Consider the following 57,671-nt stretch of genomic DNA (forward strand, 5'->3'; position numbering starts at 1 on the left):
TGGTAGAGCACCAATTAGTAGACAAGCAGGAGCACCTAGCGAAGCAGCAACAGAAGTAAGAACTGATATTTTATTTGGTGGTGATGATGCAGCAGATAATTCTGGGGTATTGAATTATGTAATTTTAGAATACACAGGAGCACGTATTGGTGATGATGCTGAGCATAATGGATTAACTTTAAATGGAGTTGGTTCAGGTACTAAAATTTCTAATATTGCTATTCTTAATGGAGATGATGATGCAATTGAGTGGTTTGGTGGTTCTGTTGATGTGACTAATTTGTTAGTTGTAAATGCTAGAGATGATATGTTTGATGTTTCGCAGGGTTGGACAGGAACTTTAAAAAATGCCTATGGAATTAGACAATCAAATTTCAATTTAGTTACCTCTAGTCCTAGAGGGATTGAATCAGACGGAAACTTGGATGGTAAATCACCATCAGATATAGGACAGTCTTCTTTCACGATGGAGAATATAACAATTGTAAATCAAAATGACGGTATTGCCTTAAATGATGCTATAAAGGTAAGAAGAGGTGCGACCGCTAATATCATTAATGCATTAGTAATAGATCCAGATAATGGAGTGTTTTTAGGAACAGATAAAGATGGTGATGACATTAAGTCAGGATTTTCGGATTTTGTTGATTTTGAAGACGGAAGAGGAAATGCAAATTCAGCTTCAACTGTGAATGTGTCAGGAACAGGAATTTCTGAAACAGATATAAAATTAGGAGATGCTACAGAGGCAGCAGTTACTGTGCCTGCTACAGCTAATACAGGAGCAGATACTTCTGTGTTTGGATGGACAAACTTTACTTTTCCAACTTTCTAGTCAAGAATTATAAACTTTAGAGTAAAAAAAAGACCGCAATTCGCGGTCTTTTTTTGTTTCATATTAGGCCTAGTTGTAATAAATACAAATTATTTCAAATAACATACAAGTAGATCACTTTAAATAATTATAAAATGTGTAACTGCTTATTTAATAATCACTTAATAAGTATTGTGGTGGATAAGATATTATTAGTCAACACCTTAGAATATAACTTAAAATTTAATTCATTATGAAAAAATTATTGAGCTTACTAATAGCATTAACATCAATTAGTATTGCTTTTGGGCAAGAGTTAAACATCAAAAACCTTAAGATTAATGCTAGTCGTTCTAAAACTTTCAAACAATTTGAAAGATTTGATTATCAATTTGAAATTAAAGGAACTTATAGTAGTGTGGGTTTATTTCTTTACTATGAGCGTATATCACCAGAAACTTCAATTGGAGTTCAATATTGGAATGAAGACAGGGACAATAATTTAGTTTTTACGAATTATGAAGTACATAAAACTTGGTCACCAATATGGAGTAATATAACAGTAAGTATACCAGGGAAGAAATTTTATTTAGTAGCTAAATATAAGGGTATAGAAAAAGTATTGACTTATACAGCACCTGGTAGAACTAACCCAACACTATCAGGAGAGCCAAAATTAACTCTTGATAAAAATCAAACAACGGTGTTTAGCGATTGTAGTAGTTGTTCATCTGTAAACGATCGTCATTCATTACGTGGTTTTATTAGTTCTTTTAATATTTCTGCTTCAATTCGAAATACAGGTAATGCAGCTTCAAATAATACAACTTTAAAGTTTTATGGGTCAAGAGATACTAAGCTAGATAATGGAGATAAAAATGCTTTTAGAGATGTTAGAATATCAAGTTTGAGACCTAATAATGTTGGAGGAGGAAGCGTTACTATATCTGCATCAGATATTATATTTGATACTTTTACGCCTGGTAATTATAACTTATTATTTGTAATTGATGGTAAAGTTATAGGTTCTGTTCCATTCAGATTTTCTGCAACAGCATCAGGGTTTAAAACACTAAGCAGTTTGGAAGAAAAGAATAAACCTAAAGAACTAAAAATCTTCGACCTAACGGGTAGAATTATTCTTGAAAAAACAATTAATTCAAAAGAAGATGAGGAAGAAACTATAAAAAATGAACTAAACGCAGGTTTATACATTATAAGATCGGGTACTAACGTATACAAGCTTTATAAAGAATAAAACCGAATTTAACAAAGTCAGAGATCATTGTTATTAAAGCCACACGTGTAAGCGTGTGGTTTTTTGCATTAAGTGGTTGAGTAGCGCATCTTGATACACTATGCTCCATTGCATTGCGCAAAGCACTCGATGAGACATTTTGTTTAGTGATATAATTTCAGTGATAATCAAGTACTGGTTCGAGTATTTCCATGCAGCGGTAGCGGAATGGAAATGTATCGAGAACTGTTTAGCACTGTTTATTGAATTCGTTTGAACTAGAAAATCCAATATCTTTGTTGTATGGATTTTGATACGTCGCGCAAAATAATACATGTGGATATGGATGCCTTTTACGCATCGGTGGAGCAGCGGGACAATCCTGATTTAAAAGGCAAGGCTATTGCAGTGGGCGGCAGTTCCGATCGTGGAGTAATTAGCGCAGCTAGTTATGAGGCGCGTAAGTTTGGTGTCCGCAGTGCCATGAGTAGTGTGGTGGCAAAAAAACTATGTCCTGAACTTATTTTTGTAAGGCATCATTTTGAGCGTTACAAAGAGGTGTCACAGCAAGTACGGGCTATTTTTTTTGAGTATACAGATTTGGTAGAACCGCTATCCTTAGATGAGGCGTATTTGGACGTTACCGTTAATAAAAAAGGAAATCCTAGCGCCACTTTGATTGCCGAAGAAATACGTGAAAAAATTTTACAAAAAACGGGTTTAACAGCATCGGCAGGAATTTCAATTAATAAATTTATTGCCAAAGTAGCTAGCGATTATAATAAGCCTAACGGACAAAAAACCGTACATCCCACAGAAGTTTTAGATTTTTTAGAGGCTTTGGACATTAAAAAGTTTTATGGCGTGGGTAAAGTAACTCAAAAAAAAATGTATGCCTTGGGTATTTACACTGGGGCAGACTTAAAGACAAAAACGGAAGCCTATTTAACCGAAAACTTTGGCAAGTCCGGTGCACATTATTATCGGATTGTTCGTGGGATACATCATAGTGCTGTAAAACCTCATCGTACCCGAAAATCTATTGGAGCAGAACGTACGTTTAATGAAAATTTAGCTTCGGAAATTTTTATGGAAGAACGCTTAAAAGAGTTATCCGAGGAGTTAGCGCGTAGACTGACCAAAAGTGATGTGGCAGGAAAAACCATTACTTTAAAAATTAAATACAGTGATTTTTCAGTGCACACACGTTCCAAAACAATAGCCTATTATATTTGTGATGCGAATTTGTTGTTTGAAGTTGCTAAGGAACTATTGTACCAACAAAAAATGGAAAATTCGGTACGTTTGCTTGGTTTGTCCTTAAACAATTTAAATAATGTAAAAACCAAGCAAAAAGACACTCCCAAAAATATAGATGTGCAATTGGAATTTAAATTTTAATTCCAATCAATAGCTAGTGAAATTAAAGTGCACAAATCGGGTTAAAACGTTTAATGACTGCAGTACTTTCAATTTAAAAAAGAGATTAACAAGCCGCTACAGCTGGTAAAATGTAACTGACAAGCGACTCAAAATCCTTTCGGATTATAGGTTTTGCTAAAAAAGCATTGCAGCCTAGTTTTTTAGCCTTTAGGCGATGGTCTTTGGAACAATGTGCCGTTTGTATTATAATTGGAATATTAGGGTAGCGTTGCTTTAAAATTTCTGAAGCATCAAAACCATTCATGATTGGCATTTCAATATCCATTAAAATAAGATCGGTATCCTGAGTGCAAAATTCAACGGCTTCTTTACCGTTTATAGCATGCTGAATATTCAGCGGAGATTTTATGATGCGCTGTAATAGCTTTTGAAGTAAAACGAAATTTAAATTCTCATCTTCTGAGATTAATATGTTGATTGGTTTTAACATACTTGGGGGTATTTAAATCTAAATACTAAAAATGTATTCAAAAACTAAAACGATTTAGTTAAAATTTTAAGATACTAATTCTCATTTAACTTAAAATCAATGCAATTCGATTTAAAAAAAATAATATGAATATAGATACATTCTTCTTTATTAAAACGGTATCATTTTCGGAGATAGATTTTGTATTTCTGGCGTAAGCGGAAAAAATGCCTGATTACCTATTAATATATACAAGAAATGACAAAAAGGGCATAAAGCATTGTAGCGATCAAATTAGGTGGTATAAGTCGGTATTTGTACATAAAATGTTGCGCCTTTACCAATTTCAGATGCCACCCGGATACTGCCCTTAAAAGTATGGGTTAATTTTTGCGAAATCGAAAGGCCAATTCCCGTACCCCGATACACTTTTTCAATATTATTTCCTGCTTTTAAAAACGGATTAAAAATAACCTCCAAGTCCTTTTCCGCAATACCAATACCAGTATCTTGTACAAAAAAGGTAATTTTTTTGGAAGTTGCTGACAATTCAAAGCCAAAAGATATCAGCCCTTTTTCAGTAAATTTAAAGGCATTGTTAAGCAGGTTGGTCAGTATTTGTTTTAGCCTGACCGGATCGGTACGGATTACTGTGTTTTTTTGAATTTCGGTATGTAAAAAGTGCAGTTTTAAAAGGTCGGTTTCCTTTTGTTTGTAAATAGTTTCAATTTCACTTAAAAACGTAAAAATGTTTACTTCGTTAAGTTGTAAATCAATTCCCTGAGCATCCAGTATGGAAATGTCCAAAATATCATCAATTAAAACCAAAAGGCTATCGTAACTACTATTAATGATCTCAATATATTCGGAACGTTCTTCTTTACTAATATCTTCTTCATTCAATAAATTAGAAAATCCATAAATAGCATTCATTGGAGTTCTAATTTCGTGACTCATATTGGCAATAAATGCTGATTTCAGTCGGTCCGATTCTTCAGCTTTTAATTTCGCTTTATTTAGTTCATTAGTACGGCCTTCTACAAGTTTTTCCAAATGATTTCTGTGGTCGGAAAGTTCCTTGTTTTGTTTTTTTATCTCATTGGTTCGTAAAGCCACCTGTTCCTTTAAAAGGCGTTCTTGTCTTTTGTAAAAAGTAAGACGCATAAAATAAAAAATCAACGGGAGCATTAATACAAAAATGGCTAAAAGTGTTTTAAATAAATCGGTTTTGTGCCAAGGTGCGCTGATGTTAATGAGTAATATTTTTGGTAATTCGGACCATTTTCCGTCGTTATTGGATCCCAATACTTTAAAGGCGTAATTCCCAAGTTTGATATTTGTGTAGGTAGCTGCTAGGGAGGTGCCTGCATCAATCCAAACCTTGTCATACCCTTCCAATTTATAACGGTAATTGTTTTTTTCAGGATGCAGGTAATTTAAACCGGTGTATGAAATTACAAAACTAGACTGTTTGTGGTTAAGCTTTATTTTTTTTTCGTGTTGGGATTTTCTAATATCGACTGGTATTTTTAACGCTCATTTGGTTGCGAATGTAGCACGGCTAAAGAGGTAATAGCCAAAGAAGGTGATTTTTGATTGGTTTTTAACGCATCAGGATTAAAGTAATTTAATCCGTTGGAGGTACCAAAATAAAAAGTGCCCTTACTATTCATATAAGCAGCCTCTTTTTTAAATTCGCTGGAGGCAAAACCATCCTGTTTGGTATATTTGGTAATGGAATTATCTTTTTCATTAATTTTAAAAATACCGTTATTAGTGGAAGTCCATAGCAATCCGTTTTTGTCTTCGATAATCGACTTTATAGATAAATCAGTTAATTCTTTATACTTGTTATAAGCAATGTATATTTCTGTTTTTTTATCAAATTGAAAAATGCCAATGTTAGTGCCAATCCAAATATTATTTTTAGAGTCCGAAAGGGAACACATAAACAATATAGGTTCTATACTTTGGTGAGTGTTAAATGGAAATTCTTGAAAGGTGTTGTTGTCAGGATTAAAAAATATAAGTGAATGGTAGGTGTTTAAAAGTAATGCTCTCTCTTGAGTTTGTTGAATGTTGGTAATGTCCCTTACATAATTCCCATCAGGATATTTCAGCACGTGCTGAAAGCTTTTAAAGCTGTCATTTTGGTAATTGTATTGATACAGTCCACCACCTGCAGTGCCAATCCAAAGCCTTTGCTGCTGGTCTTCGGCAATAGTCAACACATGATCGCTGTGTATATTACCCTCCTTTGAAGAAGCTAAATAACGTTTAAAGTTATCCTTTTCGTAATTGTATAAATTTAAGCATCCATCCCAAGTGCCCACCCATAAATTACCGCGACTATCTTTATAAATTTTATGAAAAGGGTCCCGGCTTAAACTGTTTTTATCACTAGCTTGATAGGTGTAGTGTTTTATAGTGTTATTTTTTTGTTTAGTTTAGAAATTCCACCCTCGGTACCAATCCATAAAAACTGTTCTTCCTCCACAATTTCGTTTACTAAGTTATTTTCAATGGGTGTTTCATTGGAGTTTCTGTCAATTGTTCTAATTTTCTTTTCCCTTTTACTGGTGTAATTTAGTCCGCCCCCAAAAGTACCTACCCAAATGTCGCCAGCATTATCTTCCAGGATACTAAAAATAGAGTTGTCGCTAATACTTTTGGGATCGCTAATTCGGTATTTAAAAATAGTAGATTCATGGGTATTTAAATCAATTTTTTCTAGCCCTTTGTTGGAAGCTCTTCCTATCCACAATATATTATCCTGATCTACGTGCAAATGTAAAATAGTTCCATCGCTGTATTTTTTAAAAGTTTTCGACCCTTCTTTTGGATTGTAGTAAAACAATCCATCCTGACCAAAACCTATCCAGTAAGTACCGGATTTATCTTCGGTTATGGCCAAAACATCGTGTTTAGTTTGTGGATTTAGATGTTCAAAATGGCTAAACTTTTCAAATTTTTGAGTCTTTGGACTGTATTTAAAAATACATCCTGTGGAGGTAAACCATAAATTCTTTTTAGAGTCCTGAAAAATTTTATAAAACCTTTTTTTGTAAAGCGGATGCTTGGGATTAGTACTAAAATTAATGGAAGTACTGTCCTTGGTATTTAGCTTTATTAATCCTGATTGACTGGTAAGCCAGGTGGTGCTTTCGTTTTCAGTAAAAACATCCCTATAATTAAGTTTTGGGCTTGCTTTATGAAGTGTTAATTGGTTGTTTTTAAAAATATACAAACCACTGGAGGTAGCCGTCCAAAGTTCATCTTTTTGTTTTTGAGTAATACTATTAAAAGCAATATTTCCTAAGGAGTTATTAAATTCATTTTTAGGGCGGTAAGTTTTGCATTGGTAGCCATCAAATCTATTTAGTCCATCGCCCGTGCCTATCCAAATAAATCCAATGTCATCCTGAAAAATACTGTACACCCAATTGTTTGATAAGCCATAATTTTGTCCTATTCGCTTAAATGTATACTTAGTTGCATCCTGAGCTTGACATAAAGGCGTGAAAAAAAGGGAAAACAATAAAATTCTTACAAAATTCACAATTATTTATTAAATTGATTATTAGTTGTTTGGGTTAAGTTTCAACATATTTTTACTTAAATGATTTTTAATTTAACACATCACAAAATAGAAAATTATCTAGTATACTCATAATTTAAGTGTATTATTGTTAATAATTTAGTTTGTTTTTTGAGAATAATTGTATTTTTAGGGTAAAAAAGTTAAGTTGCAGGATGGTAAATTTAAGTGTTTGTTATTAAAAAAGAAGGTTGTATGTGGGGAATAAAAAAAGTGATTATTGGTATTTTTTTAGTTTGGAGTAGTGTTACTTTTTCTCAATTGATTGCAGTTGATGTACATTTGGATACAAAGCACCAAATTGATGGTATTTCAACATTTGATCGTAAAAAATTTATTAATATTCACGCCACATTAAGCGATCAAGGTTGGCAGGGCGAAGATGGTAAGTTGGAATACATACTAAACGATTTGGACGTGTATCTGGGTCGGGATAATGGCAGTATGGGGTGGTTTATGAATCAATCTAAGGAGTCGGAGGAGCAACCCGGTTTTGTGGAACCTACTCACATTGTTAATCAAGGTGCTTTTTACCGAGAACAAAGATATGGCGTACAAATGGCGGATAAGCATAAGTATGACTATCGTTTAGACTTAGTGGTAGGTGGGCAGGAACATCCCTTTTGGATTGGCGAAACTACCAAACCCTTTAAAGGGAACCCAGGGTGGGATATCGGAGGTGCCAAAGCATCAGGAGATTTTATGGGGCGGTACCTGAAAAATTTTTATAGGAATACAAATGAGCCTATAATTAAAGGAATGCCACGACCCAAATACATTGAAATTATGAATGAACCCTTGTATGAGTTAGTAACTACAGGGGATCACCAGCCTATTGAAATTTTTAAGTTTCATAATGCTGCCGCAGAAGGGATACGCGCCAATTTCAATGATGTTATGATTGGGGGCTACACCACGGCTTTTCCCGTTTTTGAAGAAAATAATTTTCAGCGCTGGCATAACCGAATGAAGTTATTTTATGACACCAGCGGGGAGCATATGGATTTTATATCGGTACATTTATATGACTTCAACAAGCATCATTACAATAATGGTAAAGCTTTTCATGGGCCAATAAATCATAAAGGGAGCAGGGTAGAAGCTACTTTGGACATGATGGAACACTATAGCTACTTAAAATTTGGAAAGGTTAAACCATTCATGATTTCGGAATACGGTGGCAGGGATCATTCCTTGGAATGGCGCTCTTGGTCAGCCGAGCGTGATTGGCAATTTGTTAAATCCATAAGCCCGCTAATGCTTTCATTTATGCAAAGGCCACAAACCATATTAAAAAGTATTCCGTTTATAGTAACCAAAGCTGAATGGGGAAGAAAAAAAGTACCATATTCCTGGCGATTGTTACGACAAGCTAAAGAAGATGGTAGCAGAAAAGGCAAAAAAGGTGAAAAATGGGTGTTTACTGAGCTGGTAAAATTTTATGAATTATGGTCAGACGTAAACGGTACCAGAGTAAAAACAGAAACATCAAATCTGGATATTTTAGTAGACACTTATGTAGAAGAAAATAGCGCTTATATTATTTTAAGTAATTTAAAAATGCAGGATCAAAACATTGATTTGAATCTATTGGGCATGTCAAACAATATTATAAAGTCTATTACGGCAAAGCATTTGTATGGTGATGAAGATGGTCCAATTTTAGAGCATAACAAATTCAATCCAAAAAAAGATAAGGCTTTTGTATTGGGTGCTGAAGCTACTGCCATACTTAAATATACGTTTGTGAAGCCTATTAAAACAACAAAAACGATAACTGAAACAAAATACCATGCAACCACATATTTGCAAGAAATTGAAAAAGGAAAAGCGATTCATTTTAATTTTGAAAATGTACCCAATGCTACTGAAAGTAAAGCTGTATTACGATTTGGAATAGGCAGGGATCACGGAAAGAGTTTACATCCAACAGTCACCATAAATGGAGTAGCCTTAAAAGTACCCAATAATTACCGAGGCGATGATCAATCCCTACGTGATCGTTTTTTTGGATTACTTGAAGTTGACGTGCCAAAAGGAATACTAAAGCAAAAAAATACGGTAAGTGTTATTTTTCCTGACGCAGGAGGCCATGTCAGTAGTGCAATCCTGCAAGTTTTTAGTCAGTAATTATTTTGGTTCAGTATAGGTAACAAAATCAATTCCAATACCATTTGGGTCTTGTATTGCAAAATGACGTTTGCCCCAATCTTCATCTTTAATTGGGGCATTTTTTTGTTGCAAGCGGGCATACAAGGCATCAACATTATTAACCTCTACGGTTAAATACATTCCTTTACCTGCAAATGCATCATGAAACATAGGATGTTGTGTAGGATGATTAGGAAGCAGAAAACTCAAACTATCCTTTCCGTTAGGAGTTTGTAAGAGCAAATAGAAATCATTTTCAAATTTAATTTTAAAGTCAAGCAATTGAGTGTAAAATGTTTTTGTTTCACTTAGTTTAGTGATTAAAATACCCGCATTTAATCTCATATTTTTAAATTTCGCACTTATTTCAATATACCATTACTTATGCCAACTACCGATACCGTTATTAAAATAGCTTCTAAAAATATTACAAGAGCAAATGCTAATAGCTAATTGCAAAAAATGGATGTTTAAAAAGTAATGACTTTTAGTCATAACCGAAACTATGGTACTTTTAGTCTATAGTGATTCATTTTTAACTTATTACTTTTAAGAATAAAATTGAATGACAATAAAATATAATAATTTATCAATAAAGTTAAATTTTTAGGCGGATACTAGTAGTAAATTGCATAGTAAAACAAAAATTAGTTTAAAAAATAATTGATGATTGCAAAAGCAGCTATAACAGACGGTAAAGGTAAATTTAGCATACAGGAAATTGAGGTAGGTATGCCAAAAGGGGATGAAGTATTGGTGAAAATTCAGGCAGCTGGTTTATGCCATACGGATCATGACTCGTTACATTGGGGGCGACCAGTAATTTTAGGGCATGAAGGAGCAGGTGTGGTTATGGCTGTTGGAGAGTCTGTAAAAAGCGTACAGGTGGGGGATAAAGTAATATTAAACTGGGCTATTCCTTGCGGAAGGTGTTTTCAATGCCAGGAACAAAACCAACATATATGCGAAAATAATTCGCCAGTAGTGGCAGGTGATTCTTTGCCTGATGGCGAAGTGTCTGAAGGTCATGCTGCTTTAGAGCGCTCATTGTATAAAGGTAAAGGAATTGAACGTTCTTTTAATATAGGTACGCTATCAACACATACTGTTGTTAAAGAACAGGCAGTTGTAAAATATGATACTGATATTCCTTTTAGTTCGGCTTCCATTATTGGTTGCGGGGTAATGACAGGGTACGGGTCTGCCGTAAATACCGCAAAAGTAACTCCAGGATCTACCGTGGCTGTGATTGGTAATGGTGGTGTTGGGTTAAATGTTATTCAGGGAGCGCGTATTTCAGGAGCAGCTAAAATTGTGGCTATTGATACCAATCCAACGCGCTTGGAAATGGCAAAACAGTTTGGAGCTACGCATACTATTTTGGCTGATCGAAATGATCAAGGATTAAAAAATGCTACGCAGCAAGTAAAAGAGTTGGTAGGGAATGGAGGAGCTGATTTTGCTTTTGAATGTACCGCAATACCTGCACTCGGAGCCGCACCTTTAGGCATGGTACGTAATGCGGGAACAGCAGTACAAGTAAGTGGCATTGAAGAGGAAGTGACTATTGATATGCAACTATTTGAATGGGATAAAATATACGTTAATCCCCTTTATGGAAAATGTAGACCCCAAATTGATTTTCCAATTTTACTTAATTTGTATAAAAAAGGGGATTTGTTATTAGATGAAATGGTAACTACCATTTATGAGTTTAAAGACTTAGAACAAGCTTTTGAAGACATGCTAGCTGGTAAAAACGCCAAAGGAGTAGTGGTTTTTGAGGACTAGTTTAATTTTTGAATTAAGAATTATGAATTATGAATTATTAATTGATTTGAGATTTGAGATTTGAGATTTTTTTGGAATTCTCCCAAAAAAAATCTCAACCAACAACCAACAACCAACAACCAACAACCAACAACCAACAATGTCTAATTTTAAAACCACTGAAATTTCGGATCCTCGTTTTGAGTCAAATAACTTAAGGCATATTACTGTAAAAAGTAAGCAGCTGACTAACCGAGGGGATATTACGGTGTACGTGCCGCCAGGCGAGCACAAGGATTTACCAATTGTGATACTCATGCATGGTGTTTATGGGAGCCATTGGATATGGTCACAAAAAACAGGAATACATTTAAAAATGCAATCCTGGATTGATAATGGCGAAATAAAACCCATGATTATAGCGATGCCTTCGGACGGTTTATGGGGCGATGGTAGCGCGTATTTACCACACAAGCAATCAAATTTTGAAAAATGGATTGCGCAAGATGTTGTTGATGCTACTATTGAGTTGATTCCCCAAGCAAGTAAATTATCAAAATTATTTATTGCAGGCTTGTCAATGGGTGGTTTTGGTGCCTTACGAATTGGTATTAAGTATCACGAAAAGTTTTCAGGAGTTTCGGGCTTGTCTTCAATTACAGTATTAAACGAAATGAAGTTATTTGTTGAAGAGGATTTATCTTGTTATGATCAGGCTGATGCCGAAAATAATTCGGTATTAGAAACTATTAAAAAATATAAAAATAATTTACCGCCATTCAGGTTTGATTGCGGCTCGGATGATTTGTTGATTGAAGGGAATAGATTATTACACAAACAACTTCAACAGCTCAACATTCAGCATATTTATAAAGAGCACTCAGGAAAACATGAGTGGACGTATTGGGAAATTCATATTAAAGAAACAATTCAGTTTTTTAATAGTATATTCATTAAGTAAAGCTTATAAAATTCTGATAATCAAGTGTTAATATATTTTAATTAATGTAATTAAATTTGATTGAAATTGAAAAAATTATCTTAGTATGACAATAAAGTTTAATTTTTTGACAATATAGTGGATTTTTTAAGCAATGAATCTATCGAACTTTGCATAAGAAATCTATTGAGCGATAAAGGATAAAGAAATGAAAAAAAGTAAACTTAGTGATCCATTTAAAAAAGCCAGATTGGAAAAAGGCTTTGGAGAAATGAATGATCAGAATGACCCAGTGACGATGCTTTTGCGCCTTAAAGATGTGCGTAAAGGAGCTCATAACTGGAAAACATTTCAATCAGGCGCTACCCCTGGTCGTATTGTAGTTCCTTCGGAAGTTGCTATTCGTTCAATTAGGCAAATACCTTTTGAGGTTGATCCGCCCGAACATAAAAGCTATCGTGATTTAGTTGAACCTTGGTTTAAACGGCCCTTGGAAGAAGCATACATGCAACAACTTAACAAACAAATTAGTGCTATTGTTGATGAAGTGTTAGCCATGGATAGTGTAGAGGTAGTTTCTGATTTTTCATTACGCTTGCAGTCAAGGGCTTTAACCCTATTGTTAAATACCCCTTATGAGGAAGCTGAAACTTGGATAAGTTGGGGTACCCATGTGTTTAGGAGCGAAGGCGAAGCGCTTGATGGGGATAAAGCGAATATTTTATATGATTATATTGACACCCAAATTGAAAAGGCAATTAAAGCGCCTGGTGATGATTTATATTCCATGTTATTGGCTTCTGAAGTAAACGGAAAAAAATTAACTAAAGAGGAAATCAAAGGAGTAATGATACTCACTTTTGCAGGAGGTAGGGATACTGTGATTAATGCCGTAACCAATTCAATAGCCTATTTTGCTGAGCATCCTGAGTCTTTACAACGTATAAAAAACGAACCCGAAATTACTAGTAAAGCAGTAGAGGAATTAATTCGGTATTTTGCTCCACTCACCCATATGGGTCGTGTAGCTACTAAGGATACTCAAGTATGTGAGCATGCCATTAAAGCAGATTCGCGTATTTCATTATGTTGGGCATCAGCCAACCGAGATGCTTCAGTTTTTGAAAACCCAAATGATATTGTATTGGACCGTAAGTTAAATCCACACGTAAGTTTTGGTTTTGGAACACATAATTGCTTAGGGGCAACACATGCGCGTCAACTAATGAGGATTTTAGTGGAAACCCTAGCAAATAAAGTAAAGTCAATTGATATCATTGATTTTAAAGAAAATATTGAAAATCTAGACCAATTTGAACGTAAAGTAGGCTACGATGCCATTAATGTTACATTCAACGGATATTAAAATAAATAGCCTTAATTAAGGACAAAAAATATACTTATGGCAAAAATAACTTTTATAACCACGGATAAGGAGGCAATCACCTTAGAAGCATCAAGCGGTTCGGTAATGCAATTAGCGGTTGATAATGATGTGCCAGGAATTGATGGCGATTGTGGCGGAGTGTGTTCATGCGCCACTTGCCATGTGCATGTAAAGCCCGAGCATATGGAAAAAACTGGCGAGGCAAGCGAAATAGAAAATGACATGCTTGAGTTGGATGATAATGTGAATGAATACAGTCGTTTATGTTGTCAGTTAGAGGTAAGTGATGCCCTTGATGGCTTGGAACTTCAGGTAGCAGAAAGAGATTAATTACTATATTTTATAAATAAATGTCTCAAAATTTTTCAAAAGATCAAATTTGTATTGTTATTGGTGCTAGCCATGCGGGTGTAAATTTTGCTTTTTCTTTACGAAAGGAAGGCTGGGAAGGGAGAATCATTCTTTTTGATAAAGATCCTGTATTTCCGTATCATCGTCCACCACTTTCAAAGGCATATTTAACAAGTAATGATGCTATTGAAAAAAACCTGCTAAAATCAGCTGAAAGTTATGAAAAGGCAGGGATTGAGTTGCAATTAGGAATTACAGTAAGCAATATTCATGAGCACGATAAATGCATTACGTTAACTAATGGAACATCATATAAATATGATCAGTTAGTAATGGCAGTGGGTGCCCGTCCAATTATACCACCAATAAATGGATTGGACACTGCTAACAATGTTTTTGCTTTACGTACGGCTACAGATGTTGAAAAAATAAAACAATCCTTAACCCAAAGTACCCAAAAAAGAGTGGTGGTCATTGGTGGAGGTTACATTGGGCTAGAAACAGCAGCATCACTAAAAAAGTTAGGTGCTACAGTAACTGTTCTTGAACGGGAAGCACGCATTTTAGCACGAGTAACAGCACCTGAAATGTCTGATTTTTTTGAAAAATTACATGGGGATAACGAGGTTAGTGTATTAACAAATAAAAACGTTATTGAGGTCGCTCACCATAAAAACATTAATGAGGTTGTATGTGCTGATGGTGCTCGTTACAGTGCCGATATTATCATTGTTGGGGTTGGAATTCACGTAAATTTGGAATTGGCAAAACAAGCTAATTTAGAAATTGAAAACGGAATTAAAGTGGACGAAACAGCAAAAGCAAAGGAGGCTATCTATGCCATTGGCGACTGTACTTTTCATTACAATCCTCATTATGGTCGTTTTATTAGGTTGGAGTCTGTTCAGAATGCAGTAGATCAGTCTAAAACTGCTGCCGCTGCTATTTGTGGTAAGCATCCAGTTTATAATAGTATACCTTGGTTTTGGTCCGATCAGTATGATGTTAAATTGCAAATGGTTGGTTTGTCTACCGGATACAATAAAGTGTTGGTTAGGAAAGAGATTGGTGAAACAACAAAGTTTTCAATTTGGTATTTTAAAGATCAAGAGTTATTAGCTGTTGATGCGGTAAATAATGCCAAAGCGTATGTTTTAGGAACAAAGTTTATTAAAAACAGAAACCTAATTGATCAAGAAAAACTTGTGAATCCTAATGCTGAATTTAAGGCACTTAATTTAGTGCAGTCCTAAAAGTTAATCCTAAATACTAAATCTGGGGTAAATCGTAAGGATTCAATACTTAAATTTTGTATGCTTACATCTTCGACGTTATCTTGATCAGTTTCGAATTGAAACTTTTGACCAATCTTATTCCTTCGATTATAAATATTTCTTAATGAAAGTCCAATAAGTGAGCTTACTTTTTTTTCAGCATCAAAATAAAAACGATAGGTGGCGGAGGCATCCAAACGATGGTAATTTTTAAATCTTTCAGAATTTAAGCCATTTTTGTTAATGGCACTGAAAAAAAAGTCGTCATCATTAAGGTTAATATCTTCTAATATTGAAAAGGGACGGCCAGTAGCCCAATTCCACCCCAGGGATAATTCTAGTTTTTTTATTTTTAAAGTTTGCGAGATATTGAGTACATGCGTTTGATCAAAACTATTTGGGAATTTTCTTTTTTGAATTACAGGGAGTGACACCAATGTTTTACTCCAAGTGTATCCCAACCATATTCTATAGTTTTGTACTCGTTTTTTTAATAAAAAATCAACTCCCCAACGTTTTTCCTTTGAATTGATGAACAGCTCATCGGAGGAACTTGTGGCCAGTAAAGCCAAAATATTTCGGGTAAATGAGGTGTCTTTTATAGATTTATAATAACCTTCAACGTCAAAGTGCCATCCTTTTTTGGAATATAAAAGGCCTAAGGTAAACTGTTGGCTTCTTATAATTTGCAATTCCTCTAATTCGTTATCTGAAGTTCCTGAGATCACCCAAAAATTATCACTATTGGGAAGCCCTAAAAATTCTCCTGAAAAATTGATTTGGCTCTCAAAAGTGTTCAATTGAACAATTTGCTGGTTTTTTAATTCAAATGATGATGTAAGGCGTAAATTTTTAATAAGTTTAATTGATGAGAACATCCTGGGTTCAAAAAAAAACTTTTCAATGCTATTGCTTAATAAGCTGTTTCTTAATCCAAATCGTAAAAAGGTGTTTTTGGTGTCGTAAAGATATTCACTGTAAAGAGTGTGACTGGTGCCTTTTCCTCCCAAAGTATCATCATCATCGATATTGTCTTCTTCAAAATTAGCGCTAGCTTGGGATAATAAATCAGTGGAGGTGGAGTTGTAAACGAATTGATAACCCAAATTAAGCGAATGGTTTTTTTTGAGTTTAATTTGCAATCCGTAATTTAAACCAGTATCTAAAACGCTATTTTTTAAATCATTTATAAAAAAAAGCTTCGGTTTGATTTCTAACTGCTTGTAAATTATATTTAAGCAAGTATTGCGAGGTATAAACGCTTATTTTTTGAAATACAGAGGGCGTATACTTTTTTTTCCAATTAACACTGGCCCCTAGGCTTTGGTTTTCAAAATTGTCTCTGGTAAAAAATGAACCTTGTTCGTTAAATTGATTGCCGTTAAAATTGTTTAAATTATTTTCAGTATAAATTGAATTTAAGGTTAACGTATTTTGAGAATTTGGTTTCCATAAAAATTTAAAATTTACATCTACAAAGTTGATAATGCTTTCTTCACCGTCAAGTTCAGCTCCGCTATCCTCAATGTCTGCCCGGGTATTTTGAAACACTTTTTTTACAAAGTTTCTGGTTACAATATTATCATTTATATCAGTTAAAGATCTTCGTCCTGCAATTAAAAAACCAGCTTTTGAAGACAAAGGAATTTTTGCATTAAAATCAGCATGCGTTAGGTTGAGGCCGCCGCCGATTTTGATACGATCAGTTAAATCATCATCAGTATTTATAATTACTGCCCCTGAAATTCTGTCGCCATATTCAACGCTTGTTCCACCTCTAAATATTTCAACATCTTTTATGATATAAGGGTTAAATGATGATATTTGATCAAAAAAGTGACCCGTATTATACATTTTGATGCCATCAAATAAAATAAGATTTTGATCTGGTGTACCCCCCCCTGATATATAGGTTGGCAGGATCTTCAGTTGGACTAGATATCCCTGGGAGTAGTTGTGCACTTTGTAACACATCGGGTTCCACCAAACCAGGAAGAATTCTTAACCCTTTAGTTGAAATGTGTACGGAGGCGTCTTTATTTTTGTAAATTCCTTTTGTTAAATATTCCTTTACAACAACATTACTTAGGTTTTCTGCTTTTGGCTGTAAATAAATGGTATCACATGTTTTGTTCAGAAATTTTTGTGGATCTATTACTTTGGTTTTATAGCCAATGTAACTGATTTTAATTTGGTCTTGTAGCGTAGTGTCTACATAAAACACCCCTTTTTTGTTTGAAATAGTGACCATTTTATCATTTTTTAAAATGACGGCTTCAGGGAGTTCAAATTGGGATTGCTCATCTACTAAAATACCGCAATAAGTATAAGCAGCTGTATTTTTAATGAGTATGTAATTTGAGGCAACTTTTTCTAATTTATATTTAGTTTGTTGTTCAATGAGTGATGCAATTTCCTCAATTGATAATTCCTCACTTTTCTTATTAATTTTTAGCACAATGCCATTAACGAGCTCTGCATCATAGGAAAATTGAAGCTGCTGTTTTTCTTCAAAATAATTGAATATAGTTTGTAGATCAATAGTATTTTTATTGTTTTGGGCCTGGAATAAGCTGTATAAACAAAAAAATACAAAGCTCAAAAAAGTTTTTAAAAAATCGTGCTTCACTCCTTAAGGATAATTTCATCTGGTTTTACAAATGTATACTTAATATTTAAAGGTTGAAAACATGTTTTAATAGCACTTTGTAAATCTTTATGCGTAAAAAAACCAGTAAAAAAACGTTGCGTGTCAATTTGATTGCTTTTAATTGTGATAGCGTATTGTCTTTCCAACTCATTAATAACACGAGCTATTGGAGCGTTGGTAAAAGCGCTAAAGTCTTGTTTCCAGTCAGGAGTATTTCTTTTTACATCAAAGGCGGCCAAATTGTTATCCGTAGTTAATCTAACGGCATTTCCTTTAGTCAAAATAACAGTTTTACCACTGGGATTACTTACCCTTACTTTACCTTCATAACATATTACCTCAAAATTATTTTGACGCGCTAAAACATCAAATTTGGTTCCTAGTACGGTTATTGAGCCTTTATTCGTTTTAACGGTAAATGATTGCCCCTTTGCTACCTCAAAAAATGCTTGGCCTGTTAGGTCAAGTTCTCTTTTATTTAAAAAAGATTTTTTGTCATATTCAATAGCACTTATAGCATTAAGAGTTACTACAGATTGATCGGGTAGTTGATGTACTACTTTTTCAGCTGCAACGGTTTGCACCGATACTGTTGAATTTAAAGAGAATATTAAGCCTATAGCAGCTATTAAAAGTACGGAAGCAGCCGCAATATATTTCCATGGAAATAGTTTAACTACTTTGGTTTTTTTAGTATTATAGTGCTTGTTGTAAGCTAATTGTTTTTCAAACTCAGTATCAATATTAAATGAATAATTTGGTTTACGGAGCTTTTCAGCACCTCTAATGATTTCATTAAATGCCAGGAAGTCATCGGAACTTTCAAAGTTTCTTTTCTCCTCATCGGACAACTCACCTTCCAGCCAGCGAGCTAAAAAATCAGTTTCGTTATTTTGTTGTGACATAATTTTTCTATTTAACTGGATTTGCTATTAGAAACTACTAATGATTTATAATTTTCTGAATTCAGAAAAGAGCGTTCTTCCTCTGAAGTCAATTGTCTATTGATCCATTTGTTTAAAAATTCATGGTGATCATTTAAGTACAATGCATTCATAACTTTTAAATGTTAGGGATTTTTTTTCTAATATTGATTAAGGCTTGCTGCATTCTTTTTTCAACAGCTTTAACTGTTATATTTTGTATTTCAGCAATTTCCTTGTATTTTTTTTTCTCTATTCTACTTAGCAGAAATACTTCGCGTTGTCCTTCTTTAAGGCTGTTTATGGCTAAAGTAAGGCGATTCATAAATTCGTCTTCTTCCATTTGGAAATGTGGCGATTCATAATCAAGATTTGATTCAGTATTTGTTTTTTGATAGGTTAATACTACTTTTTGGTGCCTTAAATCATTGATGCTATTATTGTTTGCAACTTTGTATAAAAAACTTTTAACACTATTATAAGATACTTTTTTGCAGTTCACCCAAAGTTGAGCAAAGCTGTCCTGAACTACATCTTTTGCTTTTTCGCTATCACCATATTTGTAAAACAAATGATTAAATATTTTGTCAGCATATGTTTTATATAATTGTTCGTAAATTTTTTCTTCGCATATACTAATATTGGGTTCGGTCATCATTCTATTTAATATTAAGGTCTTTTTATGATGTAAAAAATAACTAATGTGTTAATTGATGTCATTTTTTACAGGTAAAATTGCAAATAATATAATTATCCAAGAGTATTAATTATACCATACTGATGAGTACTCTATTTCCAATTTAAAATTAGGTATTCAAAATGACTCTTTTTCAAGTAATTAGTTGGTTAAACTGATGTTCATGAAAACTACTATATAACTAATACGCTTGAGCTTTAAAATACCCTAACTTTTTTTTAAAAAAAAATCACTTTTTGTTTTTGATTATTTCTTTGAGGAAAAATTTATTGTAAAATTAAAGTTAACTAACATAGGATTTATAATGGTGTCGTATACTGTTTCCGACATTGAATTATCCCATTCTTAGTTTTGTTGATTTCCTTTAGAGGTACACAAATTACAAATGCCAGTAAGCTGAATTTGCATAGTGTCAATAGTAAAATTAGGGAGTGTCACAGAAATTTTATCATATAAATATTGACAGGAAACATGGTTGCATACTGTACATTTAAAATGCACATGGTTGTGCGAATGTGTTTGATCTTTTGTGTCATTTTCGTATAAGGCATAGTACGTTTCTTCTTTATTAATTAACGCCTTATGTATGATCTCTTTTTTTAATAAGGTTTGTATGGTGCGGTACAATGTAATCCGATCAGAATCTTTAAAGTGCTCTTGTATTTTAGTGTAGGGTATGGCCGTTTTAAATGTTTTAATAATTTCAATGAGTTTAATACGGGTAGTAGTTGCCTTTAAATGATGTTTGTTCAAAAGTTCTTTAGCAAAGTCCGAATATGCCCCCATGATTTAAAAATTTAAACGTATTCCTAATGTTGCATTGATTCCTTGAGCAATAACAAAATAGCGTTGTCTATCCAAGTAATCTCTATATGAGGTATTTAAGATATTTGTCACACCACCAGTTATTCTAAGTCTTGTTTTATTAAATTGAATATCAGTTGAGCTTTGCAAGCTTAAGAAATTATAGGCCTCTGGTGGAGCTATAGCAAAACTTTTCCTTTCGTTATTTTCAAAAAAGATATATTCTTCATCATCGGTAGTTGATTCACTCACATATTCATTTTTTATTGTAATTTTCCAATTTTCCAATTTTTTTGAACCTATAAATGGGATTGCTTTAGGATATTCATAGGTAACACTTCCTGTAAAGGTATTTGTAGGGGTGTAAATTAAAGTATTATCTTCCGTTATATTTTTTGCATCGATTAAGCTGGCAGTAGCCCTTATTTGTAATGATGGTGTAACTTGATAAGTTCCTAAAAGATCTAGACCAGCAATTTGAGCGTTAGCTTGTTCATAGTTAAAAACTAAAAAAGCACCTCGAGCGATTCTTCGTATTTCACCCCGAGGATTCAAAAAAATATAATTTTCAAATTTTTGAAAGTATCCATGAGCTTCAAATGAAAACTTTTCTTTAATATCTCCTGTAATGCCTAGGGTTGTTTTAAGTGCTTTTTCATTTTTTAAATTTGGATCACCAAATTCAAGAGCCGCAACACCTTGATGTAGGCCAGAGCTATACAATTCATTAATTGCAGGATTACGTGTTGCATAACCTAAATTATAGGAAATTGAAAGGTGGGGATTAATTGCAAAATTCCATCCCGCTGAAGTGCTAATATTATGAAATGAATTATCAAAGCGTTCCACACGGATAGGAAGGTCTCGAGTAATGGTAGCTACATGTTGATTTGTATGATCATAACGTGCTCCAAATTCAAATATTGATTTTTTGTAGGATTTTGTTAGGGTGGTAAACACTCCTGTTTGATGTGAGGTGTAATCCGGTATCAAAGGCAAAACACCTGTACCAGCCTGATTGGCATTGTCAATAAAGTTGTACTGAATTCCAGATTTTAAATTTAAACCTGAAGAAAATCGTTTAAAGTACGTTCCTCCAATATACATAGTGTATTGATCTAAACTTAAGGAGGGTCGGTTAGAACGACCACCGCGCCTTCTATCAAATTCTTTTCTTTGATTTAATTGCCCCGCAAAATCAACAGCTACCCATTGCGAAAAGTCAATCGAATATTTTGAATGGAACTTTGCTAAATGATGATTTACCTTTTGTTTGGGAGGCTCAATATCAAAGCTACCACTGCCAGTAATAAAGGGTTTTCCTCGCTCATCAATCTCTTTTAGGTTGAGCGCACTGCCAATTTGAGAAGCACTTATGATGCCAAGTGTAGTGTTATAAGTGCTAAAATAGAAATCGGTTTTTAATTTTTTTGAAAATTCTTTTTCTAGTTGAAGGGCTAAATTTGCTTCCTGTACCCCTGAATTGATTAGGTTGTAACTTGGTGTGCTCATATCACCGCTACGTCTGTAAGTACCATTAACTTTCCAACCAATACTGGAAGGATATTGATGTAGTTGTAAATTTATACCATTGCTTAGTCCATTACTTTCAAAAAAGTAATTTGTTTTTCCGTGTAAATGCGGTTCTTTTTCTATTTTTTCGGGCTCAACTAAAATGGTAGCTCCCAAAGGAGCGCCAAGATATTCTAGTCCAGCGGTTCCTTTAATGACACTTATTTTATTGGCTACTAAAGGGTCAATTTCAGGGCTATGATCAATTCCCCATTGCTGTCCACTTTGAGGAATTCCATTATTTATAATGCTAATTCTGTTTCCAAAAAGTCCATTTATGATAGGCTTACCAATACTGTTACCAGTTTTAATGGTGCTTACTCCAACAATGGATTCTGTAATATTTGCTAAATTTTTACCAGCATTGTCACTAATGAAACGTTCGTTTATAGTTTCAACATGTTGTGTGGTTTTTGGTCCAGAAAATGAAGATAATACTACATTGTTCAGGTCATGAACAGAATGTGTTAACTTAAGCTTTAAATCAACATCTTTTTCTTCAATTTTAACAAATATTTTTTTGGATTCGCAGCCAATGTGACTTAATGTAATATGATAGTCACCGGGGCATAAGTTTGTTAATTTAAAGTGACCAAAACTATCACTTACCGTCCCTTTTTTAGTTTCGCTAACAAATACATTAGTATAAGGAATAGGTTCGCCTGTACCTACATCACTGATATGACCAGTTAATGTAAGGGTACAGTTTTGCGAAAATCCTATAATGGGTACTACAATAAATAATAATGCAATAAGTTTTAATTTATTCAACAACATCAACGTCAAAAGTTGCATCTAATTCATTTACACCACCTGCATTTGCAATATTTCCTTCAGCAACTCCTTCAGCACTTTTGTTAGGTTCGTGTCTTAAAAAAATTGTAATTGTTCCTTTTCCAGCAGCTCCAGTCTTAAGTTCTGTTTCCAAACCTATAGGGTTTCCTTCACCGTCTTTGTCAGTGTAAGTAACACTCAAACCACTAATGTTAGTGCTATAGAACAATTGGTGTTCTTCGTCTTCTTCTTCAATTTCCTCAGTAACATCTTCTGTTTCTCCATTTTGAACGTTTGAAAGTTCTAATTTAGCTGAGTAAGTAGTATTTGCTTTAAGTGTGCCGCCTACAGCTACTGCTTCTGCAGGACCTTCTCCATCAGCATCTACCCATGTGAAAGTTACAGGATCTGCTCCATCAGCAGTTAAGGTGAAGTTTACATTAGTGATCACTTCTTCTTCATTTTCAATCACTGGATCATTATCATCATCATCACTACAAGAATTGAATGAAATGGCTAATCCACATAGGGCTAATAAAATCGATTTTGTTTTCATAAGTAATAGAATTAATTTTTATTTGTTGTAAAAGTACTTGTTTGTTGCAACAGTGTTGCATTTAAAATTATATTTTTTAAAAAATTATGAATATGTTATTTTAAATCGTTAAATTTAAAGTTAAATTAATTTTTTTAAGCTTTATTTAATGAATTAATTAATGAAAATTTGTTTATAACTTTATCTAAATTTTTCAAAAAAATATAACGCAATAATTATCGATTTATGGTGTTTTTTGCGGATATTCTTTCTTGTCAAAAGTACGCTTGTCTACTATAAATAATTGATAAGTAGTTTCTTATGAAATTTTGTGAGTAATGGTTTTTATTTTTTTAGGCAAACTACCTTTTTTTTAGAGGAATGTTGAAATAGCCTTACGGTAACTATACTATCGTTGAGTTTTATTTTTTATTTGTTTTTAATGTATTGATTTTCAATTAGTTTTAAAACATGTGTTATTGGAGTTTCAAAACTTTTTGTGCCATCAATAATATAATCTACCTTGTTTTTAAGGGGTTCAATGTATTGACGGTGCATTGGGTGGATGTTAGTTTCAAACTGATATAACACGCTTTCCGCTGTGCGTCCTCTTTCTGCAACATCTCTTTTTAAGCGTCTTTGTTGTCGTACATCCTCAGGAGCAGCTACAAAAATGGTGTAGTTGCACAGTTGTTTGATATTTTGCATTGATAATACCAAAATACCTTCAATAATAAGAATTGGTCGTGGTGCTGTAGTAGTTGTTTTTACCAAACGATCATGAGTTTGAAAACTATATGTAGGTTTTTCAATGGGCTGACCAATTTTTAGGGTATGAATATGTTTTTCTAATAAATCAAAGTCCAGGGAATCTGGATGATCAAAATTAATTTGATCTTTGTCTTTATAGGACAGTCCTGTTAAGGGTTTGTAATAATCATCTTGCGACAAAAAGTTTATTTGGCTGCCATTAACATGTTGCTTTAACTGATTTACAAACGATGTTTTGCCACTTGCCGTACCGCCAGTGATGCCAATAATATACATACGGAAATTTTAATTGCAAAAATACTATGGTTGGGGGTATAACATAGTCTATTTAATGAAAAATTAATCACGGGGGGTAATTTCATGCAGCTTTGTAAGGATTGATATGTTACGGATATACCTAGTTTTCTGGCATGGTGGATCTGTTTATTCGTAGTATTCGATGGTTCTTTTAATATAATAGTGCACGTTGTCCTTATACAGGCCAGAGGTTACTAATTTTCTAATTTCGCAAATGGTCCAGTTACCGTGAGCATCTGGTTTGGTATAGGTGTAACTAAAGTTTCCTTTGTTAGTGCCTATATGTGTACGCCTGCCTTGTTGGTCAAACATTTCACCAGCAATAATATTTTCATTAGTATCGCGGTAATAGGCTTCTTTTAAAGAATTATCAGGGTAATATTTATACGTATTGTAACTACTTTTGCCGTGGGCGCTGGTACTGGTCACTTTTATTTTATTGCCTCGGTTATCATATTCATAGGTTATTTTATCACCAGCAGTATATTTATTGCGGTCTGGTCCAAAAGATTGTAAAGATTTACCATAATTACTTTCCGAAACTTCACCATTAGATTCTAATGCTAATACTTCCCCTTTACTGTTTAAAAATTGCTTAGAAATAAGTAATGTGTCTTTATATGTGTTTTTAAACTGATAGTTGCTTTCTAATATTTCTAATACTTCAAATTCAGTTTTAGGTTTGTATTCGTAATAATTTTGAATTACTTTTTTGCAATTATTAAATTGATCGTATTTGAAAAAATATTCACCATCAATATGCGTACCTACAACAGCTTCTAAATAGAATATTAGCTTAGTAATATTCCCATCCTCGTCATATTCAATAGATTCTTCTAATTGGTCATTAGGAAAACTGTCATTGTCTTCTATTTTGGATAAATATTTAGATTTCTTTTTTAAAATGGTGTCATTGGTATATTCGTATACATCTTTGTACCACATTTCTACCCTATAGTCATGTTTAATTAAAAAACCTCTTTCATTAAAATTTAAACCAAAAGCACTACCTAGTTCACGCTCTTTTGGGTTTTTAGCAATGTCTAGAAATTCCATTTTTCCATTCTCCCCAATAATTGTTGGATAATAATTTTCTAAAACTTTCTTTACTTTTTCCTTTAATGAATATTTTTTCCAATCTGTACTATTTTTTTTAGAAACCTCTTGACTTTGAAAGCTTACGATTGAAAAGTAATATATTAATATGGCTACATATTTGAATAGTTTAAGCATAGTTATCTTATTTGTTCCTTTGAATAGTTTTCAATGAGTATATTTGTTATGGGAACAAAACCACTGACAGGGAAATTGTCCAATGCAAAACTTGTTACTGAAGTAATTACGCCACCGATGAGTCGAATAGTGTCCGGGATTTCGTTAAAATATTCGTTATTAATATGTGAAATTAACTTATTAATGGGGAATTGTTTCAATCTATTTTCTCCTAAATTTTAAAATCGGTCAAACTATTCCAGCAATGTATAACAAAGCATAGGTTTATGAAAAATGATTTAAAAAAACCTGTGAAGTCAGTTTCACAGGTTTAAATTAAATCTACCATATTCATAAATTTACTTTCGAAAAATTCATGCTTTCAATCAGTGGGTATAATTATTTGCATTCTGAAAAAGTAATTATATGTTTAGCTAAATCTCTCCATACAGGATTGGTATAATTTTCGATAACTTTTTTACAGCTTGTCCACAAGGGTATAAATTGCTTATCATAATCTTTTTTCTTTAAACGGAATGCAGGTTTATCATCTTTAGCAATGTAGTATGACTTGGCAATTCCACCAGCAAGTTTTAAAGAACCTACACCAATAGACATAGTTTCTTTTGCATACGGATCGTGATAAACTTTTACATGCTTACTAAAACCTGGATTGAGTAGTTGTACCAAAAGTTTTCTTTTTTCTTTTTTATAAGTACATCGGCTAATTCAAAATAGACGTAGCCTTTGTTTAAAAAATCTTGGTTTAGTTTTTCATCATTCCATTTTTGAGTATCTGTAAGGAAATTAGTAAGCTTACTTAATTTATCAAAACCGCTTGGAGGTAAATACATAAATTTGACTTGTTCAGGTTTCAGTTTGTGTTTCTTTTTACTACCGTCTTGAATTTTAATGTATTCTATCAATCCTTTCTTTCGATCAATATCTTTTATTATTCCTTCAATTTCAGAACCGTCAGCTAATGTAATGTAACTTGTTTTTTTATGAGAAAAAGTAAATGATGGCGACAAAAAATCTTGAGCACTTAATTGAAAGCAAATAAGTAAGATAATTGATATAATACAATTTGTTTTTTTTGAATTTGTTATCATTGGTTTTTAATTTTATAGGTTAAATAAATTTACAATTTTTTTGTAAAACATTGTATTTTAATGAGATACATTAATCCTAAGTTGCTTAATTATAATAACAAATAGAACCCCGAATTTATTTTTGTTATTCACACAAGTCTAATACAAAATTTCCGTTGATGATACTTCCTTCAACTCCTTCAGCAGTAACATTGCCCTTTAGTTGATTGGTTTCAGAATCTAATTCGGTTATATTTAAAGTACCACATGATAATTCAACAGATGTTTCTTCAGCAATTCTATTAAAACTCAATTGAGAAGCAAGTGCATCACTGTTAGTGACATCCAAATCCGTATAAGTTATGGTTTGTATTTCTAATGTGGGTAATGAAAAGATAATAGCATCGTTTGTTCCTTCAAATTCAGGAAAAGCGCAACTACCTCCAGTTTGTTCTTTTATATGTATACGACAAAAGTATTTGTCGGTACTATTTACTTGTTGCGAACGGTAGGTACCTCCTTGTACTGTAAACGCAGCACCCCTAAAGTTTCCTTGAGCTACTTGGTCAATAAGTGCTGGTGCATTGCAGTTGGCATTGCCTCCTCCATTGTCATCTGAATCATCCGATCCGCATGAAATACCTAGTATCCGCATCAAAAAAAGTTAAATAATCGGCAAGCCTTGTAAAATAACGATCACAAAGCTTTGCCGATTAAAATATTTTCACCTATTTAGGTGAAAACATCGTTGCGGATGAAAATTACGTATTCTAGTGAAACTATTAATTCATTTGGCGGAATAAATTTTGCTGATCATATTGTTAGTAAAAGTTCTATCTATCAGTTAATTGACCAAAAACTTGGTTCGAGGAGTTCAAAATCGACTTATTGTTATTCTGATTTAATACGTTCTTATTTTCTATTGACCCTCTGTGGAGGAGAATGTGCCGAAGATATTACAGAACATTTTCGCAGAGAATTAGAACAAGTAAAAGATTTTTCGGTTTGTTCAGCAGATACGCTATTGCGAATGCAAAAAGAATTAGAGACCACCAAACAAACCTATATTTCCTCAACTGCAGTTCAACACGATTTCAATATCATTATGAAGTTAAATGAACTGATGATTGAACTTTTAATTCACTGCAAACAACGTTCCCCTAAAAATCAATACTATATTTTTGATTACGACAATCAATTTATACCCACATCTACATACGATTCAAAACGCAGTTACAAAAAAGTCTATGGATACTTTCCAGGAAGTGCCACCATTGGGAAGAACCCTGTTTATATTGAGAACAGAAATGGAAATAGTAATGTCAAATACAAGCAAGACCAAACCCTTCAACGCGCCTACAATACTCTTAAAAAATTTGGAATAAAACCCAAATATAGCCGTATGGATTGTGGCTCATTTGTTAAAACCGTTATTCCTGTAGTTGAAGCTAATAGTGAGTATTTCTTTATTCGAGTGCAGCGTTGCACCAGTCTTTACGGCACTATAAAAGAAATAACCCAATGGCAGGATGTTGAAATTGGCTTCAAGAACTATCAAATTGCATCAATACAATACGCCCCTTTCGGAGAAAAAAAGACCTACAGATATGTTATAAGTAGAGAAAAAAAAGCAACTACACAAGGCGATTTATTCACTGGAGATGATTTTAAATACAGAGCTATAATGACCAATGAAACCGAAATGACGGATTTTGAGGTTATTGAGTTTTATAATGCTCGCGGAGAAAGTGAACGTGTATTTGACCGGGTGAACAATGATTTTCATTGGAAGAAAATGCCCTTCTCTTTTTGGGAACAAAACACCGTCTTTTTGATACTAACGGCAATATGCAGAAATATGTTTCAATTTTTGACAGACTACATTAGTAAAAAAGTAGATTTTATTAAGCCCAACTTCCGATTAAAAAAGGTTATCTATCGTTTTATGGTTGTACCATCAAAATGGATAAAACGCGCAAGGCAAGAGGTCTTAAAACTATTTACTAATAAACAATATCACCTCTTATTGTAATGAAAAACTTAATTCACAAGAACAATCTTGGGATAACTACGCTTTATTCAATTATTTAAATAACTAAAAATGAGATTGTTGAAAAATAAAAAAATAGATAGCTATTATTTTGCTTACGGAATTCCTAAAATAAGAATTGACAAATGTTTTTATTTACCAAAATAAAATAACCCTTAAAAATCTCGCTTGTAATCTAAAAATTAGCGAAAATAAAGCTATTAATAACTTAAACTAACAACAAAAAAATTAGCTGCGGATTTTAGGAAATAAAAAAACTGGAAGCAGTTGACGAAGTAATAAATAACTTTTTTAATGTAGTGTTCATTTAGGTGTTTTAGTTTTTAAATTATTATTAATTTTTTGAGCTAGTTATGGTTTTAAAAAGTAGTTTAGGAGTGGTTCAAATGGGGCATACGTTTCCCAGCTCGAAAAATGACTTTTCAAAAAAATAGTAGCTCTTTGAGAAACTAATTATTTAAACAAGGGGGGTAGTTTAAAATACTAGTGTATTTCTATTGAGTTCAAAATTAATGAATAGAAGAACTCAAAAACATATTTTTTTTAAAAAGCAGCCTAATTAATTTTTTTGTTGCTACTTATTTTTTGGTAAGTATTATATAAATTAAAGCTTGAACGGTTATTTAACCTTTTATTAGTAGGAATAAACTTCTGTGAATGAAAGTAATGTTAAATGCTTAAAAATAAGTTTTTTTAATTGTAAAATTGCACACAATCAATTGATTTTTAAAATTTTAAAAATTTATTTGCTACAGTGATTTTCCTACAAAGCCTAAATTTTAAAGTTGAGGTCTATCTATGTCAACTTGATTCAAAAACGAGTCATTTGAAAAAAATAATTGCATTTTTATACTGTGTTAAATTAAACCTGAGCTTATTATGACTACGCCGCAAAAAATAATCTTCCATGGCAAAGCACAAGATATTCCTTTGCAGGAAAGCAGTGCATCATTATTTTTACAAACGACAGTCAAAGAGGCATATCAAATTGCGGTTAACCGAAATAAATCGCTTGAACAAATTGTTGAAGTAGCGGCTAATGATCTTATTGAAATGGAGTTTGAAAACGGATTTATTCGAATAATGACGCCAGATCAAATTAATGAAGAATTCCCGGGTAGAAAAACCCGAAGCACCAAAAATGGGAAGCCAATTGATGCCATTCATATTCCAAATTATATTGACGAAAAAAGGCAGTCGCGTGGTATTATTAAAAATATACTGAAATATCTAAAAATCATTTCAGTAGAAGAGCAAGTGGCTAAGTTGTCGGCGTTGGTGCTCACAAAAAATATTGAAACAAAACTAATTTCTACTGAGGGGCTTTTTTATTGCTTTAACAATCCTAATTTAATTGAAGGACCCGTACTGGGGTTAAAAAGTAATCAGCCTGTTTTATTGTTGTTGCACGGTACGGCTTTAAATGCAGCAGGTAGTTTTGGTAGTTTTCTAAACGAAGGTTCACCTTCTCAGGCATGGATCAAATTAAAGGAAAAATACAAGAAGCAAATTATTACATACGAGCATAAAACGCTTTCAAAAAGTCCGCTTGAAAATGCAGTGCATTTGTTGGAAAGCTTGCCCCAAAACTGCAAACTAGATATCATTTCACATTCCCGGGGCGGTTTAATTGGCGAAATCCTGGCACGGTATAGCTCAGCAACAAATCAGGTTTTTTCACCCATTGAACTGGATTTTTTAAAATCAATGGACCGTACCGAGGATTTAAAACATGCCGAACGTATTAATGCATTAATGAGTACAAAAAACATAAGTGTTGGTAAGTTTGTGCGGGTAGCTTGTCCAGTTTCGGGGACTACATTGGCATCCAAAAGATTGGATGACTATTTTACGGTACTGCTCAATTTAATAGGCCTTATTCCTGGGTTAATGGGAAATTCAATTTACGGCTACATAAAGTCTTTTTTAATTGCCTTTGTTAAAAATAAAGAAAATATCAATATTCTTCCAGGGTTGGAGTCCATGATGCCAGAGTCTCCTTTAATTAGGGTGCTAAACAATGCCTCACTAACTGTAAATTCGGAATTGTATGTTATTTCAGGCGATGTTAAATATCACGGTATTTTTCATTCGTTATCCGTACTGCTGGCCGACGTTTTTTTTAGAACAGAGCACGATTTTGTAGTCAATACAGCTTCAATGTTTGGTGGAGCTACCAGGCAAACAATGTACTATACTTTTAATAGTAATAAGGATATTAGTCATTTTAAGTACTTTTATAATAAATCTTCGCAGGGTTATATTGCTTCGGCTTTATTAGGGGACACGGCTGATTTTAAAAAACTAACCCAAGAAACCGCCGTATCCTTTGAAGCAAGTGGCGTACGTGGCGTGCTTGATGCCGTTTCAAGTGAGGTTACTTTTAATAACAACAAACCCATTGTATATGTTGTTCCAGGTATAATGGGGAGTAAATTACGGGTAAAAGGCGATCGTATTTGGGTGAACCCATTGAGTTTGGTCACTGGCGGAATGGAACGCATTAAAAGTACTGCCAAAAATGTGGAAGCCTACGGATTAATGGGGTCGGCTTACAGGAGCTTTTTAAAGGAGTTACGTAAAAAGAATAATGTGATCCCCTTTCCGTTTGATTGGCGAAAGTCCACTATTGAGGCAGCACATTTACTGGCAGCGGATTTAAAAATAAGATTGGAAACCACCTCGCAGCCTATTCGTATTGTGGCACATTCTATGGGAGGACTAGTAATTCATGCACTATATAGTTTGCCTGAATATGAAGAATTGTGGGAGGAGCTTGTCAGCAGAAAAGGGGCAAGAGTACTTTTTTTAGGCTCACCTTTAAAGGGATCGCACATGATTCCTTCGTTATTTTTGAAAAAGAACAAGCCTTTCAAAATTCTGCACCGTATGGATTTGAAAAATTCAGCCAAAAAGATGCTGGATATCATTAAAGATTACCAAGGGTTGTTAGAATTGTTACCGATTGATGCGGAACATGCCTATTTTGAAACTGAAGTATGGGACAAACTAAATACTACCGAAACTGATTTTGCGAAGCCTTCGGAGGCATTGTTGTCAAAATCAATTGAAATTCATGAGCTGATAAAACAAAAACCCTTAAAAGGAGAAGCTTTACTTTATGTTGCCGGAAAGGATCGTTTTACACCCCATAAATTAGATTTTACTAAGGATGGCGCCCAACTTATGGCAACAAGTCAAGGGGATGGCAGTGTAACCTGGGCAACTGGGATACCCGACACCTTACAAAATGCGACTTGGTACATGAATGTGACCCACGGTAAAATGTGTGACGAAAAGAAACATTTCCCTGCTTTAATGGAATTGCTGGAATCAGGAACAACAAATTTATTGTCGCAAAGTCCTATTGTAGTCCGTGGTGAGCAAAACGATATGATAATGCCTAATGAAGATGCTTTAATGATTACGGATCAACTTGCGTTAGAAAAGGTAATTATGGGAATCCATCATTTTCCTGATGTGGAGGAACCTAATACTATGATTGCTATTGAAATCAGTCACGGCGATTTGGGGAATGCAAAATATCCTGTGGCAGTTGGGCATCATATCAACGATCCTATAGTAAGTGCCGAAAGTGTGGTAGATTATTATATGAATTACCGTTTGTCCAAAAATAAAGCAGTCAACGTATATCCAGGATTGTTGGAAACCTCTTTAGTTATGTTTAATGAATCGCCCACTCTGTTCCAGGGAGCGGTTGTTATAGGATTGGGTGAGTACGGAGTGTTAAACGAGGGAAATTTGACTAAAAGTGTCACTAATGGTATGCTGAATTACGCGGTTACTTATGCTAATAAAAATTACCAGTCCAAAGATAACATGAGCCATATAGGGATTAGCGTGTTATTAATTGGTAGTGATTACAGTGGATTGCCGGTTAAAAATTCCATGCGAGCTATATTAAATGGAGTCATTGCCGCCAATAAAAAATTAACGACAATGAATGACCAAAGTATACAATGCATTGGACATGTAGAATTTATTGAAATTTATGAGGACAGGGCAATACACGCCATGCACGAATTAATTAAATTAAAAAAGGAACCTGCTTTTGTGGAGCATGTGCAAATAGATGATCCTTACATTAAAAAGCTTTCAGGAAGGCGCAAACGCATTCCCGGCGATCAATCTTCGGTATGGTGGCACCGTTTAAAAATTGAAGGTGCTAAACAAGGAATTGCTAACCCTACTGAGTGCACTAACGCTCCTTTAAAATTTGTTTCCCTTACGGATAAGGCTAGGGCCGAAGAAGAAATAAAACCCACTCAGCGTATTTTGATTGATAAACTAATTGCATCGTCAGTACAAAATAACGAGTGGAATGAAGAAAAAGCACGCACACTTTTTAACCTGTTAATTCCAAATAATTTTAAGGATTATACTACTGATAATAAGAATATTTTATTCATTTTAGATGAAAATTCAGCGCAATATCCTTGGGAAATATTGCATTTGCCCAACGCAAAAAGTAATAAGCCTTTGGTTACTCAAATTGGATTTATCAGGCAATTGGTAACAAAAAATTACGCATCCGTAAATGCAGCTGTTGAAAATAATGTTTTGGTGGTGGGCAATCCTAAAAATCCAATTTCATCATTACCAGGTGCCGAGGATGAAGCTCATAGCGTGGCTGAAATTTTTCAAAAACAGTCATTTCATGTCGAAAAATCAATAGCTGAGGATGGAGTAGGTATCATCAATAAACTACTCGGAGGCATCAATTACAAAATCATACATTTTGCAGGTCATGGAATTATAGGAAATAAACCGGCAGAAACAGGCGTAGTATTGGATAATGGTATTTTAATTACCGCTATGGAAATAGATGCCTTGCCAAAAACCCCTGAATTTGCTTTTATCAATTGTTGTTATTTAGGTAAAACAGAAGCAATAACCCTGGAGTTTAACAAATTAGCGGCTAATGTGGGGACACAATTTATTCAAAAAGGTGTCAAAGCAGTAGTGGCAGCAGGCTGGGCGGTTGATGATGGTGCTGCAAAACATTTTGCAGAAGTCCTATACAATTCGCTTTTACATGGCGAAACTTTTGGGCAGGCCGTGCAAAATGCGCGCTTGTCTACCTATAATACGTATCCATCCAGCAATACATGGGCGGCTTACCAATGTTATGGCGATCCTTTTTATAGGCTTACTGACGATTTGCGTATCAATATAAAAGAAAAAATCACTTACGTTGATCCTTTGGAAGTTATTGTGGATGTTGATAACTTAACCAGTCAGGCGGAACCCGCGTCCAGCAGGGATCGGAAAAATTTGAGCGAACAACTGAGTAGTATTATTAGTCAAATTCCTCAAAAATGGTTTGGAAAATCAAAAATTGTTGAGGCTATTGCCAACTGTTATTACGAATTGAATTTATACGAAAATGCCATGGAGTATTTTGGTAAGTTGGGCGATCTTATTGATGGTAATACCAGTCTTGAAAGCATGTTGCGTATGGCCAATATCCAAACTAAAATTTCAGTAAAACAACTTAAAAATCCTGATCAACTTACAAACAACAAAAAAAAGCAAGCCTGTACTGTCATTTTAAAATCGGAACAAATTATCGATAATTTAATCAGTTTAGGTGAAAATAGTAGGCGATTTGGAGTTAAAGGAGGGCATTTTAAGCGTAAATGCATGGTAAATTTTAATGTTGATGCATATTTAAAAAGCGGTAAGGGTGATTTTACCGTGGCTACGCAACTTGATTTTATTAAAGAATGCTTGTTAAAAGCTATTGAAGCTTATCATAAAGCAAGCTTGTTTGTTACGGAGCAACAGCAAGATTATTATGCTATTTTAAACTGGGCAACTTTAGAAACTATTTATAAATTATATGACGGCACAAGAAAAACGTGGTTGGCTAGTGCCGAAAAAAGAATAAAACAACTGGAAACCGAATTTGAAAATGCTCCGGACGCTTCTCGCTCTTTCTGGTATCAAATATTCCCTGCGGCTATTGAAATTCACAAACTTTTAAATATTACTACAGATTTAAAAAGGAAAAGATGCTTGACTAAATTGGTGGCTATTTATGATATGAATTGGTCCAAAGGAGGATCAGTCAGGAAAGCAGAAAATACCTTGGGGCATATTGATTTTTTAATTATTATGTTGCAAAATAGGTTGAAATTTAAAATAGCGGCTGAAAAAAAGAAAGAAATTGAATCCATCATTGAGTCTTATGTTTTTTTAAGAAGAAAATTAACGCAAATTTTAATTCCAACCACGCAGTACTAAGTTGTTAGGGATGGTTTTACATTCAAATTTTATAAAAAATCAAAGTGAGTAACAGTGTTTTTATAAGTTACAGTAAAAAGGATATTCATTTTTTGGAAGCCTTGCGGGTACATTTAAGTTATTTGGAACGCGAATATGATTTTGAAATATGGGAAGATTCTAAAATTGAGGCTGGGGATGATTGGCGAAAAGAAATTTATGAAGCTATAGCAAAAACCAGTATTGGAATACTTATGGTGAGTGCAAATTTTATAGCTTCTGATTTTATAACTAATGAAGAACTACCAGCATTATTAGCTATTGCAGAAAAAAAAGGAGCTAAAATTTTTTCAATCATAATTAGTCATTGCATGTTTACCAATATAGCGCCAATTGCTAAGCTGCAAAGCTTAAATCCGCCTACGCAACCAGTAGTGGGTATGAACGTTGCTGAAAAAGATGCATTTTTTTTAAAAGTAACTCAGGAGGTTAAAAGAGCATTAGAGTCTACTGAAAATCAAAAATTTGCAAACAAAAAGTCTGTAGGTATGGCTTCAGGATTAGCGCAATCATTTATAAAAGTTTTTGTAGTTCAATTGCTGTTTACAAACACCGAAGGATTGACAATTTCGGATATTCAAAAAAGGTTACTGTTGGAAAAACGCAAATACTTAGTTCAAGTTATTCAAGAATTAATTGCCGAAGAAATGCTTTTAAAAAAGAAAATTGCAAATCGGGTGTGTTATTATTTAAGCGATCAAGGAGCAACAGTATGCAGTAAATACATATAGTTAGTACTATACTGAGAATTGCTTTGATCCTCGTGTTTTACGTCCTAAGCTAGACGGTACAAAGCAAATCTCATTTAAGTACAAGTCACTTAATGAAAACTCAATTCGGACATTGTCCGATCCGATATGTGATGTCATTTGCTTCATTTTAATTGTATTATTTTCTAATAACAGCGCAAATATAGCGCCAAATCAAATTATTACCCGAAAAATAAAAGGATATTTTAATTTTGGCAGGGGTTGTAAAGCGTTCCTAACATTTAATAACCTGTTAAATGGTTCTTTTTATATTGACGTAAAATTTCTACAGGCGCATTTTAATTCGGCAAATACATGTAGGTTTTGGTATACTCATGTTAAGCTTTTTGAACAGCTAATCTGATGATTAGTAATTATATAAAATCCTGTTTTTCAAAATCTTATTGTTTTTAATTTAGTACCGGTAGCCTTTTGTTTTCCTTAAAGCAATAGTGGCTTAATATTTACAAGCAACAAGTAACAATTTAGCAACACTATGGTAATTATTTGACAGTATTTTTCTAATACAAAAAAAAGTATTTGATTTTAATTTTGGTATCAAACCAATGATAATTAAACTTAAGTAAAATGTATTATTCAAAATTATTTTTAAGACTATTTGCATCTGCGGCATTAGTGGCATCCATTTCGAGCTGTGAGGTTGAGGATGGGAAAGATGGAATAAACGGAGCACAAGGGGAGCAAGGACCTAAAGGTGATGCAGGAGAAGATGGACAAGATATCTCGCCAGAAGAAATTGATGCTTTGAAAGCAAGGATTGAAGAATTAATTATGAAAGGCGATGCGACAGCAGCCGAGATTGAAGAAGCAGAAAAAGCGTTAGCTGAATTATCGCAAAAATCAACTGAAGAATTAGAAGAAGCAAATGCAATCATTGAGGAGTTAGCAGCAAAAAATGAAGCATCTGAAAAAGAAGTGAAAGCGTTAATGAGTTTAATCGAGAGTTTGTTGGATAAAGCAAACACGGTTCCCAATTTATTAGCGTTAAGTGCTGATTTTGCAAGAAGCGTTAAGGTTACTCCGTTACTTTCATCAGAAACTATATTAGCTGCATCGCCAAATTTTGTTTATGGATCTATGGCTGATGGTGCTGGTTTATTGAAAGAGGAAGATGGGACGTATACTTTTATAAATAATATTGAAGCTGATTTTTCAATTGCTCGCATTAAGTTAGATGAAAATTTAAAACCTGTATTTGGGGATTATATATTGAATGCCGAGGCAACTGCAAACACGGCTCAGTGCTCTGGATCTATGATTACAATGGAAGAACACGGCTTTGGACCAATGTATCTTTCTGGAGGTGAATGGGGAGGATCATCCAAAGGTGTTTTTATTACTGATCCATACAGAAATGCATCTGAAGCAGGTACTGCAAAAATGTTAACAGCTTTCGGACAATGGTCTACTGAAAATGCTGTAGTAATAGGAAAGGATGCTTATCCAACTCAAACCGTTGCTTTTATTGGAGATGATCAATCTGATAATTCTGTGCCACAAGGACATTTAGGAATGTACGTAGGAAATAGAGGAGATTTAGAAGGAGGTAAATTATATACCTTAAAAGTTTCTGCTGATGGAATTGTTAATGAAGTTGATATGGTTGAAGGAGAGGAATATACTGCAGAATTTGTAGAAATGACAGAAACAGAAATCACTGCGTTAAACCAAGAAGCTATGGATAAAGGTGCTATGGGATTTTCGCGAGTTGAGGATATCGACTGGAGAAGAGGAACTGCAGAAAACCAAAGAGAACTTTATTTTGCTGTTACAGGTCGTAATACAGAAAGTTTAGTAGGTAAGGGAACTATTTTAGGAAGGGTTTATAAGGTAGTATTGGATGAAACAGATCCAACAGGCCCTGCTAAAATTACATGTGTTTTAGACGGGGATAAGGTTGATGGTATTGCAGATGGGTTTCATTCACCAGATAATATTTTAGTAACTGAAAACTATGCCTATATTCAGGAAGATCCAAATGGTTACGCTGATGTTAATGATGATATAGTAGGTTTTGCTAAAGTATATCAGTATAATTTAAGTTCTGGTGAGCTTAAAACAGTATTGGAATGTGATCAAGAAAAAGCTTCTAATTTAGGTATTGGTAATACATCTAGATATTGGGAACTTACAGGTATGATTGATGTTACTGATATTACTGGATCAGACAAAAGTCAATTCTTATTAATCACTCAAAATCACGGATGGGAACCTGCAGATGGATCAGCATTTACAGACCCTACTGCCAATGCAGATGTAGCAAATTCAAGAAAAGAAGGATCAATGTTATACTTAGTTGAAGGATTAGAAAGATAGTAATAACCACATAGTAAATGAAACTATATAATCTTTTTAAACAAAAGACATACACTTTGAGTGTGTGTCTTTTGTTTGCTTTTGTAGGTTGCAAAAAAAAACCACAAAATGATGAAAATTTAGAAGCGTTTGTAGTAACACCATTAAAACAACTAGAAAGTACTTATAAGGAGCATTTGAAAAACTCTTTTGAGTATTTAGAAAAGATGCAGGAAGAAAAAAATCCTGAAAAAATGGTAGATCAGTACAAGTTAGCAAGAGCGTATTTTAAACGTGCTGAACCAATTTTGTCATTTATTGATAAAAATAATTACGCATCTTTAAATGCACCTAATCTATTAAAGGTATTAGAGGAAGATGCTACTGATATCAAAATTATTGACCCAATTGGTTTTCAGGTAATAGAGGAGTTGTTATTTGAAGAAAAAAAAGACCTAGAACAATTAAAAATAGTTACAAGAAAAACGTCTAATCGTTTAAAACTACTTTATAATAACACAAAATTAAGGTTAAAAGACTATCATATTTTATGGATAATTAGAAATCAAATTGTAAGAATTGCTACAGCAGGAATTACAGGATTTGATTCTCCAGTTTTAGCACAATCCTTAAGTGAGTCTGCTTGGACTTACAAGGAAATTATTAATATTTTAGATATTTACGAATCAAATTTTTCTGAAAAAAATCTTCTTCATGAATGGAAAAAGGAAATTGAAGCAATAACTCAATCTTTGGATCATGATTATGATACTTTTGATCGCTTTTCATTTATAAAGAATCATTTAAATAAGCAGTTGGTATTGATGAATAAGACTCAAAAGGATTGGGAGGTTAATTTCAATGTTACTTTAGCTTTAAATCATACCGCATCACATTTATTTTCTGAAGATGCATTTAACATGAAGTTTTTTTCAGACTACAGGCTTGAAGCTAATAATTTAGAAACAAAAGTAGCAATAGGAAAAAAATTATTTAATGATAAAAGGTTGTCACTAAATAATGATATGGCTTGTGCTACTTGTCATATCCAAAAAAAGGCATTTACAGATGGTAAAAAAACATTTAGTAAAAATCAAAAGAGGAATACACCAACAATTACTTATTCAGCATTACAGAAAGCTTATTTCTATGACGCACGAGCAGGTAGTTTAGAGGGGCAAATTGTAGGGGTAGTAAAAAATCACGGGGAGTTTAATACAAGCCTGGAACACCTAGTAAAGGTAGTCACTGAAGATTCATATTATAATAAAGCATTTGATACTTTATACACAAGAGGAGCAACTGACATGAATATTCGTCATACTATGGCTTCTTATATTAAAACTTTAAATAAATTCAATTCAAAATTTGATCGAAACATAAGGGGGGAAGAGAATACATTAACCGCTTCCGAAAAAAACGGATTTAACTTATTTATGGGAAAAGCACTATGTGCCACATGCCATTTTGCACCAGTATTTAATGGAACAGTTCCACCAAATTTATCTGACACTGAGCTGGAAGCTATAGGAGTTCCTGTTAAAAATGATACTATGAATGCAAAAATAGCCGCCGATTTAGGAAGGTATTATTTGTTTAATACACCTGAACGTAAACACTTTTTTAAAACACCAACAGTGCGGAACGCCGCTTTAACAGCACCCTATATGCACAATGGAGTGTATAATACCCTTGAAGAAGTGGTGGATTTTTATAACAGAGGAGGAGGAAAGGGAATTGGCATTAACTTACCAAATCAAACACTTCCATTTGATAATTTGAATTTAACAAAATCGGAACAAAAGGATTTAGTCGCTTTTATAAAAACCTTGAGTGATGAGGATTTTTTATAGGATTGAATTATTAAATTTTTATTTTTCGAAGACTAAGGAATTAATAAATAAATTAATACATGGTAATTCTGTCGTTTTTTTGATAGTAGTGTTCATTTTTTCATGTTCGTAATCAGATGATTCAGAATAAAAAATAAAATTAAGAAGAGAGCAGTTTTTATGGATTTGATGAAGGGAATTTCTGTGGTCATATAATTATTATAAGTAAGAGAGACTGCTTTATATGGTCTCTCTTTACTTAAGTGTAAATCATCAATACTTTTCTCAAAAAAACGCTCTAAGTGTAAATCATCAATACTTTTCTCAAAAAAACGCTCGCAATTGTACACTACCGCTATGTATGGTTTTGGAAATTTCTGTTTTACGGCCTGAATAGTTGAGGTTGAGTTCTAAAAACTTGGTGATTTTCTTTTGTGCAATAAGGTTCCAGGTAAAATTGGTACCTGGTTGTAGCCCATTTAGTAATTGAAATGCTACTGGTGAAAAGGAGTTGCCCTCAAATTCATTTTCAAACCAATCAAAGGACCCGGTTAGGGTAGCGTTTTGCTGATTTCCTAAACGGAAGGCGGCAGTAACTTGCCGTTGGTTCAGTTGCTCCGTACCAAAATCCTTATTTTCCTTATTAGCCAAAGTATATGCGATAGAAACGCTAGATTGTCCCGAAAATAAATAGGAAACCTTTGGTGTAAATTCATTGGCTTGCAAGGTGTAATTTCTGTCAAGGGCATTGTCCACTTCACTTTTTTGATTACTTGCAATAAATTGAGCATCAAAAAGCCAGCTTTCTTTAATTTTATGCATAAAATTAAAGCTGTGCGAGGTGGTTTCATTGGTTTGGTTTCCCGTGATCAATACGTTATTGGCAGTGGTGTTTAAATAGGTGTAATTGCTGGTGTAATACTGCTTTCCTCTATTAAAAAACAGGGAATTCCTAATGTTGGAATTTAAGCCTAAGTCATCCTCACGATCTTTAAAAATATTAAAATTGAGGTTGTTGCTATCTCTTAGGGTTCTTCGGTCAATGACTAATGAGGTTTGGTTGTAAAAATGAGAAGCCAAACGTTGCCAAGGAATTTTTGATGTGTTCCAGTTGGAAAAATTTAAAGTCAGCTGCTGGCTTAGTCGATTTTGAAACGTTTTTATAAATACCTGTCGTGGTAAAAGTACCCTAATAAATGTTGCCTGATCAGGGAATGGACTCAATTCAAATTCCAGTAAATCCTGAATACCATCGTTATTATAATCATTCCAAGTATATAATCCCCGTCCAGCTTCCACTTCTACGTAAGTGAAATCCTGACGTGGTAAGGTGCCGCTTTGTGTTTCAATTGTAGTATTCCATAAAATTTTATTTTTCCAAAGCTTTTGGCGGTAAAGCAGGCGCGAATTTAAGTTTTTGTCGGTTTCAGTTTCTCTAAAGTCATTTTGTACCCGATAATTTACAAAAAGTGACAATCGTGTTTTGGAGTTACTAATCAGTTGTGAGTTTAAATAAGCAGTATTTGCAGTGCTTACCCGTTGCAATTGCCTATTTTGTATACTATCGTTTACGCGATAACGATAACCAATTTTAGCAAAAACCTTTGTGCTGTCTCCAACACCAGTAAATACCTCATACGATTGGTAGCGTTGGCTTTTATTGGTAAGTTGATTTGCAATTTTATCAGTTTCCTGATTGTTTTCAACGCCCCATTTACCTCCGTTCCAAAATTTTTGTTGCGTATAATAAATACCAGTATTGCTGCGTAAAAATGTACTTTTTAAGTTGGTACTGGAGCTATTTAAGGCACTTGACTGCTGCACAAATTGCCAATTTTTTAAGCGTAAATTGGTAGCCAGTATGTGTCGGTTTCCAGTGTATTGTTCACCAAAATTTAAGTGCTGAAAGTCGTAATTAATACCTCCAGTTTTTTGGTGGAAAAAATGAACGCCAATACTGGTTAAAAGTTGATCATCAATCCCAGGAATTAAATTCCAATCCCTGTTAAATTCAATATTGTACAGTCGTTCAATAGGTCGGTAGCTTTTTTGTATCCAATGAACACTCGAAATGGCATTAGCATTCCAACCAATGGAATCTTTTCCAAATAAACGCTGACTTATTTTAAATCGGGCTGCACCGCCATTATTAGCTTCATCATTTATGGATGAAAACAAATTTAGATCATTTGAACTGGCTGCCAACTCAAAATCTAAAAGCGTTTTTTTGTTAGGGGCGTAGGTTCCCATAAGTACACCAACTTGTAATTTATTTGGAGCTTGTAATTGGGTTATAGGTGCAAAATCACCTTGTGATACTCCATTTACAGGTGGGATATATTCAAAAATACGATTAGCCACGGCGGTGTTAATTAATTGGTAATCTCCCGAGCCTTGGATTACTCTTGAAAAACGTACTTGAAAAAGGGGTTCATTGGGATCGTTTAAGTTGTTGATGTCATCCAGAAATTCGTAAATGGGAGCGGCTTCCGTACCAATGTTTCGGTATAAAATTTTGTTTTCGCCAAAGGTGTCAGGTACAGCTGAAGGTGCGGTCATTAAGCTTTGCTCATCACCAGCTTCGGATAATACGCGCTTTTGTTCGTTACTTAAATCTTGTTGGAGTGTTTGGTTTTTAAGGTCATTTTCCGAGTACACAAAGGCTTCTAATGCTAGTTTTTCAGAGGTAAGTTTAGCGCCACCCAACCCAAAAATACGGGCAAAATTCCGTTGCGAGGTTTGGTATTCCACAATAATACGCATATCGGTAGTAATGGGATAGGTAGGATTAAAGCGTACCTCGCCAGCATTGTAATCAATGACATAATCATTGTTTTCGCCACGTTTTAATAGCAGTCCATTAACATAAACACGCTCGCTGCCCGATATGATAAGCACAAATAACTCGCCATTTTGTCCAATTAGTTTGTAGGGACCTTGATTTCCTTCCTGTCCGTCAATTTCACTACGGTTGTATTGCCCGCGGACCAATGCTCCTGAGGCGTAAGCCGTGGTCTCGGTTGTAGCTCCACTAAAAGTAGCGTTTACCGATAAACCTTGTAATTTTTTTGAAAATGTAGCAAATACACTTTGAGTGTTTGTTAATTGAATATCTCCAGCGCGAATGCCCCATTTTTTTCCGGTGAGTTCAATAAAAATCTGATCAAATTCATCAATACTTTGCGAGTAACCGCCTTCTTGTATGGGGATATTGGAATCTTGTAGTGATGCTTTTAAGGTAATTCCTTCGCTTAATTGACCCGAAATTTGCAAATCCAGCTCCGAATTAAATACCGAGTTTTGGTTGTTGCCCACTGTAATCCCCCGGGAAATACTTCCGTTTGTGGATAACCCATTAAATAGTTCAAATGAACTTTTATAATTTGGTTGGTTAAGCTGGTATAATTTTTTTGACCTGTTGTTTTTAGGGATAATAAGAGATGGATCTAAATTTTGATATTTTTTAGTCACAAAATTTGGGTACCTAAAGTAAGTTACCTGAACAGAATCGGTATTTATACTCCTGCTATTTAAATAGAGTTTCGCTTTCGCGAAGTTTATTTTATAATTAGTAGTATCAATGGGCTTCAAATTTTTGTCAACAAGTTTAAACCCGAATTTTTGAATACTTAAACTATCCAATTGAATTGAATCAGATACCTTTAGAAACCGTTTTTGTACAATTCCAGAAGCTATTTGGCCGTAACCAACACCAAATAGCCCTAAAAAAAACAGCAAAAAAAAGTCCTCGCATACCCTTCAAATCTACATCATTTTGTAGTTATACCGTTTCTGAAATTAAATTTCCCGTGTAAAATGGTTTTTTTGCTTGCTGCTTCACACCATTGCTAGGGCTACGCTTGTATTTTCATTTGTTGTGCAAGAAAAAACCTAATTTTTGGTTGAGCGATTCAAAATCAGAATTGGTATTAAAACGGAACAAGTTATTCATATTGCATAAATATCCATCAAATTAATTTTCAAAAAGGAATTAAAATTACGATAAAATAGGAAACACGATTTAAAACATTTCCACCTGATGTGCCGATTTTAATAAGTCATTTACGGTTTTTACGGGGTTAAATGTGGTTAAAGGTACTTCAATAAAAATACTAATCCATTTAGCCATAGCTCCGTTCCACAAACCGGGTAATTCCAGTGCTTTTATCTGCTTTCCATTGATGGATTTTGCGGTAATAAAGCCTGATTTAGGATCTACATAATTTAGTAAATTAAATTTTTCGCCTTTGTAATTTTTCATACCGCAAACTAAATCCACTGGATTAAAGTGAGTGGCTTGTTGCATAATTTTATGTTGTCGGGAATCTTGCTTGTCAATTTGAGCACTTTCAATAATTTGTAATTCCGAACGCCCACGTTCATTTTTAATCCAGAAAGGTCCTCCACCAGGTTCTCCTTCATTCAGTACCATACCACATACACGGATTGGTCTATCTAAAACTTCTAACAAATATTCTTGCTTGTATTTTTCCGAAAATTTCTCAAAATCAACTGGCATGTCAATATTTAGTTCCTCGGTAAGAAAAGTGCTGATATTTAATAGTTCTTCCTCGTCAGGGATTTCCTTTTCAATAGTTTCTAAAATAGAAAAAACTTGATTTTGTATGGCTAATAATTTTCCCGCCAAGGCTTTTTTATAAATTGTCAATTCATCCTGATACTTACGTACAACTACATTGTCAATATTTTTAATAAAAACCAAATCACCATCAATATCGTTTAGGTTTTCAATTAAAGCTCCGTGACCGCCTGGTCTAAACAAAATAGAACCGTCGGCTAAACGGAAGGGATTGTTTTCCATATCCACAGCAACAGTATCTGTAAATTCTTTTTGGGTGGAATAGGAAATTTCAAAAGTGGTTTTTGTTTTTTGCTCCACAATTTTCCGAACACGTTCAAATTCATTTTTAAAGCCCAAAAGATGCTCTTTGGATACTGTAAAATGCAAGGCAGCCTTTCCGTTGATGGCAGTGTAACTTGCAGCTTCATGCAAATGTTCGCCAAAGGCAGTAGTAATGGTATTTTTATATTTATGAAAAGGCAATAATCCTTTTGGGTAGCCGCCGTAATTTAGTCCGCCACCATTTTTTAGCATTGTTTTTACAAAAGCATATAACTGTTCACCTTCGGAATAATCATCAAAGCGCGGGTGTTTCTTTTTTGTGGCTTCAAAAACAATTTTATAAAAAGGTAATTTTTCGAGTCCAATTAAAAACAAGCGTATGGCAGTTGCTTTTTCGTGATTTAGGTAGGAGTTTAAACTTTCCTTGGTATAATCGTAATTATCTAAAAATTTGAATAATTCCTTAAACATACGCGTAGCGGCACCCGAGGCAGGTACAAATTTAACTACATGTAGTTTTGTGATTTGACGGTCGTATATTTTAGAAAGTTCTAATAATTCTCCAGTATCAAAACTAGTAATTCCGTTGTTAAGCCTTGCGGCTTCTCTTAGTGTAACAAAGGGAATTTCATTTTTAAAGATTTCAATTTGTTGGGCTACATGCTCAACGGTTAATCCTTTGTTTTTGATTTGTTTAATATCAGCTTCTGTAATTTTCACTGTAGTTGGTATTTAATATCTGCGTGCAATATAAGTATTCAAAACAAAAAACAGGTACTCATTTGCTTCAGAAAGTATAAACACATGTGAAATCCTCAAATTCAAGATAAAAGACATCAAAAAAGTCAATTTCTTCATTAAAATGAACACTTGCACGGGTAAAAAGTGGTTCAGAACTAAAAGGAGCAATTTCAATATGTTGTTTAAAACTGAGGCCTTGCTGGCCATAAATTTTGTAAATAGCCTCTTTAGCTCCCCAAATAACGGTTAAAAATTTCACATCGTTTTGCATTGATTTTAGCCATTCACGCTCCTTGTCACAAATAAATTTTTTGGCTATACTTTCAATTTTAGGGCGTTGTTTTTCAATGTCAATTCCTACTGGTTTGGCGCTCAAAATAATTGCGGCAAATTGATGCGAGTGCGTAATGGATATAAAAACACCATCGCTCAACTCAGGTTTTCCAACTTTAGTGTAGGTTAAATCCTGATCTGTATATTGAGCAATAGCCAGCAAATGGCGCACACTCAAATATGCTTTACGGTGCATTTCCGATTTCATTGCTTGTATGCGGTTAGTAGAGTTTTTTCCTAATGAAATCCCTTGGGTAAGCTCACTTTCACTTTCGGTAATTTTCCAAATTAGGATGTGCGTTTCATTATCTACGGCAATGCTTTTGTAAAGTGGCATGAGTATAAGCTGTTTTAGTCTGTATTTTGTAACTTTGCACTTCTTAAAAACGGAAACACACCCTTTGGGAGGTGTCAATTTTTAAGTGCACAAAGTAAGTCAAAAATAGTTATACGACTAACAAAAACAAAAATCTATGAGTACTACCGCAACACCATACGTAGCCCACAAAGTAAAAGATATTTCCTTAGCAGACTGGGGGCGTAAAGAAATTGAATTAGCTGAAGCTGAAATGCCAGGTTTAATGTCCTTGCGTGAAGAATATAAAGATGAGCAGCCTTTAAAAGGAGCACGTATTGCAGGATGTTTACATATGACTATCCAAACTGCCGTACTTATTGAAACTTTAATTGCGCTTGGCGCAGAAGTGACTTGGAGTAGTTGTAATATTTTTTCAACTCAAGATCAAGCGGCTGCGGCTATCGCTGCGGCAGGAATACCAGTGTATGCTTGGAAAGGAATGAATGAAGAGGAATTTGACTGGTGTATTGAGCAAACACTTTTTTTTGGTGAAGATAGAAAGCCACTAAACATGATTTTGGATGATGGAGGTGATTTAACAAATATGGTACTGGACCGTTACCCAGAATTGGTTGGGGATATCAAAGGATTGTCAGAAGAGACTACCACGGGCGTACATCGTTTATACGAGCGTGTTAAAAATGGTACGCTACCAATGCCAGCCATTAATGTAAATGACTCAGTTACTAAATCAAAATTTGATAACAAATACGGATGTCGTGAAAGTGCCGTAGATGCAATCCGTAGAGCTACCGACATCATGTTAGCAGGTAAACGTGTTGTTGTTGCAGGTTATGGTGATGTAGGTAAAGGTACTGCGGCTTCATTTAGTGGAGCGGGTGCTATTGTTACGGTTACTGAAATTGATCCAATTTGTGCATTACAAGCAGCTATGGATGGATATGAGGTGAAAAAGATGGAAACTATTATCCCAAATGCAGATATTGTAATTACAACTACAGGGAATAAAGATATTATTCTTGAAAAGCATTTCCGTGCCATGAAGGATAAAACTATAGTATGCAACATTGGTCATTTTGATAATGAAATTGATATGGCCTGGTTAAATGGCGCTTATGGAAATACCAAAGATGAAATTAAGCCTCAGGTAGATAAATATACTATTGACGGTAAAGATATTATTGTTTTAGCTGAAGGGCGTTTAGTAAACTTAGGTTGTGCTACTGGTCATCCAAGTTTTGTAATGAGTAATTCATTTACTAACCAAACTTTAGCGCAATTGGAACTGTGGAATAACTCAGCTGCGTATAAAAATGAAGTGTACATGTTGCCAAAGCATTTGGATGAAAAGGTAGCGCGTTTGCATTTAAAACGTTTAGGTGTGGAGCTGGAAGAATTAAGACCAGATCAAGCTGAATATATAGGCGTAACCGTAGAGGGACCTTTTAAACCTGAATACTATAGGTATTAATTGATTGTTTGAAAAGTAAATTTGTTAAAGGCTGTCTAATTTTAGATAGCCTTTTTTGATGTACATAATACGCAGTCATGATCTAGGAGGGCGGAATTTATTATGGGGTTTTGAAATTGCCAATCACTAGTTTTTCAAAATAGCACTTACCTATTAATCGCTTTTCCCACAATCAAGTATTGGGTCAGTCAATAACGCCTTCATTTTTTGCCTACCGAAAAGATGTTTTGATTTGTTACGAAGATCTCTAATAACTTCTTGATTTTTATTGGAGTAAAGTAAAATCAGCAGCAGTGCTAAAATAAAACCTGAAATAAAAGGATAATGAATACTTAGTTTATTGTAAAAAAATAAGAAACTAAGTATTTACACTTAGAAATCATGTTTCATGATGAAATATATTTGAGGTGTAAATAATTTATTAATTTTTAAATTTTATCATTATGAAAAATGCTAAAACAATCAGTGCTTACTCTTCTATGCAAGGAGTAGCAGTAGTAGAGGGATTCGACAACACTTTAGTAGCTGGGGCTTGTAGCTCAAGTTCAAGCTGTTGTGGTTAAGATTATCTAGTAATTAGATAATTTTCACTGAATTAATTGTGCTATTGAAGTCTAATTTCAATAGTACAATTATAAAAATCAAAGTGTACAAATTAGTTACAAGTACATATTAAAACTTTGACTCAAAAAAAAACTTTACTTATTGATGCAAGATAAAACAATATTTTAACAACTTACTATACTGTATTCTTATGAATAAAAAGCCTTAATGTGGTTGTTGAAAAATGTATTAGCAATAGCATAAATTTTACCATAGAAGCCGTTGATTTTAAGTTTTCTTATTTTAAATAAACGCTATATGGAGTAAAAATACCTTTATGTGGCAGTCAATTAGTCTTTTCAGATTAGTGATAACAAATAATAGTCAATTGAATACATCCACAAATCCTTAATAAACATAAGATGCAATTAAACACAAATGATTTAATATTACATCCAGATATACATTGGATTAAAGTTGATGATACGCGTTTACAAATCCGTCAACCTAATGGAGATAATATTACGTTTGATAAATATGCTTCAGAAATTAACCAAATACTCAATTTTTTAAAAGATCCATCCCTAGATATATCCAGGCTAGATGCAAATTTAATGGAGGAATTAATTGAGTTATTATTTGCTAAAGGATTTTTAAGTAGTAAGCATACAAATGATAATCAATTCAATAGAATTGCAAAATTAAGTTTAAATAATGAGCAAAAGTATGAAGGTAGTTTACCAAGATCGGTAGCCATTGTAGGTAAGGGTATATTGGCAGCAATAGTCCGAACCTCATTACAAAATGCCAAAGTAAAAATCAATGAATCTGGAAATCCTAATGCTTTAAAAATAGTTGTTGCAGATCAGGACGATTATCATTTTTTAAGCGATGAAAATAAAAAGGCTATTGAAGCGGATCAGTCAACCCTGTTTTTCCGATGGATTAATGGGAAATTTAGAATAGGTCCTTATGTTGTGCCCAAAGATACTGCATGTTTGGAATGTGCCTATCAGAGGGAACTGGCATCAAACTTATTTGTGGATGAAATGAGGTCGTACATGAATTGTAGTTCAAATAATTTGCCCACCTATGAAGGAGGTGCAGTATTGGATAACTTGGCTTCAGCATTAATTACCAGGCAGATACTGTTGATTTTACAAGGATATTACAGGTTGTCAGGAGTATCAACAATAATCACTGTTGATCCTTTATTATTTCAAACAACACACTCACCAATATTAAAATTACCGCGCTGTAAAATATGCAGTTGTAATACCAAACGCGCAGTGCGTAATTATCGCGATTTAATTAAAGATTCCGAAGTTGTTAATAGTTAATCTATGGATGCTAGTTTAAGAAAGATATTAGATAAAGTATTGGATGTTGATTTCGGCATTATTCGTTTTGTAAAAGAAGCTCCGTTATCATCAGATGAACCTGAGATTTTTATCGCAGTAACGGAATTTCAAAATCCATTCATAATTTCTTCTTCCGACAGGGAAAAATATACTATGGAGCGAAAATCAGCTGGTGCGGCTTTAGACCGAGAAACGGCCATATGGTCAGCTGTTGGCGAAGGGTTGGAGCGGTACGCAGGTGCTATTTACGATGAAGATACTGTAATTTGGGAAAAGTCAAGCGAATTAGTGCCAGAAGCATACGTGCATCCTGATGATTTTATATTGTTTACAAAAGAACAATACGCTACCACTGATTTTAAATACAATGCCCATAATCCTAAAATAAAAGTTGGATGGACCAGTGCTAATTCATTAAACAATCATAATGAGGTGCTTATGCCTGCCTCTTTAGCTTATTTTGCCTACAAGTATGAAGATAAATCAGAATATTTAACGGACTCCTACAGTACAGGTTTGGCTTGCGGACCAACAAAAGAATGGGCTATTTGCGGAGGATTAAATGAGGTAATAGAACGGGATGCTTATTCACTTCATTGGGCAGCACGCCTGTCTCCGAAAAAAATACCACTTGAAACTGCTATTAAGCACAGTTCGCCTGAATTAAAAAAGCTATTAGAATTTGATGGGGTAGATCTTTTTATTGGGGATATGACCACTGATATCGGAATACCTGCAATTATAACTATAGCACGACAACATGGGAAACCAGGAATTGCCCTAGGAGCATCAAGCAATGTGGCCCCTGAAAAAGCATTGGAAAAGGCAGTTATAGAATGTTTTCATACCCTGAATTGGTGTCAGGAAATGAGGCATCGTCCTACTGCCATTGAAGAAACAGAAGTGAAACAATTTGCGGATCATGTAAAGTATTATTTGAACGAAGAAAATGAAGAAACAGCATCTTTCCTGTGGAGTGGTAATGAATTATCGACACTTTTTGAAGATGATGCTACTTCATGTGTAAAAAATTCGGGGCATAAGGAGCAGTCTGAATATATGGTGAATAAACTTTTTGAGCAAGGTTATGCCTCCTACTTAGTGGATAATACCCCTAATGATATTAAGGAGTTGGGTTTGTGCGTAATTAAAGCAATTGTACCGGGGCTACAGCCCATGTGGTGTGGATACAACAGAGTACCACTGGACAGAAGACGATTTGAAAGTTTTTTAACCTACAAAGGTATGGATGCCAATACTCCAATAAATACAAATATTCATCCATTTCCATAAAAAAGAAAGGGACGTAGAGCGATTGTAAACTTGGTTAGAAAATTAAATTATGAGTACAAAAACATTAGATTATTATTTAAGTAAAGAAGCGCAATCTGCTGAATATACCCAAAGGCAGGAGTTTAAAAATAGGGTGGCATCATTTCATGAAAATACTAAAATGACGCTTGCATTAAAGCCAACTTTGGTAAAATCAATTTCGCATCATTTGTCCAACAATGCTCAAATTTATTTAGACTCCAGAAATAAAAAAAGCTATGTTTTTAGTGTTGAAAAAAAACTACCAAAACCACATGCATTTGAACATTCTTTTGAGGAAGTGTTACAAAAGCGCGCTACAGATACCAAATTTAAACCACAGCCATTATCGGAGCAAGAATTGTCCAATTTGTTGTCAAGTATACGAGCAACAAGGGTAACTACATCATCGGTAAATAAAAATGCAATAATTCATCAACGATCTTATGCTTCGGCAGGAGCGTTATTTCCTGTGGAAATATATGCGTTTTTACCAAACGAGAATCATTCGACATGGAGTTGTTGTAATTATGATCCAAGGAAGCATAGCGTCACTATTTTAAATAAAAACATATCTAAAAAACAAATTGCACACGCACTTCAGCGTAAGCTTAATCAAGTAGCCTGTGGTGCAATTGTCGTATTAAGCGGAGTGTTTAATCGCAGTGTGGACAAATACGGCCCTATTGGATATCGTTTTGGATTAATTGAAGCTGGTGGAATCATTCAGCAATTAGGACTGGCTGGAGCAAGTATGAATTTAAGTACCCTTACATGGGGTGGTGCATTAGATGATGAGGTGAATAAACTTTTAAAAATAGATGGATTGGAAGAAAATTATTTAATCAGCTTTATCGTGGGACATAAATAACAAACATTTTACTATGAATATTTCAGAAAACACTATAAATAAGCCGTCAACGTTATTTGCATATTTATGTCATACAGCGGCAAAAAGCGAATGGGAAACGGCAAAAAATACAGCAGAAGAATTGGCCAATTTAGGTGCCCAGGGAACATGGTTGGAATTGGCTTACGATTTAGCTGATGGATTAAAAAGTATATATCAGGCTTCGGAAAAGGTGTTTTCGTTGGAACAGGCATTGACCAAAGAGCAAACTCAAGTGATTAATAAAGCACAAACATGGGTAAGCGATAAACTTGGATTAGAAATTCCCTCATTAGTAATTGAAATAGTACCCGATGACACACCCGTACATGCGATTACGGGGATAAGCGGTTTTGGTTTTATTATGATTAGTAAAAAAACTATTGAGGATCAATCCTTGTTAGTGCATGAAATTACGCATTGTACGCTGATGTCCAGAGCTCTTTTTTTAGATGAAGGATTGGCAACATTACTGGAATATGAGGTAAAAGGGGTGGGCCTGGATGTGGATGTGGAACAAACCTATTGGAATCGTCCCAGCATGGCAGCGATGATTGAAACTGATTGGACTTATGATCCTTATTTTTCCCACGTAGTTCCTGTGGAAACAAATTTTGCAGCACCAATTAAAGGCGACAATAAAGTGCACCGATTATCTGCATATTTAGTAGCGCTTTTTGTGGAGTCAAAGGGAATGTCCTACGTAATGGCAAACTGGAATAAGCTAAAACCCCAATTAAAAGATGGACGAACTTATAATGTGATCAAAGAAATTTTTGATGTAGATATATGGGAGCTTGATGCTAATTTTATTTCGAAAACAAAAGACGAAGCATTGTTACTAACCGAGCAAGAATCGTTACTATATATAGCAACAAAAGCGTTGACTAACGGGGAGCGTAACCTGATAGTGCCTTACTTAAAAACGCTAAGGATAAAAGCATTTGAAAGTAATGAAAATTTAGTGGCACTGGTAAAAACTTTAATCTTATTAGGGGTTAATGGGGATGATGAAGCAGAAAAAAAATTTTACCGTACCGAGGCATTAGTAGCTATGAATTGGGCTATTGAAAAGGGATGTAATCAAAGGGACTTACGGTTGTTTGAGGTGTATAAATACGTATTTAAATTGAAAAGTGCCGGACATGCCATTAATCTGCGTAAAATAGGAACCCAAACAAGTATTGCATTTGAAAAATTGATCAATGATTATCCCGAAGATCCTGAGGTGATTATTACTACCGCTAGGGCACAACTTAAAACCTATTATGATATGTTGCCAGCTGCAACCTGGAGGGAAAAATTGATTCAGATTTCAAAAGAGGAATCAATTTTTACAAATGCAGCAAACAAGTTGTTGAACGAGGAAAAATATGCACTATAAATTTAGGTAATGAATAACTTTAACCAACACGTAGCAGAAGGCAATACAACAAAAACCTTATCAGGTTCGGCTTACACGGATCCTGAAGTTTTTGAAAAGGAAAGGCGTTTTTTATTTAGAACGTTACCTGTTATGGCTGTTCCCTCATGTCATTTAGAAAAAAAAGGCAGCTATACGGTTACGGACATTGCCAAGGAAAGTATTATCACAGTAAGGGGGAAAGATGGAACAATTCGTGCTTTAGCGAATAGTTGCAGGCACAGAGGAAAGCGTTTATTACAGGGAAATAACCTTGGAGGAACTGAAAAAATCAGCAATTTAAAATCCATAGTATGTCCGTACCATGGCTGGAATTACAAATTAGATGGCGCATTGGCTCATGCTCGTGGTGATGAGGCAGGTTTGTTAAAAGGACTGTGTTTAAGAAAACTACAAGTACATGAAGCAGGAGGGCTTACCTTTTACAATAAAACTAATGAAAATGTATTGCATTTAAATGCATTAGATAAGGCATTAGGATTATTGTGCCTAAGTGAAGGAAAAGTAAGTGCAACTAAGCAGTATGATGTAAAAGCGAATTGGAAATTATGGACAGAAAACTTTTTAGAGTGCTGGCATTGTGCATCAAGCCACCCAGAGCTATCGGAAAATAAAGGTTTTATCACTCAATTTGAAAATGGCAATGAAGATGTTTATGTTAGCGATGACATCAAATGGCGGATACAAGCACAAAAAAAAGGTTGGATCACGCCTGAGGATGCTGATTTGGAAATGGATAAAGCGATGTTCAGTTTTAATGTGTCATTACCTTTAGGAAAGGGAAACTTAACAGCAAGCAAAAATGGAAAACGATTAGGTCCAGCATTTAATGGCGCGGCAGGGTTTGAAGGTGGCGCTATTTTTGGATGCTTAGGCCCATTTTTATTTTATATGGCTTATGTGGATTATGTGATTCTTTTTTGTGTAAGACCTATAGCCGTGGAGCAAACAAAGGTTGATGTATTTTGGATTACGGCAAAGGATTTTGAAGGGTCAACAGAAGATTTAACCTGGTTGTGGAATACTACTTTAAAACAAGATATCAAACTGGTAGAAGAAAGTCAACAAGGTGTAAGCTCTTTATACTACACGCCAGGGCCATTTCAGGCTGATGAATACCGGACTCAGGCATTTGTGGAATGGTGGAAAAATTGGTTTCATAAATAATACCAAAACTAAAATGCAAGTGCAAAAAAAACCTCAAAATAGAAAATCAATACTCTCCTTGTTATTTGTAACCTTACTAATTAACATGATTGGATTTAGTATGATTATACCTATCAAGCCACAATTGATAATGAATATTATTAGTGGGAACTTATCTGATGCAGCTCAGTGGGGCGGCTATTTACTTTTTGGATACGCAGTAGGTCAATTTTTAATGAGCCCTATAATGGCATCCTTGTCGGATAAGTACGGAAGAAGAAAGGTGTTGCTTTTTTCAATATTGGCCAGTTGTATAGATTTTTTGATTATGGCTGTAGCAGACAATATCGGTTCGTTTTTGTTAGCGCGTGTATTTTCAGGTATTTTTTCGGCAACCATTGCTACAGTAAATTTATGTGTTGTTGATATTTCCGAACCTCAAAAAAGGGCTGTTAATTTTAGTGTTGTAAATTCTGCACTAGGTTTAGGGCTTATGGTTGGTCCTTTTTTAGGAGGGACTATTGGAGATATATTCGGTATAAAAGTTCCCTTAATTGCTGGGGCAATGTTATTTTTAATAAATTTAGGATTGGTTTATTTTTTTATTCCAGAAACTATAAAACAAAAAAAGTGTCAAAAATTAAGGTGGCATGAGTTTTTACCTCTAAAAGTTTTTATAAAATTGAAGGCTACTGCCTTACCTTTTCAACTTTTAATAGCATCTTTACTTTATCAAATTTCATTTCATTCGTTTACAGCTATTTGGTCTTATTACATGATTGCAAAGTTCAATTGGGGGGTTAAAGAAATTGGCGGGTCTTTATTAGCGGTAGGCCTGTCTAATTTTTTTGTTCAGAATGTAGTGGCGCGATACTTAATTCCCAAATTAGGCGCAAAAAAAACATTTTTTATAGGCGTTAGTTTTGCCATACCTGCGTTTTATTTATATGCCGTAGTTAACGTGGAGTGGTTGGTTTATGTAACTATACTTTTAGGTAGTTTAGGGGCTTTAATGCGCCCATGCTTAAGGGGAATCATGTCTTCTTATTTATCTTATGTTGATCAAGGAAGTTTAATGGGAGGGATCACTTCAATTAGCGGAATGGCTCTTATAATTGGTCCCATAGTAATGACTCAGACTTTTTCAGTATTCCAGAATGAATCTTATGCCTTGGACATGAGTGGCGCGCCGTTTTTGGTGTCATTTTTAATGTCAATAATTGCAACAATATTTGTTTTTTGGGCTTTTTCTAAAAAGAAAGTAGCAATACAAAATATGGCGTAAATACAAGTAGAATTGGAATGGGTAGTGTGTGAATGTTATGGTTAATAAAATTTAAGACATTAATGAAAAGATTTTTTTTTATAGTCATTTTTGGTGTGTTGTGTTTTTCTCTTTCCTTTTCTCAAGAAAAGAAAATTACGCTTCAACCTGTAATTTTTTCCACTCCCGAAACTGGTTTGTCAGCAGGAGCAATAGGGTTTTATAAGAAAAAAAGCGAAGAACGGTACAACACTATATTTGGATTTGCTTCCTACAGTATCAATGGTCAAATTAATTTTCTACTTAGACCAGATGTTTTTTTACTAGCCAATAACTATCGGTTGCAAGCCGAACTAAATTACAAAAGGCGGGTTAATAAATTTTGGGGTCTAGGGAATTCAACAGCTGAGAGTAATGAGGAAGATGTGGATCATCAGGAAATTTTAATGGCACTAAATTTTTACAGAACAGTAAAGCACAATTTTTTTGTTGGGTTATCGTATAATTTTTATACTTTTTTTGATGTAGATACTACGGAAAACGCACTTTTGGATGCCTTAGGTAATTTGGGTAGCAAGCCTTATATTGTTTCGGGTGTTGGACCATCTTTATTGTATGATACCAGAAAAAATCCAATCAACCCTGCATCGGGGTGGTATATTGGGGCTGATTATAAAGGGTTTATTAAGGCAATAGGGAGCGATTTTGATTTTGGTAAATATAGTTTGGATGTTCGATTTTATAAAAAAATATCAGCTAATAAAAATCATATTCTAGCATTTCAAACTACTGCTGAAATTAATACTGGAACGATTCCATGGAATCAAAATGCTGAATTGGGTGGACTGGATTTAAGAGGGTATTTTAAAGGGAGGTACAGGGATAATAATCTTAATACGTTTCAAATTGAATACCGTTCACCTTTACTTATTTGGAAAATAGGAATAGCTGGTTTTGCAGGAGTAGGGATGGTTCATAATTTTGATGAAAAAATAGAATTTGACAATGTGCATCCTTCATTAGGAGGAGGGCTTAGATTTCAACTAGACAATAAAGATAGGCTGAACCTGCGTTTTGATTTTGCGGTTGGTGATCAAGGAAATAACGGATTGTATTTTGGAATCAGAGAAGCATTTTAAAAAACCTTTGCGCCTATTATTTCAATAAAATTATTTAAGGCTTTATGCCTGTTATTTTTCTTCCAAACTAAGTATAAATTCAACGAAAAACTAGTTTCTTTAATTGGTATAAATTTTATTTTAGGAATATCAAAAACTGGTAAAGGCATTAACGTAATACCCATTCCAAAGGAAACCAATGCCGATACTATTTCATTATTGTCTGCTGAAAAAACAATTTGCGGGTTAATTTTTCTTTTGTTAAGTTCGGAATACACCTGATTGTATAACAAACAATGCTCCCTTTGAATGAAGGGTTCTTTTTTCATAGAATCAAGAGAAATAGAGGCTTTTGAAGCTAAATAATGACCCTCTGGAATTGCAAAAAAAAGCTTTTCAGTAGCTACAATCATTTTATCAAAATTCTCATTTTGAATTTCTCTATCCGTAAAAAAAACATGTAGTTCATCGCGCTCCAATAATTCGGAAAGGAGTTCGTGTTTTTTTTCCAATAAATTAATTTTTGTGTCAACATTATCTTTTTTAAAATGCTTGATATGATTTAAAATATCATTTGATGCTATATTCTTTGAAAAACCAATATGAAGTTCATTATCTAACCGTAAGTTAAAATTGGCCTCAATTTCCTGCCACTGGTATATGAGTTCATTGGCTTTGGGCAAAAATTGAACTCCAGCGTGGGTTAATTTTACATTTCTTTTACTTCTTTCAAATAATCGAACCCCTAAATGGTCTTCCAGCTTTTTTATGCCCGATGAAAATGTGGACTGCACTACATTTACTTCCTCAGCAGCTTTAGTAAAATTTTTAATGTTGGATAGGGTAATAAAGTATTTAACAAATTGTAAGTTCATTTTTTTTATTTATAAATAACTAAATTATAGGCCTGGGGGACATGATGCTAACAGCATATT

At 34.1% G+C, this 57,671-nt stretch carries 46 protein-coding genes (1 of these 46 cut by a window edge); 22 read left to right on the forward strand and 24 right to left on the reverse strand.

Translation table 11 applies throughout. From position 1 onward, the window contains the following. From GMC_RS0115675 to dinB, 3 genes are all read left to right on the forward strand, one after another. Positions 1-835, forward strand: the 3' portion of a protein-coding gene (locus GMC_RS0115675; protein ID WP_010523040.1) for a beta-helix domain-containing protein. Its footprint begins 377 nt before the window's first position; 835 of the gene's 1,212 nt are visible here — the last part of the coding sequence; its start codon lies beyond the left edge, outside the window; it ends in the stop codon at positions 833-835. A 232-nt stretch (positions 836-1,067) separates the two neighbouring features. Beyond that, entirely contained in the window at positions 1,068-2,072 is a 1,005-nt protein-coding gene (locus GMC_RS0115680) for a CARDB domain-containing protein (protein ID WP_010523041.1), read from the forward strand. 282 nt (positions 2,073-2,354) lie between these two features. Beyond that, complete coding sequence (dinB, locus tag GMC_RS0115685; RefSeq protein WP_010523042.1) at positions 2,355-3,452, forward strand: DNA polymerase IV; 1,098 nt, start codon at positions 2,355-2,357, stop codon at positions 3,450-3,452. Positions 3,453-3,537: 85 nt separating this feature from the next. On the opposite strand, the gene GMC_RS0115690 is transcribed toward dinB, so the two are convergent. From GMC_RS0115690 to GMC_RS0115705, 4 genes are all read right to left on the reverse strand, one after another. Then, entirely contained in the window at positions 3,538-3,924 is a 387-nt protein-coding gene (locus tag GMC_RS0115690; protein WP_010523043.1) for a response regulator, read from the reverse strand. Positions 3,925-4,197: 273 nt separating this feature from the next. Next, positions 4,198-5,430, reverse strand: coding sequence for an ATP-binding protein (locus tag GMC_RS20140; RefSeq protein ID WP_316928986.1), 1,233 nt, complete (start codon positions 5,428-5,430; stop codon positions 4,198-4,200). 2 nt (positions 5,431-5,432) lie between these two features. Next, entirely contained in the window at positions 5,433-6,329 is an 897-nt protein-coding gene (locus GMC_RS0115700) for a ligand-binding sensor domain-containing protein (protein ID WP_094766310.1), read from the reverse strand. After that, positions 6,326-7,462 carry a ligand-binding sensor domain-containing protein gene (locus tag GMC_RS0115705; RefSeq protein WP_010523046.1) on the reverse strand — a complete coding sequence of 379 codons (1,137 nt, stop codon included), beginning with the start codon at positions 7,460-7,462 and terminating at the stop codon, positions 6,326-6,328. The genes GMC_RS0115700 and GMC_RS0115705 overlap by 4 nt, the downstream gene beginning before the upstream one ends. A gap of 234 nt (positions 7,463-7,696) precedes the next feature. On the opposite strand from GMC_RS0115705, the gene GMC_RS0115710 reads away from it, so the two are divergent. Beyond that, positions 7,697-9,631, forward strand: a complete 1,935-nt coding sequence (locus tag GMC_RS0115710; RefSeq protein ID WP_010523047.1) for a hypothetical protein — start codon at positions 7,697-7,699, stop codon at positions 9,629-9,631. Here GMC_RS0115710 and GMC_RS0115715 read toward each other — a convergent pair whose 3' ends face one another. After that, positions 9,632-9,997 carry a VOC family protein gene (locus GMC_RS0115715; protein ID WP_010523048.1) on the reverse strand — a complete coding sequence of 122 codons (366 nt, stop codon included), beginning with the start codon at positions 9,995-9,997 and terminating at the stop codon, positions 9,632-9,634. A gap of 321 nt (positions 9,998-10,318) precedes the next feature. Here GMC_RS0115715 and GMC_RS0115720 point away from each other — a divergent pair, with 321 nt between their 5' ends. From GMC_RS0115720 to GMC_RS0115740, 5 genes are all read left to right on the forward strand, one after another. Further along, the gene (locus tag GMC_RS0115720) at positions 10,319-11,443 is read left to right on the forward strand and encodes a Zn-dependent alcohol dehydrogenase (RefSeq protein ID WP_010523049.1); all 1,125 of its coding nucleotides are present in this window, start codon (positions 10,319-10,321) and stop codon (positions 11,441-11,443) included. A gap of 139 nt (positions 11,444-11,582) precedes the next feature. Next, positions 11,583-12,383, forward strand: coding sequence for an alpha/beta hydrolase (locus tag GMC_RS0115725; protein WP_010523050.1), 801 nt, complete (start codon positions 11,583-11,585; stop codon positions 12,381-12,383). Between the two features lie 187 nt (positions 12,384-12,570). Then, the gene (locus GMC_RS0115730) at positions 12,571-13,728 is read left to right on the forward strand and encodes a cytochrome P450 (protein WP_010523051.1); all 1,158 of its coding nucleotides are present in this window, start codon (positions 12,571-12,573) and stop codon (positions 13,726-13,728) included. A 36-nt stretch (positions 13,729-13,764) separates the two neighbouring features. Further along, positions 13,765-14,079 (forward strand): 2Fe-2S iron-sulfur cluster-binding protein, encoded by a 315-nt coding sequence (locus tag GMC_RS0115735; protein ID WP_010523052.1) that lies wholly within the window; start codon positions 13,765-13,767, stop codon positions 14,077-14,079. A gap of 20 nt (positions 14,080-14,099) precedes the next feature. Next, positions 14,100-15,353, forward strand: a complete 1,254-nt coding sequence (locus GMC_RS0115740; RefSeq protein WP_010523053.1) for an NAD(P)/FAD-dependent oxidoreductase — start codon at positions 14,100-14,102, stop codon at positions 15,351-15,353. Here the strand turns inward: GMC_RS0115740 and GMC_RS0115745 are convergent. The 15 genes from GMC_RS0115745 to GMC_RS0115805 form a co-directional block, all read right to left on the reverse strand. Then, positions 15,350-16,516, reverse strand: coding sequence for a TonB-dependent receptor domain-containing protein (locus GMC_RS0115745; protein WP_029489837.1), 1,167 nt, complete (start codon positions 16,514-16,516; stop codon positions 15,350-15,352). The two genes, GMC_RS0115740 and GMC_RS0115745, sit on opposite strands and share 4 nt — an antisense overlap. Positions 16,517-16,556: 40 nt before the next feature. Then, complete coding sequence (locus GMC_RS0115750; RefSeq protein WP_029489838.1) at positions 16,557-17,228, reverse strand: TonB-dependent receptor; 672 nt, start codon at positions 17,226-17,228, stop codon at positions 16,557-16,559. A 10-nt stretch (positions 17,229-17,238) separates the two neighbouring features. Then, entirely contained in the window at positions 17,239-17,976 is a 738-nt protein-coding gene (locus tag GMC_RS0115755; RefSeq protein WP_138940657.1) for a hypothetical protein, read from the reverse strand. 23 nt (positions 17,977-17,999) lie between these two features. After that, a complete protein-coding gene (locus tag GMC_RS0115760; protein WP_010523054.1) occupies positions 18,000-18,929 on the reverse strand; it encodes a FecR family protein in 930 nt (309 codons plus the stop codon). Between the two features lie 11 nt (positions 18,930-18,940). Then, complete coding sequence (locus GMC_RS21735; protein WP_157998175.1) at positions 18,941-19,081, reverse strand: hypothetical protein; 141 nt, start codon at positions 19,079-19,081, stop codon at positions 18,941-18,943. Between the two features lie 5 nt (positions 19,082-19,086). Continuing rightward, the gene (locus tag GMC_RS0115765; protein WP_040472571.1) at positions 19,087-19,605 is read right to left on the reverse strand and encodes an RNA polymerase sigma factor; all 519 of its coding nucleotides are present in this window, start codon (positions 19,603-19,605) and stop codon (positions 19,087-19,089) included. Positions 19,606-19,989: 384 nt separating this feature from the next. Continuing rightward, positions 19,990-20,430: a Fur family transcriptional regulator gene (locus tag GMC_RS0115770; protein WP_010523056.1), complete on the reverse strand. Its 441-nt coding sequence runs from the start codon at positions 20,428-20,430 to the stop codon at positions 19,990-19,992. 3 nt (positions 20,431-20,433) lie between these two features. Next, entirely contained in the window at positions 20,434-22,815 is a 2,382-nt protein-coding gene (locus GMC_RS0115775) for a TonB-dependent receptor (protein ID WP_238528025.1), read from the reverse strand. Beyond that, positions 22,784-23,350: a hypothetical protein gene (locus GMC_RS0115780; RefSeq protein WP_010523058.1), complete on the reverse strand. Its 567-nt coding sequence runs from the start codon at positions 23,348-23,350 to the stop codon at positions 22,784-22,786. Before GMC_RS0115780 ends, GMC_RS0115775 begins: the two co-directional genes overlap by 32 nt. Positions 23,351-23,758: 408 nt before the next feature. Beyond that, entirely contained in the window at positions 23,759-24,376 is a 618-nt protein-coding gene (gene udk, locus GMC_RS0115785) for a uridine kinase (protein ID WP_010523059.1), read from the reverse strand. 147 nt (positions 24,377-24,523) lie between these two features. After that, the gene (locus GMC_RS0115790; protein ID WP_010523060.1) at positions 24,524-25,630 is read right to left on the reverse strand and encodes a hypothetical protein; all 1,107 of its coding nucleotides are present in this window, start codon (positions 25,628-25,630) and stop codon (positions 24,524-24,526) included. A 2-nt stretch (positions 25,631-25,632) separates the two neighbouring features. After that, complete coding sequence (locus GMC_RS21575; RefSeq protein ID WP_138940658.1) at positions 25,633-25,830, reverse strand: hypothetical protein; 198 nt, start codon at positions 25,828-25,830, stop codon at positions 25,633-25,635. A gap of 178 nt (positions 25,831-26,008) precedes the next feature. Further along, positions 26,009-26,299 carry a hypothetical protein gene (locus GMC_RS0115795; protein ID WP_010523061.1) on the reverse strand — a complete coding sequence of 97 codons (291 nt, stop codon included), beginning with the start codon at positions 26,297-26,299 and terminating at the stop codon, positions 26,009-26,011. After that, on the reverse strand, positions 26,260-26,721 hold the full coding sequence (locus tag GMC_RS0115800) for a hypothetical protein (protein ID WP_010523062.1): 462 nt from the start codon (positions 26,719-26,721) through the stop codon (positions 26,260-26,262). Before GMC_RS0115800 ends, GMC_RS0115795 begins: the two co-directional genes overlap by 40 nt. 124 nt (positions 26,722-26,845) lie before the next feature. Continuing rightward, positions 26,846-27,355 (reverse strand): hypothetical protein, encoded by a 510-nt coding sequence (locus GMC_RS0115805; protein WP_010523063.1) that lies wholly within the window; start codon positions 27,353-27,355, stop codon positions 26,846-26,848. A gap of 99 nt (positions 27,356-27,454) precedes the next feature. On the opposite strand from GMC_RS0115805, the gene GMC_RS0115810 reads away from it, so the two are divergent. The 5 genes from GMC_RS0115810 (at position 27,455) to GMC_RS0115830 (ending at position 39,974) form a co-directional block, all read left to right on the forward strand. Beyond that, complete coding sequence (locus GMC_RS0115810) at positions 27,455-28,732, forward strand: IS1380 family transposase (protein ID WP_010523064.1); 1,278 nt, start codon at positions 27,455-27,457, stop codon at positions 28,730-28,732. Between the two features lie 897 nt (positions 28,733-29,629). Continuing rightward, positions 29,630-35,017 carry a CHAT domain-containing protein gene (locus tag GMC_RS0115815; RefSeq protein WP_010523065.1) on the forward strand — a complete coding sequence of 1,796 codons (5,388 nt, stop codon included), beginning with the start codon at positions 29,630-29,632 and terminating at the stop codon, positions 35,015-35,017. A 44-nt stretch (positions 35,018-35,061) separates the two neighbouring features. Beyond that, complete coding sequence (locus GMC_RS0115820) at positions 35,062-35,787, forward strand: toll/interleukin-1 receptor domain-containing protein (RefSeq protein ID WP_010523066.1); 726 nt, start codon at positions 35,062-35,064, stop codon at positions 35,785-35,787. Between the two features lie 606 nt (positions 35,788-36,393). Next, positions 36,394-38,142 carry an alkaline phosphatase PhoX gene (locus tag GMC_RS0115825; protein WP_010523067.1) on the forward strand — a complete coding sequence of 583 codons (1,749 nt, stop codon included), beginning with the start codon at positions 36,394-36,396 and terminating at the stop codon, positions 38,140-38,142. Between the two features lie 62 nt (positions 38,143-38,204). Beyond that, positions 38,205-39,974 carry a cytochrome-c peroxidase gene (locus GMC_RS0115830; RefSeq protein ID WP_238528026.1) on the forward strand — a complete coding sequence of 590 codons (1,770 nt, stop codon included), beginning with the start codon at positions 38,205-38,207 and terminating at the stop codon, positions 39,972-39,974. A 303-nt stretch (positions 39,975-40,277) separates the two neighbouring features. On the opposite strand, the gene GMC_RS0115835 is transcribed toward GMC_RS0115830, so the two are convergent. From GMC_RS0115835 to GMC_RS0115845, 3 genes are all read right to left on the reverse strand, one after another. After that, positions 40,278-43,691: a DUF8818 domain-containing protein gene (locus tag GMC_RS0115835; protein ID WP_010523069.1), complete on the reverse strand. Its 3,414-nt coding sequence runs from the start codon at positions 43,689-43,691 to the stop codon at positions 40,278-40,280. Between the two features lie 283 nt (positions 43,692-43,974). After that, complete coding sequence (locus GMC_RS0115840) at positions 43,975-45,537, reverse strand: DUF4301 family protein (RefSeq protein WP_010523070.1); 1,563 nt, start codon at positions 45,535-45,537, stop codon at positions 43,975-43,977. A 67-nt stretch (positions 45,538-45,604) separates the two neighbouring features. Next, the gene (locus tag GMC_RS0115845) at positions 45,605-46,228 is read right to left on the reverse strand and encodes a 4'-phosphopantetheinyl transferase family protein (RefSeq protein WP_010523071.1); all 624 of its coding nucleotides are present in this window, start codon (positions 46,226-46,228) and stop codon (positions 45,605-45,607) included. Between the two features lie 136 nt (positions 46,229-46,364). Between GMC_RS0115845 and ahcY the strand changes: the two genes are divergently transcribed. The 8 genes from ahcY (at position 46,365) to GMC_RS0115890 (ending at position 56,757) form a co-directional block, all read left to right on the forward strand. Continuing rightward, positions 46,365-47,681, forward strand: a complete 1,317-nt coding sequence (gene ahcY / locus GMC_RS0115850; protein WP_010523072.1) for an adenosylhomocysteinase — start codon at positions 46,365-46,367, stop codon at positions 47,679-47,681. A gap of 965 nt (positions 47,682-48,646) precedes the next feature. Continuing rightward, the gene (locus GMC_RS0115860) at positions 48,647-49,564 is read left to right on the forward strand and encodes a TOMM precursor leader peptide-binding protein (protein WP_010523073.1); all 918 of its coding nucleotides are present in this window, start codon (positions 48,647-48,649) and stop codon (positions 49,562-49,564) included. Between the two features lie 3 nt (positions 49,565-49,567). Continuing rightward, positions 49,568-50,878: a YcaO-like family protein gene (locus GMC_RS0115865; protein ID WP_010523074.1), complete on the forward strand. Its 1,311-nt coding sequence runs from the start codon at positions 49,568-49,570 to the stop codon at positions 50,876-50,878. A gap of 49 nt (positions 50,879-50,927) precedes the next feature. Continuing rightward, positions 50,928-51,767 carry a SagB/ThcOx family dehydrogenase gene (locus GMC_RS20890; RefSeq protein ID WP_010523075.1) on the forward strand — a complete coding sequence of 280 codons (840 nt, stop codon included), beginning with the start codon at positions 50,928-50,930 and terminating at the stop codon, positions 51,765-51,767. Between the two features lie 13 nt (positions 51,768-51,780). Beyond that, positions 51,781-53,169 carry a hypothetical protein gene (locus GMC_RS0115875; protein ID WP_010523076.1) on the forward strand — a complete coding sequence of 463 codons (1,389 nt, stop codon included), beginning with the start codon at positions 51,781-51,783 and terminating at the stop codon, positions 53,167-53,169. 9 nt (positions 53,170-53,178) lie between these two features. Continuing rightward, positions 53,179-54,375, forward strand: coding sequence for an aromatic ring-hydroxylating oxygenase subunit alpha (locus tag GMC_RS0115880; protein ID WP_010523077.1), 1,197 nt, complete (start codon positions 53,179-53,181; stop codon positions 54,373-54,375). After that, positions 54,320-55,639: an MFS transporter gene (locus GMC_RS0115885; protein WP_094766312.1), complete on the forward strand. Its 1,320-nt coding sequence runs from the start codon at positions 54,320-54,322 to the stop codon at positions 55,637-55,639. Before GMC_RS0115880 ends, GMC_RS0115885 begins: the two co-directional genes overlap by 56 nt. Positions 55,640-55,701: 62 nt before the next feature. Further along, positions 55,702-56,757: a BamA/TamA family outer membrane protein gene (locus tag GMC_RS0115890; protein ID WP_010523079.1), complete on the forward strand. Its 1,056-nt coding sequence runs from the start codon at positions 55,702-55,704 to the stop codon at positions 56,755-56,757. Here GMC_RS0115890 and GMC_RS0115895 read toward each other — a convergent pair. Further along, entirely contained in the window at positions 56,754-57,611 is an 858-nt protein-coding gene (locus GMC_RS0115895) for a LysR family transcriptional regulator (RefSeq protein ID WP_010523080.1), read from the reverse strand. The genes GMC_RS0115890 and GMC_RS0115895 overlap by 4 nt on opposite strands. Between the last annotated feature and the right edge of the window lie 60 nt (positions 57,612-57,671).

The organism is Aquimarina agarivorans (genome assembly GCF_000218485.1).
GTDB classification, from domain to species: domain Bacteria; phylum Bacteroidota; class Bacteroidia; order Flavobacteriales; family Flavobacteriaceae; genus Aquimarina; species Aquimarina agarivorans.

Bases quoted from the DNA above. Each gene is read 5' to 3' on its own strand.
- GMC_RS0115720 (WP_010523049.1), top strand. From the start codon at position 10,319: ATGATTGCAAAAGCAGCTATAACAGACGGTAAAGGTAAATTTAGCATA.
- GMC_RS0115825 (WP_010523067.1), top strand. From the start codon at position 36,394: ATGTATTATTCAAAATTATTTTTAAGACTATTTGCATCTGCGGCATTA.
- GMC_RS21735 (WP_157998175.1), bottom strand. From the start codon at position 19,081: ATGAATGCATTGTACTTAAATGATCACCATGAATTTTTAAACAAATGG.
- GMC_RS0115780 (WP_010523058.1), bottom strand. From the start codon at position 23,350: ATGAAAACAAAATCGATTTTATTAGCCCTATGTGGATTAGCCATTTCA.
- GMC_RS0115775 (WP_238528025.1), bottom strand. From the start codon at position 22,815: ATGCAACTTTTGACGTTGATGTTGTTGAATAAATTAAAACTTATTGCA.
- GMC_RS0115845 (WP_010523071.1), bottom strand. From the start codon at position 46,228: ATGCCACTTTACAAAAGCATTGCCGTAGATAATGAAACGCACATCCTA.
- GMC_RS0115890 (WP_010523079.1), top strand. From the start codon at position 55,702: ATGAAAAGATTTTTTTTTATAGTCATTTTTGGTGTGTTGTGTTTTTCT.
- GMC_RS0115765 (WP_040472571.1), bottom strand. From the start codon at position 19,605: ATGATGACCGAACCCAATATTAGTATATGCGAAGAAAAAATTTACGAA.
- GMC_RS0115760 (WP_010523054.1), bottom strand. From the start codon at position 18,929: ATGTCACAACAAAATAACGAAACTGATTTTTTAGCTCGCTGGCTGGAA.
- GMC_RS0115790 (WP_010523060.1), bottom strand. From the start codon at position 25,630: ATGCTTAAACTATTCAAATATGTAGCCATATTAATATATTACTTTTCA.
- GMC_RS0115740 (WP_010523053.1), top strand. From the start codon at position 14,100: ATGTCTCAAAATTTTTCAAAAGATCAAATTTGTATTGTTATTGGTGCT.
- ahcY (WP_010523072.1), top strand. From the start codon at position 46,365: ATGAGTACTACCGCAACACCATACGTAGCCCACAAAGTAAAAGATATT.
- GMC_RS20890 (WP_010523075.1), top strand. From the start codon at position 50,928: ATGAGTACAAAAACATTAGATTATTATTTAAGTAAAGAAGCGCAATCT.
- GMC_RS0115680 (WP_010523041.1), top strand. From the start codon at position 1,068: ATGAAAAAATTATTGAGCTTACTAATAGCATTAACATCAATTAGTATT.
- GMC_RS0115710 (WP_010523047.1), top strand. From the start codon at position 7,697: ATGTGGGGAATAAAAAAAGTGATTATTGGTATTTTTTTAGTTTGGAGT.
- GMC_RS0115865 (WP_010523074.1), top strand. From the start codon at position 49,568: ATGGATGCTAGTTTAAGAAAGATATTAGATAAAGTATTGGATGTTGAT.
- GMC_RS0115805 (WP_010523063.1), bottom strand. From the start codon at position 27,355: ATGCGGATACTAGGTATTTCATGCGGATCGGATGATTCAGATGACAAT.
- GMC_RS0115715 (WP_010523048.1), bottom strand. From the start codon at position 9,997: ATGAGATTAAATGCGGGTATTTTAATCACTAAACTAAGTGAAACAAAA.
- GMC_RS0115735 (WP_010523052.1), top strand. From the start codon at position 13,765: ATGGCAAAAATAACTTTTATAACCACGGATAAGGAGGCAATCACCTTA.
- GMC_RS0115860 (WP_010523073.1), top strand. From the start codon at position 48,647: ATGCAATTAAACACAAATGATTTAATATTACATCCAGATATACATTGG.
- GMC_RS0115800 (WP_010523062.1), bottom strand. From the start codon at position 26,721: ATGATAACAAATTCAAAAAAAACAAATTGTATTATATCAATTATCTTA.
- GMC_RS0115880 (WP_010523077.1), top strand. From the start codon at position 53,179: ATGAATAACTTTAACCAACACGTAGCAGAAGGCAATACAACAAAAACC.
- GMC_RS0115690 (WP_010523043.1), bottom strand. From the start codon at position 3,924: ATGTTAAAACCAATCAACATATTAATCTCAGAAGATGAGAATTTAAAT.
- GMC_RS0115885 (WP_094766312.1), top strand. From the start codon at position 54,320: ATGAATACCGGACTCAGGCATTTGTGGAATGGTGGAAAAATTGGTTTC.
- dinB (WP_010523042.1), top strand. From the start codon at position 2,355: ATGGATTTTGATACGTCGCGCAAAATAATACATGTGGATATGGATGCC.
- GMC_RS0115815 (WP_010523065.1), top strand. From the start codon at position 29,630: ATGACTACGCCGCAAAAAATAATCTTCCATGGCAAAGCACAAGATATT.
- udk (WP_010523059.1), bottom strand. From the start codon at position 24,376: ATGTATATTATTGGCATCACTGGCGGTACGGCAAGTGGCAAAACATCG.
- GMC_RS0115875 (WP_010523076.1), top strand. From the start codon at position 51,781: ATGAATATTTCAGAAAACACTATAAATAAGCCGTCAACGTTATTTGCA.
- GMC_RS0115725 (WP_010523050.1), top strand. From the start codon at position 11,583: ATGTCTAATTTTAAAACCACTGAAATTTCGGATCCTCGTTTTGAGTCA.
- GMC_RS0115810 (WP_010523064.1), top strand. From the start codon at position 27,455: ATGAAAATTACGTATTCTAGTGAAACTATTAATTCATTTGGCGGAATA.
- GMC_RS0115770 (WP_010523056.1), bottom strand. From the start codon at position 20,430: ATGGGGGCATATTCGGACTTTGCTAAAGAACTTTTGAACAAACATCAT.
- GMC_RS0115750 (WP_029489838.1), bottom strand. From the start codon at position 17,228: ATGTATAATACGGGTCACTTTTTTGATCAAATATCATCATTTAACCCT.
- GMC_RS0115895 (WP_010523080.1), bottom strand. From the start codon at position 57,611: ATGAACTTACAATTTGTTAAATACTTTATTACCCTATCCAACATTAAA.
- GMC_RS0115730 (WP_010523051.1), top strand. From the start codon at position 12,571: ATGAAAAAAAGTAAACTTAGTGATCCATTTAAAAAAGCCAGATTGGAA.